The 56643-nt window shown below is 60.4% G+C and carries 53 protein-coding genes, 2 riboswitches and 2 other annotated features (1 of these 57 only partly in view); of the genes, 19 read left to right on the top strand and 34 right to left on the bottom strand.

All coding sequences use genetic code 11. The annotated features are described in order from the left end of the window. On the bottom strand, positions 1-1082 hold the 5' portion of the coding sequence (locus B5F94_RS06485) for a sigma-54 interaction domain-containing protein (protein ID WP_087266788.1). Its footprint begins 274 nt before the window's first position; the window shows 1082 of its 1356 coding nt (coding positions 1-1082); it begins with the start codon at positions 1080-1082; its stop codon lies off the left edge, out of view. Positions 1083-1420: 338 nt separating this feature from the next. Here B5F94_RS06485 and rpoB point away from each other — a divergent pair, with 338 nt between their 5' ends. The 7 genes from rpoB (at position 1421) to B5F94_RS06450 (ending at position 12737) form a co-directional block, all read left to right on the top strand. Further along, positions 1421-5128: a DNA-directed RNA polymerase subunit beta gene (gene rpoB / locus B5F94_RS06480; RefSeq protein WP_087328850.1), complete on the top strand. Its 3708-nt coding sequence runs from the start codon at positions 1421-1423 to the stop codon at positions 5126-5128. 22 nt (positions 5129-5150) lie between these two features. Next, positions 5151-8939, top strand: coding sequence for a DNA-directed RNA polymerase subunit beta' (gene rpoC / locus B5F94_RS06475; RefSeq protein ID WP_087328848.1), 3789 nt, complete (start codon positions 5151-5153; stop codon positions 8937-8939). Positions 8940-9029: 90 nt separating this feature from the next. After that, positions 9030-10418: a DUF2029 domain-containing protein gene (locus B5F94_RS06470; RefSeq protein WP_143383257.1), complete on the top strand. Its 1389-nt coding sequence runs from the start codon at positions 9030-9032 to the stop codon at positions 10416-10418. Between the two features lie 74 nt (positions 10419-10492). Beyond that, positions 10493-10783 (top strand): hypothetical protein, encoded by a 291-nt coding sequence (locus B5F94_RS06465; protein ID WP_087187735.1) that lies wholly within the window; start codon positions 10493-10495, stop codon positions 10781-10783. A gap of 41 nt (positions 10784-10824) precedes the next feature. Continuing rightward, entirely contained in the window at positions 10825-11742 is a 918-nt protein-coding gene (locus tag B5F94_RS06460; RefSeq protein ID WP_087328846.1) for an SH3 domain-containing C40 family peptidase, read from the top strand. Positions 11743-11843: 101 nt separating this feature from the next. Further along, on the top strand, positions 11844-12191 hold the full coding sequence (locus B5F94_RS06455) for a DMT family transporter (protein WP_158099486.1): 348 nt from the start codon (positions 11844-11846) through the stop codon (positions 12189-12191). A gap of 27 nt (positions 12192-12218) precedes the next feature. Further along, positions 12219-12737, top strand: a complete 519-nt coding sequence (locus tag B5F94_RS06450) for a DMT family transporter (protein ID WP_087328842.1) — start codon at positions 12219-12221, stop codon at positions 12735-12737. Between the two features lie 46 nt (positions 12738-12783). On the opposite strand, the gene B5F94_RS06445 is transcribed toward B5F94_RS06450, so the two are convergent. From B5F94_RS06445 to pyrB, 13 genes are all read right to left on the bottom strand, one after another. Beyond that, positions 12784-14844, bottom strand: coding sequence for a hypothetical protein (locus B5F94_RS06445; protein ID WP_087328840.1), 2061 nt, complete (start codon positions 14842-14844; stop codon positions 12784-12786). A 15-nt stretch (positions 14845-14859) separates the two neighbouring features. After that, a complete protein-coding gene (locus B5F94_RS06440) occupies positions 14860-16407 on the bottom strand; it encodes an XAC2610-related protein (RefSeq protein WP_087328838.1) in 1548 nt (515 codons plus the stop codon). Then, complete coding sequence (locus B5F94_RS06435) at positions 16404-17306, bottom strand: M56 family metallopeptidase (protein WP_087328836.1); 903 nt, start codon at positions 17304-17306, stop codon at positions 16404-16406. The genes B5F94_RS06440 and B5F94_RS06435 overlap by 4 nt, the downstream gene beginning before the upstream one ends. Then, positions 17303-17677, bottom strand: coding sequence for a BlaI/MecI/CopY family transcriptional regulator (locus B5F94_RS06430; RefSeq protein WP_087266814.1), 375 nt, complete (start codon positions 17675-17677; stop codon positions 17303-17305). The genes B5F94_RS06435 and B5F94_RS06430 overlap by 4 nt, the downstream gene beginning before the upstream one ends. 128 nt (positions 17678-17805) lie before the next feature. Then, positions 17806-18150, bottom strand: a complete 345-nt coding sequence (locus B5F94_RS06425) for a serine proteinase (protein WP_242955335.1) — start codon at positions 18148-18150, stop codon at positions 17806-17808. Between the two features lie 98 nt (positions 18151-18248). Next, positions 18249-18656 (bottom strand): GtrA family protein, encoded by a 408-nt coding sequence (locus B5F94_RS06420; protein WP_087266817.1) that lies wholly within the window; start codon positions 18654-18656, stop codon positions 18249-18251. Continuing rightward, a complete protein-coding gene (locus B5F94_RS06415) occupies positions 18640-19605 on the bottom strand; it encodes a glycosyltransferase family 2 protein (protein ID WP_087266820.1) in 966 nt (321 codons plus the stop codon). The genes B5F94_RS06420 and B5F94_RS06415 overlap by 17 nt, the downstream gene beginning before the upstream one ends. A gap of 151 nt (positions 19606-19756) precedes the next feature. Then, positions 19757-20467 carry a sigma-70 family RNA polymerase sigma factor gene (locus B5F94_RS06410; RefSeq protein WP_087187725.1) on the bottom strand — a complete coding sequence of 237 codons (711 nt, stop codon included), beginning with the start codon at positions 20465-20467 and terminating at the stop codon, positions 19757-19759. Then, positions 20464-20907 carry an anti-sigma F factor gene (spoIIAB, locus tag B5F94_RS06405; RefSeq protein WP_087328834.1) on the bottom strand — a complete coding sequence of 148 codons (444 nt, stop codon included), beginning with the start codon at positions 20905-20907 and terminating at the stop codon, positions 20464-20466. Before spoIIAB ends, B5F94_RS06410 begins: the two co-directional genes overlap by 4 nt. 15 nt (positions 20908-20922) lie before the next feature. Continuing rightward, positions 20923-21228: an STAS domain-containing protein gene (locus B5F94_RS06400; protein ID WP_087266830.1), complete on the bottom strand. Its 306-nt coding sequence runs from the start codon at positions 21226-21228 to the stop codon at positions 20923-20925. Positions 21229-21321: 93 nt separating this feature from the next. Beyond that, positions 21322-22056 carry a hypothetical protein gene (locus B5F94_RS06395; protein ID WP_087328832.1) on the bottom strand — a complete coding sequence of 245 codons (735 nt, stop codon included), beginning with the start codon at positions 22054-22056 and terminating at the stop codon, positions 21322-21324. Positions 22057-22234: 178 nt separating this feature from the next. Then, positions 22235-24868 carry a valine--tRNA ligase gene (locus B5F94_RS06390; protein WP_087328830.1) on the bottom strand — a complete coding sequence of 878 codons (2634 nt, stop codon included), beginning with the start codon at positions 24866-24868 and terminating at the stop codon, positions 22235-22237. 46 nt (positions 24869-24914) lie between these two features. After that, positions 24915-25127: a binding site (T-box leader), on the bottom strand. Positions 25128-25170: 43 nt separating this feature from the next. Beyond that, a complete protein-coding gene (pyrB, locus tag B5F94_RS06385; RefSeq protein WP_087266839.1) occupies positions 25171-26229 on the bottom strand; it encodes an aspartate carbamoyltransferase in 1059 nt (352 codons plus the stop codon). A gap of 202 nt (positions 26230-26431) precedes the next feature. Between pyrB and B5F94_RS06380 the strand changes: the two genes are divergently transcribed. Next, complete coding sequence (locus tag B5F94_RS06380) at positions 26432-26974, top strand: putative ABC transporter permease (RefSeq protein ID WP_087328828.1); 543 nt, start codon at positions 26432-26434, stop codon at positions 26972-26974. A 44-nt stretch (positions 26975-27018) separates the two neighbouring features. Here the strand turns inward: B5F94_RS06380 and B5F94_RS06375 are convergent, their stop codons facing one another. Then, positions 27019-27231 carry a hypothetical protein gene (locus B5F94_RS06375; RefSeq protein ID WP_087187718.1) on the bottom strand — a complete coding sequence of 71 codons (213 nt, stop codon included), beginning with the start codon at positions 27229-27231 and terminating at the stop codon, positions 27019-27021. Positions 27232-27348: 117 nt separating this feature from the next. Between B5F94_RS06375 and B5F94_RS06370 the strand changes: the two genes are divergently transcribed. The 3 genes from B5F94_RS06370 to B5F94_RS06360 all read left to right on the top strand — a co-directional run bounded on the left by B5F94_RS06370 (position 27349) and on the right by B5F94_RS06360 (position 28979). Continuing rightward, the gene (locus B5F94_RS06370) at positions 27349-27825 is read left to right on the top strand and encodes a gamma carbonic anhydrase family protein (RefSeq protein WP_087328826.1); all 477 of its coding nucleotides are present in this window, start codon (positions 27349-27351) and stop codon (positions 27823-27825) included. Beyond that, a complete protein-coding gene (locus tag B5F94_RS06365) occupies positions 27822-28679 on the top strand; it encodes a hypothetical protein (protein WP_087328824.1) in 858 nt (285 codons plus the stop codon). The genes B5F94_RS06370 and B5F94_RS06365 overlap by 4 nt, the downstream gene beginning before the upstream one ends. Before the next feature lie 129 nt (positions 28680-28808). Then, positions 28809-28979, top strand: a complete 171-nt coding sequence (locus B5F94_RS06360) for a DUF1540 domain-containing protein (RefSeq protein ID WP_087187715.1) — start codon at positions 28809-28811, stop codon at positions 28977-28979. Between the two features lie 59 nt (positions 28980-29038). On the opposite strand, the gene rnfB is transcribed toward B5F94_RS06360, so the two are convergent. From rnfB to rsxC, 6 genes are read right to left on the bottom strand one after another with little or no spacing between them, the layout of a single operon-like run. Further along, a complete protein-coding gene (gene rnfB, locus B5F94_RS06355; protein ID WP_087328874.1) occupies positions 29039-29938 on the bottom strand; it encodes an RnfABCDGE type electron transport complex subunit B in 900 nt (299 codons plus the stop codon). Between the two features lie 22 nt (positions 29939-29960). Then, entirely contained in the window at positions 29961-30551 is a 591-nt protein-coding gene (gene rsxA / locus B5F94_RS06350; RefSeq protein WP_087266850.1) for an electron transport complex subunit RsxA, read from the bottom strand. Continuing rightward, on the bottom strand, positions 30551-31234 hold the full coding sequence (gene rsxE, locus B5F94_RS06345) for an electron transport complex subunit RsxE (protein WP_087187713.1): 684 nt from the start codon (positions 31232-31234) through the stop codon (positions 30551-30553). The genes rsxA and rsxE overlap by 1 nt, the downstream gene beginning before the upstream one ends. Before the next feature lie 14 nt (positions 31235-31248). Then, entirely contained in the window at positions 31249-31806 is a 558-nt protein-coding gene (locus B5F94_RS06340) for an RnfABCDGE type electron transport complex subunit G (RefSeq protein ID WP_087187712.1), read from the bottom strand. 3 nt (positions 31807-31809) lie between these two features. Beyond that, positions 31810-32874, bottom strand: coding sequence for an RnfABCDGE type electron transport complex subunit D (locus B5F94_RS06335; RefSeq protein ID WP_087187711.1), 1065 nt, complete (start codon positions 32872-32874; stop codon positions 31810-31812). Beyond that, positions 32871-34217 (bottom strand): electron transport complex subunit RsxC, encoded by a 1347-nt coding sequence (gene rsxC, locus B5F94_RS06330; RefSeq protein WP_087328823.1) that lies wholly within the window; start codon positions 34215-34217, stop codon positions 32871-32873. Before rsxC ends, B5F94_RS06335 begins: the two co-directional genes overlap by 4 nt. Before the next feature lie 364 nt (positions 34218-34581). Beyond that, positions 34582-34800, top strand: a binding site (T-box leader). 56 nt (positions 34801-34856) lie between these two features. On the opposite strand from rsxC, the gene ilvB reads away from it, so the two are divergent. The 3 genes from ilvB (at position 34857) to ilvC (ending at position 38280) form a co-directional block, all read left to right on the top strand. Then, the gene (ilvB, locus tag B5F94_RS06325) at positions 34857-36566 is read left to right on the top strand and encodes a biosynthetic-type acetolactate synthase large subunit (protein ID WP_087187709.1); all 1710 of its coding nucleotides are present in this window, start codon (positions 34857-34859) and stop codon (positions 36564-36566) included. A 14-nt stretch (positions 36567-36580) separates the two neighbouring features. After that, positions 36581-37138, top strand: a complete 558-nt coding sequence (gene ilvN / locus B5F94_RS06320; protein ID WP_087187708.1) for an acetolactate synthase small subunit — start codon at positions 36581-36583, stop codon at positions 37136-37138. 122 nt (positions 37139-37260) lie between these two features. Further along, positions 37261-38280, top strand: coding sequence for a ketol-acid reductoisomerase (ilvC, locus tag B5F94_RS06315; RefSeq protein ID WP_087266863.1), 1020 nt, complete (start codon positions 37261-37263; stop codon positions 38278-38280). A 51-nt stretch (positions 38281-38331) separates the two neighbouring features. On the opposite strand, the gene B5F94_RS06310 is transcribed toward ilvC, so the two are convergent. Beyond that, positions 38332-39351 (bottom strand): acyltransferase family protein, encoded by a 1020-nt coding sequence (locus B5F94_RS06310; protein ID WP_158100262.1) that lies wholly within the window; start codon positions 39349-39351, stop codon positions 38332-38334. A 151-nt stretch (positions 39352-39502) separates the two neighbouring features. Between B5F94_RS06310 and B5F94_RS06305 the strand changes: the two genes are divergently transcribed. After that, positions 39503-40438, top strand: coding sequence for a hypothetical protein (locus B5F94_RS06305; RefSeq protein WP_087328819.1), 936 nt, complete (start codon positions 39503-39505; stop codon positions 40436-40438). Positions 40439-40476: 38 nt separating this feature from the next. On the opposite strand, the gene B5F94_RS17030 is transcribed toward B5F94_RS06305, so the two are convergent. Further along, the gene (locus tag B5F94_RS17030; RefSeq protein ID WP_087328817.1) at positions 40477-41148 is read right to left on the bottom strand and encodes a FadR/GntR family transcriptional regulator; all 672 of its coding nucleotides are present in this window, start codon (positions 41146-41148) and stop codon (positions 40477-40479) included. 118 nt (positions 41149-41266) lie between these two features. Here B5F94_RS17030 and ilvD point away from each other — a divergent pair, with 118 nt between their 5' ends. Then, positions 41267-42928, top strand: coding sequence for a dihydroxy-acid dehydratase (gene ilvD / locus B5F94_RS06295; RefSeq protein ID WP_087328815.1), 1662 nt, complete (start codon positions 41267-41269; stop codon positions 42926-42928). 73 nt (positions 42929-43001) lie between these two features. On the opposite strand, the gene sdaAA is transcribed toward ilvD, so the two are convergent. The 3 genes from sdaAA to B5F94_RS06280 are packed head-to-tail and all read right to left on the bottom strand — an operon-like array spanning position 43002 to position 45783. Then, positions 43002-43871 (bottom strand): L-serine ammonia-lyase, iron-sulfur-dependent, subunit alpha, encoded by an 870-nt coding sequence (gene sdaAA / locus B5F94_RS06290; RefSeq protein ID WP_087328813.1) that lies wholly within the window; start codon positions 43869-43871, stop codon positions 43002-43004. Positions 43872-43883: 12 nt separating this feature from the next. Next, positions 43884-44552 (bottom strand): L-serine ammonia-lyase, iron-sulfur-dependent subunit beta, encoded by a 669-nt coding sequence (gene sdaAB / locus B5F94_RS06285; protein ID WP_087266883.1) that lies wholly within the window; start codon positions 44550-44552, stop codon positions 43884-43886. 4 nt (positions 44553-44556) lie between these two features. Further along, on the bottom strand, positions 44557-45783 hold the full coding sequence (locus B5F94_RS06280) for a dicarboxylate/amino acid:cation symporter (protein ID WP_087328812.1): 1227 nt from the start codon (positions 45781-45783) through the stop codon (positions 44557-44559). A gap of 162 nt (positions 45784-45945) precedes the next feature. Here B5F94_RS06280 and B5F94_RS06275 point away from each other — a divergent pair, with 162 nt between their 5' ends. Then, complete coding sequence (locus B5F94_RS06275; RefSeq protein ID WP_087328810.1) at positions 45946-46863, top strand: LysR family transcriptional regulator; 918 nt, start codon at positions 45946-45948, stop codon at positions 46861-46863. 74 nt (positions 46864-46937) lie between these two features. Here the strand turns inward: B5F94_RS06275 and B5F94_RS16180 are convergent, their stop codons facing one another. The 4 genes from B5F94_RS16180 to B5F94_RS06260 are packed head-to-tail and all read right to left on the bottom strand — an operon-like array spanning position 46938 to position 48700. After that, entirely contained in the window at positions 46938-47072 is a 135-nt protein-coding gene (locus B5F94_RS16180; RefSeq protein WP_140399779.1) for an XkdX family protein, read from the bottom strand. Next, positions 47069-47365 (bottom strand): toxin-antitoxin system toxin subunit, encoded by a 297-nt coding sequence (locus tag B5F94_RS06270; protein WP_242961124.1) that lies wholly within the window; start codon positions 47363-47365, stop codon positions 47069-47071. Before B5F94_RS06270 ends, B5F94_RS16180 begins: the two co-directional genes overlap by 4 nt. Further along, complete coding sequence (locus B5F94_RS06265; protein ID WP_087328808.1) at positions 47349-48437, bottom strand: hypothetical protein; 1089 nt, start codon at positions 48435-48437, stop codon at positions 47349-47351. The genes B5F94_RS06270 and B5F94_RS06265 overlap by 17 nt, the downstream gene beginning before the upstream one ends. Then, positions 48434-48700 carry a hypothetical protein gene (locus B5F94_RS06260; RefSeq protein ID WP_087328806.1) on the bottom strand — a complete coding sequence of 89 codons (267 nt, stop codon included), beginning with the start codon at positions 48698-48700 and terminating at the stop codon, positions 48434-48436. Before B5F94_RS06260 ends, B5F94_RS06265 begins: the two co-directional genes overlap by 4 nt. Before the next feature lie 289 nt (positions 48701-48989). Between B5F94_RS06260 and B5F94_RS06255 the strand changes: the two genes are divergently transcribed. Continuing rightward, positions 48990-50270 carry a serine dehydratase subunit alpha family protein gene (locus B5F94_RS06255; RefSeq protein ID WP_087328804.1) on the top strand — a complete coding sequence of 427 codons (1281 nt, stop codon included), beginning with the start codon at positions 48990-48992 and terminating at the stop codon, positions 50268-50270. Positions 50271-50327: 57 nt separating this feature from the next. On the opposite strand, the gene B5F94_RS06250 is transcribed toward B5F94_RS06255, so the two are convergent. Genes B5F94_RS06250 through prfB form a run of 3 tightly spaced genes read right to left on the bottom strand, consistent with a single transcriptional unit; the run spans position 50328 to position 54136 of the window. Continuing rightward, positions 50328-51860 (bottom strand): O-antigen ligase family protein, encoded by a 1533-nt coding sequence (locus B5F94_RS06250; RefSeq protein ID WP_087328802.1) that lies wholly within the window; start codon positions 51858-51860, stop codon positions 50328-50330. Positions 51861-51880: 20 nt separating this feature from the next. Continuing rightward, positions 51881-52987 (bottom strand): glycosyltransferase family 4 protein, encoded by a 1107-nt coding sequence (locus B5F94_RS06245; protein WP_087328800.1) that lies wholly within the window; start codon positions 52985-52987, stop codon positions 51881-51883. A gap of 27 nt (positions 52988-53014) precedes the next feature. Continuing rightward, positions 53015-54136, bottom strand: coding sequence for a peptide chain release factor 2 (prfB, locus tag B5F94_RS06240; RefSeq protein ID WP_087328798.1), 1122 nt, complete (start codon positions 54134-54136; stop codon positions 53015-53017). 406 nt (positions 54137-54542) lie between these two features. After that, a riboswitch (glycine riboswitch) is annotated at positions 54543-54630 on the top strand. After that, positions 54631-54724: riboswitch (glycine riboswitch) on the top strand. It begins immediately after the preceding riboswitch. 114 nt (positions 54725-54838) lie between these two features. Here prfB and B5F94_RS06235 point away from each other — a divergent pair. Further along, positions 54839-56206: an alanine/glycine:cation symporter family protein gene (locus B5F94_RS06235; RefSeq protein WP_087187692.1), complete on the top strand. Its 1368-nt coding sequence runs from the start codon at positions 54839-54841 to the stop codon at positions 56204-56206. Between the two features lie 43 nt (positions 56207-56249). On the opposite strand, the gene B5F94_RS06230 is transcribed toward B5F94_RS06235, so the two are convergent. Further along, positions 56250-56643, bottom strand: a 394-nt coding sequence (locus B5F94_RS06230) for a M23 family metallopeptidase (RefSeq protein WP_143383256.1), incomplete at its 5' end; no start/stop codon positions are given.

Genomic DNA, 56643 nt, shown 5'->3' with positions numbered 1-56643 from the left:
CGCAGCTGGCGGACATTGCCCGGCCACCGGCACTGCCGGAGCATTCGGTCGGCCCCCGGGGTCACCCCCCGGATGGTGCGCTTCATGGAACGATTATACTGCTCCAGAAAATGGTTTGTCAACAGCGGGATGTCCTCCGGCCGCTCCCGCAGGGGCGGCAGGAGCAGGCGCACCACCCCGAGGCGGTAAAAGAGATCCTCCCGCAGGCGGCCGGTGCGGAGCAGCTCCTCCGGCGGCTCGTTCACCGCCGCCACGATGCGCACGTCAAAGGGGATGTCCCGGCTGCCGCCCAGACGGCGCACCTTTTTCTCCTCCAGGGCCTTGAGCAGCTTGGCCTGGAGGGAGATGTCCATGGAGTTGATCTCGTCCAGGAAGAGGGTGCCGCCGTTGGCCTCCTCAAAGAGGCCCTTGTGGGTCACCGCGCCGGTATAGCTGCCCTTCTCCGTGCCGAAGAACATGCTCTCCAGCAGGTTGGTGGGTATGGCCGCGCAGTTCTGGGACACGAAGGACTGGCCGCACCGCCGCCCCTCGGTGTGGAGGGCCTCGGCCACCAGCTCCTTGCCGGTGCCCGTCTCCCCGTAAATCAGCACCGGGGAGTTCAGCTGGGCAGCGGAGCGGATGCGGCGCTTGAGCTCCTCCATCCTGGGAGACTGGGTTATAATCCGATCCAGGGTGGACAGGCCGCCCCGGCGGCCGCCGCGGACGATGCGCTGGCCCACCACATAGAAGCGGGCGCAGTCCACCGCCCCCACCACCTGTCCGTCCACCGAGATGGGGATGGTGGTAGCATCCAGCACCACCCGCTCCCCCCGGCTGTTCACAATCTCCTGCCGCTGGTCGTAGATGGCCCGGCCGGTACGCAGGGCGCGGAGGATGGTGCTGCTCTCCTCGTCCAGCTCCGGATAGAGCTCCCGGATGTGGCGGCCCACCGTCTCCTCCGCCTTCCAATAGTAGTTCATGGCAATGCGGTGATCCCGGATGATCCCGTCCCGATCCACAATCAGGATCCCGTCGGTGTCCTCACACACCTGAATGACCGCCCGGATCTGATCCATATACGGGTCTCTGTACGGTTCCGACATGCGCTTCGCCTCCCTGCCCGGAGAAAATAAGAAAAAAATCTGGATTCCTCCAGATTTTCTTAAAAAGCAGTTGACTTTTCCTATGATTTCATGGTATACTAAAACGCTCTTAACTTCCGATTGCGTCAGAACATTCTGCCCCACTGTGTGGTCAGTTTAACACAGCAGGGCGGAAAGCGCAAGAGGATATCAGAATATTTTTATCCACGCATCCGGGTGTTCGCATCCGGTAACCTACCGCCCCTTTTGTATGATTTGACGGAAAGCAGCAACCTTCGCCGGAATCGTCCCCCTGTGGCGGCGGTTCCAGACAATGAAATCGAGGTGTTTTTTCTACGATGGTCAAGGACGTCTACTTCGGCAAGACCCTCCGCAAAAGCTTCGCCCGCCATGAAGAGATCCTGGAAATGCCCAACCTGCTGGAGGTGCAGAAGAACTCCTATCAGTGGTTCCTGGAGACAGGCCTGAGGGAGGTCTTCAAGGATGTGGCCTCCATTACCGACTATGCCGGTAATCTGGAGCTCTCCTTCATCGACTACTCCATGGATGAGCCTCCCAAGTACAACGTGGAGGAATGTAAGGCCCGGGACGCCACGTACGCCGCTCCCATCAAGGTGTGGGTGCGCCTGCGCAACAAAGAGACCGACGAGATGAAGGAGCAGGAGATCTTCATGGGAGATTTCCCTCTGATGACCAAGGCCGGTACCTTTGTCATCAACGGCGCCGAGCGCGTCATCGTCTCCCAGATCGTCCGTTCCCCCGGCATCTATTACGCCCGCACTGAGGATAAGACCGGCAATGTGGTGTACGCCACTACCGTCATCCCCTACCGCGGTGCCTGGCTGGAGTATGAGACCGATCTCAGCGACATCTTCTATGTCCGCATCGACAAGAACCGCAAGCTGCCCATCACCTGCCTGATCCGGGCCGTGGGTCCCAAGACCGATCAGGAGATCCTGGACCTGTTCGGCGATGACCCCCGCATCGTGGCTACTCTGGAGAAGGACGCCTGCAAGACCTATGAGGAGGCCCTGCTGGAGATCTACCGCAAGCTGCGTCCCGGCGAGCCCCCCACGGTGGACTCCGCCGAGAGCCTGCTCAACGCCCTCTTCTTCGACCCCCGCCGGTACGACCTGTCCGCTGTGGGCCGCTACAAGTTCAACAAGAAGCTGGCCATCTGGTCCCGTCTGTCCGGCCAGAAGCTGGCCATGCCCGTGGTCGATCCCACCACCGGCGAGATCCTGGCCGAGCCCGGCGAGGTCCTCACCCGTGAGCGGGCCCGTGAGCTGGAAGCCAAGGGCGTCAACGAGGCCATTCTGGACCTGGACGGCGGCGTTCAGCTGAAGGTTTTCTCCAACAACATGGTGGATATGGCCGGCTTTGTGGACTTTGATCCCGCTGAGTGCGGCATCACCGAGAAGGTCCGCTTCTCCGTTCTGCAGGAGCTGCTGCAGAACTACTCCGGCGAGGAGCTGAAAGAGGCTGTCAAGGACCGCATCGATGACCTGGTTCCCAAGCACATCATTGTGGATGACATTATGGCATCCATCAATTACCTCAACTGCCTGGCCCATGGCGTGGGCAACGCCGACGACATCGACCACCTGGGCAACCGTCGTCTGCGCTGCGTGGGCGAGCTGCTGCAAAACCAGTTCCGCATCGGCTTCTCCCGCATGGAGCGCGTCATCCGGGAGCGCATGACCATTCAGGACCTGGACATCGTCACCCCCCAGTCCCTGATCAACATCCGTCCCGTTACCGCCGCGATCAAGGAGTTCTTCGGTTCCTCCCCCCTGAGCCAGTTCATGGACCAGACCAACCCTCTGGCCGAGCTGACCCACAAGCGCCGTATGTCCGCTCTGGGCCCCGGCGGTCTGTCCCGTGACCGTGCCTCCTTCGATGTGCGAGACGTTCACTACTCCCACTACGGCCGTCTGTGCCCCATTGAGACCCCCGAAGGTCCCAACATCGGCCTGATCTCCTACCTGGCCTCCTACGCCCGCATCAACCGCTACGGCTTCATCGAGGCTCCCTACCGCAAGGTGGATAAGGCCACCGGCAAGGTCACCGACCAGGTGGAGTATATGACCGCCGACATGGAGGACGAGTTCACCATCGCCCAGGCCACCGAGCCTCTGGACGAGAACGGCTGTCTGAAGAACGCCCGTATCACCTGCCGTCACCGCAACGAGATCATCGATGTGGACCGGGATCAGGTGGACTACATGGACGTGTCCCCCAAGATGATGTTCTCCATCGCTACCGCCATGATCCCCTTCCTGGAGAACGACGACGCCAACCGTGCTCTGATGGGCGCCAACATGCAGCGTCAGGCCGTGCCTCTGCTGACCACCCAGGCCCCCATCGTAGCCACCGGTCAGGAGCACAAGAACTGTATCGACTCTGAGGTCGCCATTCTGGCCGAGGAAGACGGCGTGGTCACCAAGGTGTCTGCTCAGTACGTCACCGTTCGCTATGACAGCGGCCGGGTGGAGGAGTACAAGCTGACCAAGTACCTGCGCTCCAACCACGGCACCTGTATCAACCAGCGTCCCATTGTCAACGCCGGCCAGCGGGTGGAGAAGGGCGAGGTCATCGCGGACGGCCCCTCCACCTCCAACGGCGAGATCGCCCTGGGTAAGAACATCCTCATGGGCTTTATGACCTGGGAAGGTTACAACTACGAGGACGCCATCCTGCTCAACGAGCGCATGGTGAAGGAGGACGTATTCACCTCCATCCACATCGAGGAGTACGAGACCGAGTCCCGGGACACCAAGCTGGGTCCCGAGGAGATCACCCGGGACATCCCCAACGTGGGCGACGACGCCCTGAAGGATCTGGACGAGCGCGGCATCATCCGCGTAGGCGCCGAGGTCCGTGCCGGCGACATTCTGGTGGGTAAGGTCACCCCCAAGGGCGAGACCGACCTCACCGCCGAGGAGCGCCTGCTGCGCGCCATCTTCGGTGAGAAGGCCCGCGAGGTCCGTGACACCTCCCTGAAGGTGCCTCACGGCGAGAGCGGCATCATCGTGGACGTGAAGGTCTTTACCCGCGAGGCGGGCGACGAGCTCTCCCCCGGCGTCAACATGGTGGTCCGCGTCTATATCGCCCAGAAGCGTAAGATCTCCGTGGGCGACAAGATGGCCGGCCGTCACGGTAACAAGGGTGTTGTGTCCCGCATCCTGCCCCAGGAGGATATGCCCTTCCTGCCCGACGGCACTCCTCTGGACATCGTGTTGAACCCCCTGGGCGTGCCTTCCCGTATGAACATCGGTCAGGTGCTGGAGGTCCATCTGGGCTACGCCGCCAAGACCCTGGGCTGGAAGGTGGCCACCCCCGTCTTCAACGGCGCCGACGAGAAGGACATCGCCGAGACCCTGAAGATGGCCGGTCTGCGCCCCGACGGCAAGAGCTGGCTGTACGACGGCCGCACCGGCGAGCGGTTCGACAACCCCGTCACCGTGGGCTACGTCTACTTCCTCAAGCTGCACCACCTGGTTGACGATAAGATCCACGCCCGTTCCACCGGCCCCTACTCCCTGGTCACCCAGCAGCCTCTGGGCGGCAAGGCCCAGTTCGGCGGCCAGCGCTTCGGCGAAATGGAGGTGTGGGCCCTGGAGGCTTACGGCGCCGCCTACACCCTGCAGGAGATCCTCACCGTCAAGTCCGACGACGTCACCGGCCGTGTGCGCACCTACGAGTCCATTGTCAAGGGCCACAACGTGCCCAAGCCCGGCGTGCCTGAGTCCTTCAAGGTTCTGGTTAAGGAGCTGCAGTCCCTGTGCCTGGATATGAAGGTGCTGGACGACCAGGGCAACGAGATCGAGCTGAAGGACGACGACGAGGATACCTACCAGCCCGGCAAGTTCCGCGACGATGACGACGACTTCTACGGCTACAACGCCGGCGGAGAGTCCGACTTTGCCGCCGCGGGCTACACCCTCAAGGAAGGCAGCGACGACGATGATCTGGCCGTTGCCGACGACAGCGATGATTTTTCCGATTCGGAGGACGATTACTCCGATGATGACGATATGGAATAAGTAAGGGAGGTCGAGCAGAAACATGAGTTACGCTGAATTTGACGCCATTAAGATTGGCATCGCCTCCCCGGAGCAGATCCGCGAGTGGTCCTATGGCGAGGTCAAGAAGCCGGAGACCATCAACTACCGCACCCTGAAGCCTGAGCGGGACGGCCTGTTCTGCGAGCGCATCTTCGGGCCCACCAAGGACTGGGAGTGCCACTGCGGCAAGTACAAGAAGATCCGCTACAAGGGCAAGATCTGTGACCGCTGCGGCGTTGAGGTCACCCGGGCCAAGGTGCGCCGTGAGCGCATGGGCCACATCGAGCTGGCCGCCCCCGTGTCCCACATCTGGTACTTTAAGGGTATCCCCTCCCGGATGGGTCTGCTGCTGGATATCAGCCCCCGCATTCTGGAGAAGGTGCTCTACTTCGCCAGCTATATCGTGACCGATCCCGGCTTCTCCCCCCTGGCCAAGAACCAGATCCTCTCCGAGAAGGAGTACCGCGATATGCGGGAGAAGTATGAGGACGACTTTGAGGCCGGCATGGGCGCCGAGGCCGTGAAGAAGCTGCTCCAGGACATCAACCTGGAGGAGCTCTCCACCCAGCTCCGCGCCGAGCTGAAGGACGCCTCCGGCCAAAAGAAGGCCCGCATCGTCAAGCGTCTGGAAGTGGTGGACGCCTTCCGCATCTCCGGCAACAAGCCTGAGTGGATGATCATCGACGTGCTGCCCGTCATTCCCCCCGAGCTGCGCCCCATGGTGCAGCTGGACGGCGGCCGGTTCGCCACCTCCGACCTGAACGACCTGTACCGCCGCGTGATCAACCGCAACAACCGTCTGAAGCGCCTGATCCAGCTCAATGCCCCCGACATCATCGTCCGCAACGAGAAGCGGATGCTGCAGGAGGCCGTGGACGCCCTCATCGACAACGGCCGCCGTGGCCGCGCCGTCACCGGCGCCAACAACCGTGCGCTGAAGTCTCTGTCCGATATGCTGAAGGGTAAGCAGGGCCGCTTCCGTCAGAACCTGCTGGGTAAGCGTGTGGACTACTCCGGCCGTTCCGTTATCGTGGTTGGCCCCGAGCTGAAGATCTATCAGTGCGGTCTGCCCAAGGAGATGGCCATCGAGCTGTTCCGTCCCTTCGTCATGAAGAAGCTGGTGGAGGATGGTCTGGCCAACAACATCAAGTCCGCCAAGAAGATGGTGGACAAGGGCAAGGCTGAGGTTTGGGACGCCCTGGAGTTCGTCATCAAGGACCACCCCGTTATGCTCAACCGTGCGCCTACCCTGCACCGCCTGGGCATCCAGGCCTTCGAGCCCGTGCTGGTGGAAGGCCGCGCCATCAAGCTGCACCCCCTGGTGTGTACCGCCTTCAACGCTGACTTCGACGGCGACCAGATGGCCGTCCACGTGCCTCTGTCCGCTGAGGCCCAAACCGAGGCCCGGGTGCTGATGCTCTCCGCCAACAACCTGCTGCGTCCTCAGGACGGCGGCCCCGTCACCGTGCCTACTCAGGACATGGTGCTGGGTTCCTACTACCTGACCTACGAGAAGTACGCCGAGCACACCGCCGAGGAGACCTATGACGACGTTGCCGCCGTCAAGGCCGCTCTGGAGGCCGGTACCCTCAATCCCGGCGACCTGATCTGGGTCAAGAACCCCGGCTCTCTGGACGACATCCCCACCTACGCCGGTATCTGTGCCGAGACCGAGGACGGCCAGCTGCCCCGCGAGGTGCTCCATGTCTTCGGCAGCGACATCGAGGCCCGTCTGGCCTACGACGAGGGCGAGCTGGAGCTCCATGTGCCCATTCTGGTCCGCCGCTCCGCCGAGGTAGACGGCGAGACCCGCTATAAGCTGGTGCGCACCACCGTTGGCCGCCTGATCTTCAACGAGGGTATTCCTCAGGATCTGGGCTTTGTGGACCGCACCGATCCCGAGCAGATGTTTGAGCCCGAGATCAACTTCGTCACCGGCAAGAAGCAGCTGGGCAAGATCATCGACAAGTGTATCGTCAAGCACGGCTTCACCGTGTCCGCCGGCGTGCTGGACACCATCAAGGCCAAGGGCTACAAGTTCTCCACCCGGGGCTCCCTCACCGTGTCCATCTACGACATGACCATCCCCGAGAAGAAGTACGGTCTCATCGAGAACACCGAGAAGGAGATCGTGAAGATCGAGCGCCAGTACAAGCGCGGCTTCCTGACCAACGACGAGCGGTATCGCCTGGTGGTTGAGGCCTGGGAAAAGACCACCAAGGACGTGACCGACGCCCTGATGGCCGGCCTGGACCGCTACAACCCCATCTGGATGATGGCCGACTCCGGCGCCCGTGGTAGCTCCGCTCAGATCCGTCAGCTGGCCGGTATGCGTGGCCTGATGGCCGACACCTCCGGCCGCACCATCGAGATCCCCATCAAGTCCAACTTCCGTGAAGGTCTGTCCGTGCTGGAGTACTTCATCTCCTCCCGAGGCGCCCGAAAGGGTATGGCCGATACCGCTCTGCGTACCGCCGACTCCGGTTACCTGACCCGCCGTCTGGTGGACGTGTCTCAGGAAGTCATCATCCGTGAGGACGACTGCGGCACCGACGACGGCATCATGGTCAGCGAGATCGTGGAGAACGGCCAGGTCATCGAGACCTTCGGCGAGCGTCTGAAGGGCCGCTATCCGGTGGAGGACATCTGCGATCCTCAGACCGGCGAGGTGCTCATCGACCACCACACCATGATGACTGCCGACGACGCCAAGCTGCTGGAGGCTCACGGCATCCATCAGGTCAAGATCCGCTCCGTGCTCACCTGCCGTGCCCGCAGCGGCGTATGTTCCAAGTGCTACGGCATTAACCTGGCCATCGGCGAGCCTGTGGGCGCCGGCGAGGCCGTTGGTATCATCGCCGCTCAGTCCATCGGTGAGCCCGGTACCCAGCTGACCATGCGTACCTTCCACACCGGCGGCGTGGCCGGCGGCGATATCACCCAGGGTCTTCCCCGTGTTGAGGAGCTGTTCGAATCCCGCAAGCCCAAGAAGATGGCTCAGCTGGCCGAGGTGGGCGGCAAGGTCACTCTGGAGGAGGCCAAGCGCAACTCCATGTGCAATGTGACCATCACCGCCGATGACGGCGAGGTCGTCACCTATACGCTGCCCTATGCCGGCCTGCGTGTGAAGAACGGCGACACCGTGGAGAAGGGCTTCGCCCTCACCGAAGGCGCCCTCTATCCCCAGGACGTGCTCCGGGTCCGCGGCATCCACGCTGTGTACGACTATCTGATCCAGGAAGTGCAGAAGCCCTACCGTCAGCAGGGCGTGGATATCAACGACAAGCACATCGAGGTTATCTGCCGCCAGATGATGCGGAAGGTCCGTGTGGAGGACGCCGGCGACTCCGACCTGCTCTCCGGCTCCACCATCGAGCTCATCGAGTTCGAGGATGCCAAGGCCGCTGTTCAGGCCCGCATCGACGCCGGTGAGACCAACGACGGTATGGAACTGCGTCTGCCCACCTGCACCCGTCTGCTCATGGGTATCACCAAGGCCTCTCTGGCCACCGACTCCTTCCTGTCCGCCGCCTCCTTCCAGGAGACCACCAAGGTCCTTACCGAGGCCGCTATCAAGGGTAAGGTGGACCACCTGCTGGGCCTGAAGGAGAACGTCATCATCGGTAAGCTGATCCCTGCCGGCTCCGGCCTGTCCATGTACCGCAAGTACGATCAGATGGACGACGAGGGTACCGCCCAGAGCGGCGAGGCCGTCGAAGAGATTGCCGAAGTCGTTGACGACGCTCCCGTTGTTGAGGAGCCCATTCTGACCGACAGCGCGGATCTTTAATCCCAATGTTTTGGGGGGCGTTGCAGCCATGCAGCGCCCCCTTTTTCTATCGTTGTCCCTGTCCCATCCGACCGACAATGAGGTATCACGATGAAACGATGCTCCCCTCTCTCTTTGTTCGCCGGTGCCGGCGGTCTGGCGCTGCTGTTTTTTGCCCTGTTTCCGATCTCTGAACTGTCCCGGGGCGGTCCGGGGGCAAAAGCTGCCGTCTTTGTACTGCTGACTGCCCTGGCCGTACTGGCGCTGTGGCTGCTCCGCCGGTCGGGCTGTTCCCTGGACCGGCTATGTACCCTGCTGCTGCCCATCGGCCTGGCCTTCTTCCTCCGGGCAATCCTGCTGGACTATGCGGCAGATGACTACGAGATCTTCCTGTCCCAGTGGGTGGCCACCTTCCGGGACAACGGCGGCTTCGCTGCCATCAAGCTGCCCATCGGCAACTATAATGTACCCTACCTCTATTTCCTGGCCGCCATCTCCTACCTGCCGGTCCCCGACCTGTACCTCATCAAGCTCTTCTCCATCCTGTTTGATGTTCTGCTGGCCTGGGGCGGCCTGCGGCTGGTGCGTCACTTCACCGGCAAAGACAGCATCCGTCCCCTGGTATGCTTCTGCGTCCTGCTGCTGCTGCCCACTGTGGTGCTCAACGGCTCCCTGTGGGGACAGTGCGACGCGCTGTACGGCGCGCTCACCCTCCATGCCCTGGCTGATGCGCTGGAGAACCGACCCAAGGCTTCCGCTGCCCTGCTGGGCGTGGCCTTCTCCTTTAAATTGCAGACGGTGTTCATCCTCCCCCTGTGGGCAGTGCTTTGGATCGCCCGGCGCACCCGATTCCGGGACCTGTTGTGCTTCCCCCTGGCCTATGCCGTTACCTGCATCCCTGCTCTGCTGCTGGGCAAACCGCTGGGGGATATCCTGGGAGTCTATGTGGGCCAGACGCAGGAGGGCGCAGGGGCACTGAACTACAACTGCGCCTCCATCTTCTCCATGGTCCCCTACGGCACTCAAATTGACGAGGCTTTCGGCGCCCGCTTGGGCATTCTGGCGGCCTTTGCCCTGGTTTTGCTGCTGCTGGTGCTGGCCTTCTTGTTCCGGGACCGGCTGGACGATGGGGCTCTGCTGCTCTTCGGCATCACGCTTACGCTGGGCGTGCCCTTCTTTCTCCCCTATATGCACGACCGCTATTACTTCCTGGCTGACGTGCTCACCCTGGTCTGGGCCTGCACCCGTCCCACGGGCCTGCCTCCGGCAGTGCTGGTCCAGCTCTCCTCCCTCAGTGCCTATCTGACCTACCTGCGGATGAAATATACCCTGATCCTCACCCTGGGTGGTCAGATGTTCACCATGCTGCTGGAGAGCCTGATGGTACTGGCCGGACTCATCTTTACAGCAGTCCTGCTGATCCGGCATTTGTACGTCTCTTCCCCCTGTCTGCCTCAGGGTTTGGGCGAAAAAAACAAGAAATCCCGGAAAAGCGGTTGACGACTTGGAAACAATGTGTTACAATTTGGTTACAGTTTTTAAAAAGCAGTAACAACTTCCAAAAGGAGGCCAAAATGGCTACGCAAAGCATCCCTCTGACTTACAAGGGCCATCCGCTGCGCCGGAAAGACAGTCTGATCTATTACGGCAGCATGGCCGAAAAATATATCATTATGCTTCAGGTTCTGGACCAGAAGAAGGATCAGGATCTGGACATGGCCACCCGGGTATCCGTTCAGCTTCAGCTCACCGACCCTGACCTGAAGAGCCGGGACCGTGTGGTTAAGAAGACCGAGAAAGACAGCCTGTACGCCGCTATGGATGTGGCTTCCGTCTGGCTGGACCGGGCTCTGTCCGGCAAATAAGTTCCTACCCACCCAACGATCAGAACGGAGGAATTCTACCAATGATAACACCTGCCAAGCTTCTGCGCACCACGCTCCTGACCGTCGCCGTTTCCGCCGTCTGTATGATCGGCGCTTCCGCCGCCAGCGGCGTGGGCACCGTCAATACCGACGCCCTTCGCCTTCGCAACGAGGCCAACACCACTTCCACCATCCTGGCTACTGCTTCCGAAGGTGACACCGTCGTCATTCTGGAGGACGCCGGCAACGGTTGGTACAAGGTGGACTACAACACCGTGGAAGGCTATATGTCCGGCGAATACCTGACGGTCTCCGCTCAGGCCGATGTGACCATCGGTTACGGTCTGGTTCAGACCGGCGGCTCCACCCTGAACGTGCGCAGCGGGCCTGGCACCACCTACAGCAAGGTGACCACCCTCAACGACAACGCGGTTGTCACCATCGTGGGTATCAATAATGGCTGGTACAAGATCAAGACCTCCAGCGGTGCTGTTGGCTATGTCAGCAGCGAGTATATGGTGACCTGCAAGGACTCCGCCGGTTCCCGCGGCGACGGCACCACCGCCGTGGCTGTGGCTTCCGACAGCAGCATGGGCCAGCAGATCGTCAGCTACGCCAAGCAGTTTCTGGGTGTGCCCTATGTCTATGGCGGCAACGGACCCAACAGTTTTGACTGCTCCGGCTTCACCAGCTACATATATCGCCACTTCGGCTACACTCTGAACCGCACCGCTTCTACCCAGCTGTCCAACGGTGTGGCGGTCTCCAAGAGTGAGCTGCTGCCCGGCGATCTGGTATTCTTCCGTTACAATACCTCTTACCCCGCCTCTCATGTGGGCATCTACATCGGCAACGGCCAGTTCATCCACGCCTCTACCAACAAGTATCAGGTGCAGATCGATCAGCTGATGACCGGCCACTACGCCAACGTGTATATCGCTGCCCGCCGCATTCTGTGATTTTTGCTTGGCAGGTAAAGATCATATCAAAGTTTTCGCCCCGCCTGCGTCAGCAGGCGGGGTGTTTCTTTCCTATTAAACCAGAAGGGAGCGTGCCCATTTTGAGCCGTTCTCCCGCCTTTGGCCATCTGCTGGCCCTGGCTGTCTCCATTGTGTGGGGTACCACCTATATCTCCACCAAGGTACTTTTGGATGCCTTCCATCCGGTAGAGATCCTCATCTTCCGCTTTGTGCTGGCCTGGGCCATTCTCTTTCTCTGTGCTCCAAAGCCCCATCTCCCCCGCAGTTTCCGATCTGAGCTGCCTTTCCTGGGGGCCGCCCTGTCGGGGCTCACCTTCTACTCTCTGCTGGAGAATTACGCCCTCACCTTTTCCATGGCCTCCACCGTAGGCCTCATCGTCTCCTCCGCACCCATGTTTACCGCGCCGCTGCTGTGGCTGTGCCGTTGAACCACCCGGCCTGGAGCCTCCTTCTTTGTGGGCTTTGTTCTCGCCATGGCAGGTATCGCCCTCATCTCCCTGGCGGAGGGGGAATCCTTTGACTTCAACCCCATCGGCTGTCTGTTGGCTCTGGGCTCCGCTATCAGTTGGGGCGTCTACGGTCTGTGTCTGGAGTCCGCCCAGCGTCAGGGCCTCAACGATCTGCTGGTCACCCGGAAGGTCTTTTTCTGGGGTGTCCTCTTTACCCTCCCCTTCTGCCTGGGTACCGGCATCACCTTTGATCTGACCCGGTTTGCCCAACCGGTGATGTTGGGCAATACGGTGTACCTGGGCGTGGTGGCCTCCGCTCTGTGCTTCCTGGCCTGGAATCGGGCCTCCGCCCTCATTGGCCCGGTAGCCACCAATGTGTATCTCTACCTGATGCCGGTGATCACCGTGGCCGCCTCCTTCCTCATCCTGGGGGAGCCGGTGACCCTTTTCACCCTGGGTGCCATCGTCCTCATCCTGGCGGGACTGTGGCTCTCTCAGCGCCGTTCCACCACCCTTACCACCTGATGAGAAAGGGGCCTGCCGCAGCCGCGGCAGGCCCCTTCGTTTTATGTCAACTAAACATATTGTTGAGTACGATACGGCTCACTTGGTCCCCATCAAAGAAGAAGAGGATGGCTGCCCCCCAGCCCTCCGGATCCGCGCAGTACCACAGATAATCTTCCCCGGGATACAGGCTCCAATAGTCGGTACGGGACAGCTTTTCCCCGTAGGCCGCCTCCACCTCCGCCCGGGTGGAACCCACCCGGATGCCCCGGTCGGTAGAGAGGTCGGTTCGTGTGGTCTCCAGCCGCTGGATGGCGTAGCTGCCGTCGGCATTGCAGTAGCACAGGGTCGAAAGGCCCTCCCACTCCATTTGCTGCCACCAGTCCCCCTCCTGGTAGATGGGGTCCGCGTCCTCCAGGACGGTGACCACAGGCTCCTCCCAGAAAAAGCCCACCTCACTGGCCGGCCCCGCCGGGTTGGGGTATCCGTCCCGCCACAGGGCCACTGTCCCATCCACCAGATGGTATCCCTGCTCCAGCGCAGCCTGCTCCACCGTTTCCCTGGGCACACTTTCACCCAGGACGGTAGTCATGTCTCCTCCCTGGCCCAGTTGGAACACCAGCCACAGGGGTTCCGGGCAGGCATACCAGTCTCCATTCTCCCAGCCGCTGCACCTTAGCTGATAGACCACACCGTAGGTCTCGTAAAGCTGCCGCAGGCCCAGGTAGCTTGCTTCATCGATCCGCATGGTGCGTCCTTCCGGCTGGAGCGGCGCCTGGTCGGCAAAGAAAATCGACATATCCGCCGGCCTGTTGCTGTAAAAATAGGCCACCGTAGCGCTCCGGGCCGCCAGCGGCATGGGCGTGTCCCGCAGCATGGCATCCGCCTCGGGGAAGGCGGTAAGGATGCCCTGCTCCAGCATCCAGTACATAATCCGATAATTATAGGTGCCTACAGCAGCCAACCGAGTGGGCTCCACCTGTTCGGAATCATACTCTCCCAGCGATCCGACGAAGGTATACTGCTCGCCCTTACGGAAAAAGAGCAGATCTTCGCCCACATAGGTACCGTTGGCGCCATAGGTAATTCCATAGCACTCCAGAGCGTCCATATCCCGCCATTCTTCCGCCAGATCCAACCGACTCAAATCATGGAAGCTGGCACAGAGGATCAGTTCCATAGGCGGTTCGGAATAGCCCAGAGAATCTTTCATATATTGCAGGACTTGTTCCTCCACCTGGGGAGGAATCTGTTCCATCACAAAGCCCCCTTCCGGTTCTCCGCCGGATGGGCCCCACTGGTACCACAGGGGGGTATCAAAGCCGGCCAGCTCCTCCGCCGGAATGAGCAGTTCCTCCGTGAGCATCAAGGTGGCCTTGCAGTTGTAGTGGCGCCAGTTGCCGTCAGCATACACCAGCAGGTGCTGCCAGCCATCCACAGCGTCCACCGCCGAGTCGGCATCGTCGGTCATACAGGTAAGGTAGAACTCCACGCCCCCGTCATCCCGGATGCGGAACCCGGTCACCGCCCCATCTCGGGCAGCCAGGGCCACCTCCGTCCCCGCCAGTTCCCCGTTCAGGTACTCCTCCGCTCCCCGGCAGAGGGCATCCTCCGTGGTACCCGCCAATTCCAGGGCCTCCGTCAGGGTGACCACCCGATCCTCCTGCCGGTCGTAGACCAGGGTGTAGATATCACCGTCGTTGCCGGAGCTGGCAGAGTCCAGATAGAAGATCAGGTTATCGTACCGCTCGGTGACCGCGGGATAAAACAGGCACCGCTGGCCCCCTGCCGTATTCATGGTGGCATCCATAACGGTCTGATACTGGCTCTTGAGGGCGGCCAGGGCCTGGTTGACCTCCTGGGCGCCCTTTCCCTCCACCGTCAGCCTGGGGATCTCAATATAGTTGCCCAGGGCGTCATAATACTGGGTGCCCATCGTCAAACTTCCGGCCTGCGCGGTACTTCGGCAGGCCACCAGCCCTCCGCACAGGCCTATGGCCAGGGTCACCATCCCTACCAAAAGCAGGGCAGGCCGCTTGTGCCGGGCAAAGAGATTACGCAGGCGCTGCTCGGTCTCTTTGGCCGACCCGCTCATGCGGGTAGACAGCCGGGTATGGGGCACGTTCATAATGGCCCTCCTCTCTCATGACCAGCTGAGCTGTCTGTAGCTGATTTGCTCCAGGGTACCGTCTTCAGTCCAGACATACACCGCCTCCTCCGGACGGCCCACATCCCCCCGGATGTGTTCCACCACCTGTCGGTTCTCCACGTCCAGGGTGGGATTGGAAAACAGGTAGGTGGAAAAGGAAAACCGGCTCGTCTCCTCGTCCCACAAGAACCACACATAGCTCACATTGTGGGGAAAGCTCGACTCCGCCAGCAGGCCCAAATCGGGGGAACCGTCAAAATTCAGGTCCCGGATATCCGGCTCCCCAATATTGGGGTCCCGGATCAGAAACAGGCCCTGGTAGAAGCTGTCCGGCGTATACACATCGTCCTCCACCGCCATGAACTGAAGCGGTGTGTCACCCTCATAGACCCGGATCTGCTCGATTGCCAGACAATAGGGCTGCTGGTCCAGCGGCTCCAGTTCCAGCTCCAGGGACAGGTTTCTCCCGGTGGCAGTGGTCATGGTAATCCGCTCGGTCTCCACCTGCCGGTTTTCCTCCGACAGGGCCTGCCGCACCTCCTCCTCGCTCCCTGTGACCACCCGGATGAGATTGGGCCAGAGCTGCTCCTCACCACTCCAGAACGTGGGGCAGAGCAGCACCTCCATTCCCAGCCACTCCTCTCCCGTCAAAACAGAGCAGGCCAGCAGGGTGTACCGCTGTCCGCACAGGGTCTCCTCCCCCGGCGTCACCTGGACGATCTGCCACTGGGCGGAGGTATTGCTGGCCTGCCAGGGGTTATCCTGGTCTCTGGTGCGGCTCTCCACAACCCTGCGCAGCTCATTCATAACCCGCTCAGGGGCATGGTACCCCCCCGTCAGCTGGAGCCGCTCCCGAAAGGACCATTGGGGACCCTGGCCATACAGGCGCCAGTCATCCGCACCCTGAAAGATCTCTACCCCGCCGGGACAGGGCAGGGGTATTTGATCCTCCCAGTAGTTCTGGTACTCCATCCAGACCTGGGCGTCCTCCTGCCGCAGATCCCCCTTCATGGGCCAGACCCAGGTAAAGTCGGTGCCGTCAAAGGCCAGCAGGCCCCCCTCTCCATAGGTGTAACCCTGCCCTCCGCCGTTGACGGTGTAGAGGAGATAGTCCACATCGTCCTTTCGGAAGGTGGAAACCTGGGGTCTTCCGCCGCTGGAGGTGGCGGAAAACACCGGCCCAGTAAGCTGGCCCCGGTCATCCTCTACGCCGATGACCAGGGCACAGTGGGGATAGTCGTCGTAAAAATGGCCGGCTACCAGGGTGCCCCCCTGGCCCTGGATACAGGCCAGCTCCTCCCGCTGAGGTTTCCCATCAAAACTGACCTCAGCGGCATCATACAGGGCATCCAGCCGCTGCTCCTGGCCAACCTGGGCACGGCAGGCCACCAGGGAGCCGCACAGGCCGATGGCAAATCCCACCGCCATCACCAGGACCAGGGCGGGCCGTCTGTGCTTGACAAAGAGATTGCGGACCCGTCCTTCGGTCTCCCTGGCCGAGCCGCTCATGGCTGTGGACAGCCGGGTCTTTGGTAATGTCATGCTTTCTCCTTTCTCAGGGCAGCCACGGCCTGCAAAATCGCTCTGCCGTAGGCGGCGTGTTCCTCCTGGGGCAGCCGCTTCAGGGCCCCCTCGTCGCAGGCCAGCTCAGTATCCCGCTCCACGGAGCGCACCATCAGCCACACCAGGGGGTTGAACCAGTGGACGGCGTTCACCCACAGCACCAGGGTTTTCAGCCAGATGTCCCGGCGGCGGTAGTGGATCAGCTCATGGAGCAAGGCGTAGCGCAGGCCCTGACCTCCGGCGTCTTCCGGCAGCAGCAGCACCGGCCTGAACAACCCCGCCAGCATGGGTACCGCCAGCCCGGGGCACAGGCGCAGCCGTGGCCTGCGCTGGAGGGAGAGGCTGTCGCACAGTCCGTTGAACAGGCGGATAGTGCCCGCATCCTCCGCCGGGCGGCACCACCGGGCCAGGTATCTTTTAAACCGGAAATGGGCTATGAGATTCCACCCCAGCACTGCCGCACCACCGGTTACCCATAGGGCCAGCAGAATACCGCCCACCGTGATGGGGGCGGGCTGGGTCTGCTCTGTGGGCAGAACCTCAGGCGCAGGGGTGGAGACCGGGACAGACGAGGGTGCCGCAGATGGAGCCGCCGTCTGAACCGGCTGGGAGGGCTGAGCCGCACTGGGCCGGGGTGTCCGCATCGGCTGGTAGATCACCCGGTCCGGCGGCACCTGGATCTGTATGGGAGCGGTCTCTGCCCCGGCGGGCAGCAGCGGCAGGGGGACCGCCAGTCGGAGGGCCAGCAGCAGCCAGGCCCAGCACCGCCACCTGGCACCGTATCGTCCCCGGGTCAGTTTGGCCAACACCACCAACAGCAGGATTACCGCCCCGCCTCCCAGGCTCACGCCCGCCATGGAGGTCAAAAAGTCTGTCATCTCTGCTTCTCCCCGCTCAGTTTATCCAGCAGATCCCGCAGATCGTCCAGATCCCGCTCCTCCAGGCCATTTCTGGCCAGGGCCGCCAGGAAGTTCCGGGGAGAGCTACCGTACAGTTTGGAGAGCACCGCCTGGCTGTCAAAGGCCAGGTAGTCCTCCCGGCTGACCAGCGGGGTGTACAAGTTGCTCTTTCCCTCCCGGCGGACGGCCACAAAGCCCTTCTCCGCCAGGCGGGTCAGATAGGTATTCACCGTATTGGAGGCCCAGCAAAAGCCCTCCAGGGCGGTCTCCAGGGCAGAGCGTGGGGTATCCGGCCCCGAAGCCCACAGGGCTTTCATCACTTCTAACTCGGTATCGGGGAGTCGTTTCATCTCTATCACCAACTTCATTTGTAGTGGATATCATTATACTACATTTGAAGTGGATATTTGTCCAGTTACAATCCAGTTACAGGCATAAGAAAAGCCCTCTGCCGAACCGGCAGAGGGCTTTGGTTGTTTTATTCCTCGGTATGATCGCGGGCAGCCTGAGCGGCAGCCTGGGAAATATCCTCGTCGGACAGGGTCCCGTCCTTCTTGATCTGAGCGATACGGGCCTTGTTCTCCTCAATGTTGATCTTGGCGGTGGTGATCCGCTGGCAGAGGGCGGCGTAGCCCGGCTCCGGCGCACCTCCCCGCTCGGCATAGTAGAGCTTGCCGATCTCCAGATAGGCCTTGCGGATGGCGTCCTCCTCTCCGGAATTGTTGAGGGACAGCTTGGTGATCTCCATCAGCTGCTTGGACTTGGCCATGCCGGCCCGACCCAGGTCGGTGGCTTTATCCTTCAAATCATCAAAAAAGGCCATTTTCCTACCTCCTTGCGGTATAGTGGCTGAAATGCTGGCCCTATTCTACCCCCATTTTCCGGCGGACGCAAGAGAACGCCGGGGGATTTCACATAAATTTAATGCTTCTTTTTCTGGAAGGCAAAGAACCGCTGGCCGAAATAATTGAGGATGGTGTACAGGGCCATACCGCCCAGCTTGGTGAGGCGCTCTTGCCAGATGGGATCCATGCCGGTATTACCCAGCACCCAACCGGCGATGGGCTGGGCCAGGGCATAGGCAATCACATAGCACACCGCCACGTTGATGGCAAACTTTACCGCTGAGCGCAGGAAGGTCTCCTCACTGTGGAAGGTAAAGTGGCGGTTGAGGAAAAAGCTCATCACTGCGCCCGCCACATAGGCGATGGCGGTGGAGGGCCAGTAGCCCAGCCCCTCCAGCAGGAACATGAGCACCATGGACAGCAGGGTATTGCCCACCCCCACCAGCAGGAACTTGGGGATAGAATTATCAATCAGCTTTGCCATGCTTGTCCTCCAATACCTCACGAATCAGGAACCGGGGCCGCTCCTTAGTCTCCAGATAGACCTTGCCGATGTACTCACCAATGACGCCCAAAGAGAGCAGGATCAGTCCCCCGATGGCCCACACGGAGCAGATCAGACTGGCCCAGCCCAAAATGGTCTCACCCATGGCCCAGCGGACGATGGAGTAGATGAGCATGGCAATACTCACCAGAAACACCAGGAAACCCAGGCCAGTAATCATGCGGATGGGCTTCACCGACAGGGAGGTGATGCCCTCCATGGCAAAGGAGAGCATCTTTTTCAGGGGGTACTTGCTCTCACCGGCAAAGCGCTCTCCCCGCTCATACTCCACAGTACCGGTGCGGTAGCCGATCATGGGCACGATCCCCCGGAGGAACAGGTTGACCTCCTTGAACTGAGCTAACCCCTCCAGGGCCCGGCGGGACATAAGGCGGTAGTCGGCGTGGTTGAACACCGTCTCCGCCCCCATGGAGTTCATCAGCCTGTAAAAGCCCTCGGCGGTAAAGCGCTTGAAGAAGGTGTCCTTCTTCCGGGAAGAGCGCACGCCATATACGATGTCACACCCGGCATAATACTGCTCCACCATGGCGTCCACCGCATCGATGTCGTCCTGGAGGTCGGCGTCCATGGAGATGGCCATGTCGCACCGCTCCTTGGCGGTCATCAGCCCTGCCAACAGGGCGTTCTGATGGCCCCGGTTGCGGCTCAGGTCCACGCCGGAGAAGATGGGGCTGCTCTGGTGCAGCTCCTCAATGAGCTGCCAGGTCTTGTCCTTGGAACCGTCGTTGACAAAAAGAACCCGGCTCTCCCGGGAAATAGTTCCGGCAGCCATCAGGGCCTCCAGCTTTTCTTTCAGCCTGCGTGAGGTCTCTGGCAGCACTTCTTCTTCGTTGTAGCAGGGAACGACAATATAAAGAATATCTTCCATATCAATCCATCTTCCTTGCGTTTTTTGTTCTGTTTGGTCATTATACTCCCTTTGGACGAGAAAAACCACCATGAAGTTCCTCTCATCCAAACAAAGTCATGCTCAGCACAGGACAAATACACGCCAGCCTCCCTCAGCTTGTCCGCATCCCTCACTCCTCCAGTTTCTTTCGCAGCCGCTCCACCGCCCGGCGCTCAATGCGGGATACCTGGACCTGGCTCACCCCCAGCACCCGGGCCGCCCGGTCCTGAGTCATACCCCGGTAGTAGCGCAGCAGGATCACCTGCTGCTCCCGGTCAGGCAGGGCGGCGATGGCGGTACGCAGGGCCTCACGCTCCACGATACCCTCCTCGATACCCTCGGTGCCCAACACACTCTCCAGGGTCAGGCCGTCCCCTGTCTCCATCTGGAGGGAGGCCACCGGCAGCCCCGCCTCCTCAGCGGCTGCAATCTCCTCCGGCTCCAGCCCGGTGGCCTCGGACAGCTGGGACAAGGTGGGTTCCCGGCCCAGGGAGGCCGACAGCCGTTCCCTGGCCGCCCGGATGGCCATCCCCCGCTCTTTCAGACCGCGGCTGACTTTAATAGCGCCGTCATCCCGTAGGTAGCGCCGGATCTCACCGGCGATCTTGGGCACGGCATAGGTGGAGAACTGACAGCCAAAGGCGGGATCGAAGCCCCGCACCGCCTTCACAAAGCCCAGGCAGCCCAGTTGATACAGGTCCTCCGGCTCCACTCCCCGGCCGTAGTAGCGGCGCACAATGGACCAGATCAGCCCACCATTCTCCTCAATGAGCCTGGCGCAGGCCTCGTTATCCCCCCGGCGGGCCTCCTCCAGCAGATCGGGGGTATCCGCCACATTCATTGCGCCCCTCCCAGCCGTCGGGAGATCCTGCGGCGCATGGTCACCACCGTTCCCTTCCCCGGGGTGGAGCGTACCTTCACTCCGTCCATAAAACTCTCCATAATGGTAAAGCCCATACCGCTGCGCTCCTCTCCGCCGGTGGTAAACATGGGGCGTCGGGCCTGCTCCACATCGGAGATGCCCACGCCCTTATCCTTGATCTGGATCTCCAGGGTGTGGTCCTCAAAGAGCCGCAGCCGCATCTGGACCAGCCCCAGCTTGTCCGGATAGGCGTGGACGATGCAGTTGGTTACTCCCTCGCTCACCGCCGTTTTGATATCGTTGATCTCCTCCAGAGTGGGGTCCAGCTGAGCGGCAAAGCAGGCCGCCGTGGTACGGGCAAAGCCCTCGTTGGCCGACCGGCTGAGAAAGACCACCGTGGCCTCATTCATCGGTTTCATTATGTAGTTCCTCCGTCATTCAAATTTGATCAACCGGTCCAGCCCGGCTGCCCGAAGCACCTTGCCTGCCTGCTCAGGCACATGGACCACCTCCATGGTCCCTTCCAGCTCGCTCATCCGTCGGCTGGCCCGCAGCAGTACGGCGATCCCCGAACTATCCATAAAGCTGACGCCCCCCAGATCCACCGTCAGATGACGGGGCATGGTTAGGTCGATCTGCCGTACCAACTCGCCTAAAATCTGTCTGGCCCGGTGGTGGTCCACCTCGCCGTCAATGGCCGCGTACAGCGCCCGATTCTCTGCTTTGCAGGTCACTGCCATGGCATATCCCCCCTGTACAAAAAAATCGCAGTATACCAATTTTTGGTATACTGCGATCCTATCACAGATGGGGTATATATTTTGTCGAAGGACTCACCGGACCAGGGAAAAATCGGTAAAGATCCACTTCTCCCCCACTTTTTCGTAGGGGAAGTCAAACGTCAGGGTATCCACCACCGCGCCGTCCTGCTCCGGGTCCAGCACTTCCACCGTCACCCGGACGGTACAGCGGTTTGGGTCTCCGTCCCGCAGGACCTGGGCGGTCTCGGCGCCTCTGGTAATGTCGGTGCCCCGGCCGCCGTCCTGGACGTAGAGGACGCCGTCGATGTCCACATACTGGGTTCCGTCATAAGGCAGCAGCTTTTCCACCAGATCGTCGGAAAAGAGGCTCTTGAGGTAACCCCGCAGGCTGACCGTGCTGTCAATGCCGGGATAGTCTACCCGATAATAGGTGGCACCGTCTACCTCGCGGCTGTCCGTTTCATCAAAGGGCAGGGGCTCCACCTGGAACCACCAGAAGGCCTGCACCGCCGCCCGGTAGGCGGACAATACCTCCTCATCGTTAGGTCCGTCATAGGCCGTGGGGGTAGGCGAAGGCTCCGCAGAGGGCTCCGGCTCCACAGAGGCCGTAGGTTCCGGCATAACAGTGGGCTGGGCCGTTGGGATGGGTGAGGGCTCCGCGGAGGGGGTAGGTTCGGCGCTCTGCTCCACCTCAGGCGTGGATGCGGCACTGGGCAGCGCGGTAGATACCGCCCCGGTATCCTGACAGGACCCGGTACATCCGCCCAGCAGCAGCAGTACCGCCAGCAATGGGATCAGTCTTTTCAACGCTCCAACCTCCTTTCCACGGCCTGGGTCAAACTGGGCCGTACAATATTACTGTACATTTTATCCGATTCTGCTCTGGAGCACAACCACAGTTGTGTAACAAAGTATGACAATATGGGCACAGAAACGCCGCCATCCGCGTTCGATGGCGGCGTTTCTCTGTTTTTCGAGAATTTTATCAGCCCAGCGCAGCCGCAGATTCTTCCAGCTTGACCAGCAGAGCCTTCAGCTTATTCGCCCGCTCCCGCTCGGCCTCCACTACCTGGGCGGGGGCCTTGTTTACAAAGCCGGGGTTATTCAGCTTGGTCTCCAGCTTGTCCAGCTCCTTGCGGTTCTTGTCCAGCTCCTTCTGGATGCGGGCCTTCTCCTTCTCCAGATCCACCAGCTCAGCCAGGGGCAGATACAGCCGGGCCGCATGGGTGGCGATGGTCACCATACCCTGGGCGTCCACCGTATCGGTGGCCTCCACCACCTTCACGTCGCTGGCATAGGCCAGACGCTTCAGGAAGGGAGTGCCCTGGTGGAACACAGCCTGCTCCAGGGTGGAGACGGTGAGCTGCGCTTTCTTGGAGGGGGGCACGTTCATCTCGGCCCGACGGGCACGGATGGCCCGGATGGCGTCCATGATGAGCTCCATAGCCTTCTCTTCCTCGGGGAAGTCCAGGTTGGCGTGGTGCTCCGGCCACTGCTGGAGCATCAGGTAGTCGCCCTCATGGGGCAGGGCCTGCCAGATTTCCTCGGTGATGAAGGGCATAAAGGGATGGAGCAGCTTGAGGATCTGGGTGAGCACATAGCACAGCACCTGCTGAGCCCGCACCTTGGAGTCCTCGTCCTCGCCCTGGAGGCGGGTCTTGGTCAGCTCGATATACCAGTCGCAGTAGGAATCCCAGATGAAGTCGTACACCTTCTGGGCGGCCACGCCCAGCTCGTAGCGCTCCATGTTCTCCGTGATCTCGGGGATGACGCTGTTCAGCTTGGACAGGATCCACTTGTCCTCCAGCTCCAGCTTCTCAGGCAGCTCGCACTGGTCGATGGTCAGGTTCATCATCAGGAAGCGGGAAGCGTTCCAGATCTTGTTGGCAAAGTTGCGCATGGCCTCGCACCGCTCGGTGTAGAAGCGCATATCGTTTCCGGGGGAGTTGCCGGTCACCAGGTTGAAGCGCAGGGCGTCGGCGCCGTACTGGTTGGCCATCTCCAGGGGATCAATGCCGTTGCCCAGGGACTTGGACATCTTGCGGCCCTTGTCGTCCCGCACCAGACCGTGGATGAACACGGTGTGGAAGGGGGGCTTGCCGGTATGCTCACAGCCGGAGAAGATCATGCGGGCCACCCAGAAGAAGATGATGTCGTAGCCGGTGACCAGCACGTCGGTGGGATAGAAATACTTGTAGTCCTCGGTCTCCTCAGGCCAGCCCAGGGTGGAGAAGGGCCACAGGGCAGAGGAAAACCAGGTATCCAGCACGTCCTCCTCCTGCTTGATGTTGTGGGAATGGCAGTGCTCGCACTCGGTGGGATCGTCCTCGGACACGGTGATGTGGCCGCACTCCTGGCAGGTCCAGGCGGGGATCTGGTGGCCCCACCACAGCTGGCGGGAGATACACCAGTCGTGGACGTTCTCCATCCAGTTGGTGTAGATCTTGGAGAAGCGGTCGGGGACGAACTTGACCTCACCCTCGTTGACCACCCGCAGGGCCTCCTCGGCCAGGGGCTTCATCTTGACAAACCACTGGGCGGAGATGAGAGGCTCCACGTCGTTGTGGCAGCGGTAGCAGGTACCAACGTTGTGCTGGTGGGGCTCCACCTTGACCAGATACCCCTGCTCCTCCAGGTCGGCCACAATGGCCTTCCGGGCCTCGTAGCGGTCCATGCCGGAGTAGCGGCCGTAGCCCTCCACCACCTTGCCGTTGTCGTCCAGCACACGGATGGTCTCCAGGTTCTGCCGCAGGCCCACCTCAAAGTCGTTGGGGTCGTGGGCGGGAGTCATCTTCACGCAGCCGGTGCCGAACTCCATGTCCACATACTCGTCGGCCACGATGGGCATCTCACGGCCCACCAGGGGCAGAATGCACTTTTTGCCCACAATGTCCTTGTACCGCTCGTCGTTGGGGTTGACCGCCACGCCGGTGTCGCCCAGCATGGTCTCGGGCCGGGTGGTGGCCACGATAACATAGCGGCCCTCCTCCCCCTGGATGGGATAGCGGATGTGCCAGAAGTTGCCCGGCTTGTCCTGATACTCCACCTCGGCATCGGACAGGGCGGTAACGCAGTGGGGACACCAGTTGATGATGCGGGAACCCTTGTAGATCAGGCCCTTCTTGTACAGGGAGACAAACACATGGCGGACAGCCTTACTGAGGCCCTCGTCCATGGTAAACCGGGCCCGGGACCAGTCGCAGGAGGCGCCCAGCTTCTTCTGCTGCTCCACAATGCGGTTGCCGTACTTGTGCTTCCAGTCCCACACCCGCTCCAGGAATTTCTCCCGGCCCAGGTCGTAGCGGGACAGGCCCTCGTTCTTGCGCAGCTCCTCCTCCACCTTGATCTGGGTGGCGATGCCGGCGTGGTCGGTGCCGGGCACCCACAGGGCGGCGTAGCCCTGCATCCGCTTGAAGCGGATCAGGATATCCTGGAGGGTGGAGTCCATGGCATGGCCCATGTGGAGCTGGCCGGTGACGTTGGGGGGCGGCATGACGATGGTGAAGGGCTTTTTATCGGGATCACGGTGGCCCTCAAAGCAGCCGTTTTTCTCCCACATCTCGTAGACGCGGCCCTCCACCTCCTGGGGTTCATAGACCTTGGGAAGTTCTTTCTTCATCTGTTACACTCCTTTTCGGGGCAAAAAAGGTTCGCCCCAAGCTGTTGCTCAGGGCGAACCTGTTAGTCCGCGGTACCACCTGAATTTCCTCAAATGAGGACACTCATTGCCTCTGTAACGGGAGGATTCCGCCGCCCCCTACTGTGGTTCAGGGGCAGAGCTCTGGGACGACCTTCCCCCCACCGCCGGAGAGCCTTGCACCAAACCGGCCCCTCTCTGTACCTTTCGCGGGGGTACTCCTTCCCATCTTAGCCTTTGGGACATAGTATATGCACTTTTCGGGAAAATGTCAAGCCTCTGGCTTACCGCAGTTCCTTGTCGCAGTAAGCGCAGCAATCCACGCCGCCGTTCTGCTTCACCAGGGGGGGCAGGTAGTGCTCGGTCTGGGTGATGCAGTTGGGGTTGGAGCACACCGGCTTGGTGCCGATCTCCACGGCGCCGGGGCTCATACGGTCCTGATTAGCCAGGTCGGTGAGCAGCGCCATACGGGCATACATACCATAGCGGGCCTGCTCAAAGTAGACCGCCCGGGGATCGTCGTCCACGTCGATGGCGATCTCGTCCACACGGGGCAGGGGATGCATCACCAGCAGGTTCTTCCGGGCCCGGTCCAGCTTCCGGCGGGTGAGGACGTAAATGCCCTTGCAGCGCTCGTACTCCAGGGGATCCACAAAGCGCTCCCGCTGGATACGGGTCATATAGAGCACATCCAGCTGGGGAATGACGGCCTCCAGGCCGGTGACCTCAGTAAACCACATATCATTCTCCCGCATGAAGGCCCGCATATATTCGGGCACCGCCAGCTCACGGGGAGCAATGAGGAAAAACTTGATGCCCTTGAACTTAGCCAGGGCCTTGATGAGGGAGTGAACGGTACGGCCGTTCTTCAGGTCACCGCACAGGCCCACGGACAGGCCGTCCACACCGCCCCGCAGGCGGGTGATGGTGGTCAGGTCGGCGGTGGTCTGGGTGGGGTGCATATGGCCGCCGTCTCCGGCGTTGATCACCGGTACATCAGAGTAAAGAGAAGCAGCCTTGGCGGCGCCCTCCTTGGGGTTACGCATGACCACCACATCGGCGTAGCCGGACACCATCTTGATGGTGTCCTTCAGGGTCTCGCCCTTGGCGGTTGAGGTAGATTTAGGATCGGCAAAGCCGAACACGGTACCGCCCACCCGCAGCATGGCGGTCTGGAAGGAAAAGTTGGTGCGGGTAGAGGGCTCATAGAACAGGCTGGCCATCACCCGCCCCCGGCAGGCGTCCATAAAATCGGCGGGGTGGTCCATAATATCACTGCACCGCTGGTACAGGGAATCCCACTCCGCCCTTGACAGGTCTCCAAAGTCGATCAAATGCCGCATGACGCTTCATTTCCCCTTTTGAATTTTTTCTATCGTATCATATTCCCCCCCGTTCCGGCAAGAGCAGAATGGACAAATTTCCTACTTTTTTCCCACTCCTCCTTGACATCTACGCCGTTCAATCTGCCCGGCTCTGTGTAAAGACTGACAGGTATCCTTTGCTCAGGTTATGCCCACACTAAAAAGCAAAGGAGGCTATGCCATGTCGCTGTTTTGGATCTTTTTAATTTATAGCTTTGTCGGCTTTCTCATCGAGGTAGGCTATGCCCGGCTGAGTGGTGAATCCAAGCAGGACCGGAAGTGCCGCCTGCTTCTTCCCACCTGCCCGGTCTATGGGCTGGGCGCGCTGGGTCTGCTCCTGCTGCCGGAGCGTGTACGGGCCCAGCCGCTTCTGCTGTTCCCCGCCGCAGTTCTGATCTGTACGGCGGCAGAACTTCTGGCGGGTCTTTTTTATGAAAAAGTCTTTCTGGTATCCTTCTGGGATTACTCCCATTTGCCTCTGCATCTGGGCCGGCACATCTGCCTCCGCTTCTCCCTGTACTGGGGCGCATTGACTCTGGCCCTCTATTATTTGCTCCATCCAACGATTGCCTGGCTGGCTGCCGCCATTCCAACCTGGGCCACACCACCCGCTGCGGCTTTGTTGTGCGTAGATACGGTACTCACCGCCCTACTGCTGCGCCGAACACGGGATACCGGTTCTCTACGCTGGTATGTCCGGCTGTTCCGACGAAAGCCAGCGTGAAAAACGCCCCCTTTCAGATTTTTGTATCTGAAAGGGGGCGTCCCTCATGCCCGTCTCAGGTCATTCAGAGTCTCGTCAATCTTCTTCTGGGATACGTAAGCCTGGGCTACCGAGAGGATCTGCTCCAGGGTGATGGAGCGGGCAGCCCCCAGGATGGGATGCTTGAAGAGCATAGGGAACCGGCGCTGAAGCACCGCCCGGCTGCCCGGATGGTCCAGCAGCTCCCCTACTGTAATCTGATTGCGTTTGAGTTCCATGCGCTCACCTCCAACCCAGTCTATGCACCAGTGACGCAGATTTGACTTGCGGGCTGATGTGGGGCAGGCTATAATGGTGTGCATACCATATATCCGGATAAGGAGGCCCCACTTTCTATGATCCATTCTCTGGATAACCATGTTCCTCAGCTCCACCCGGAGGCCAGAATCGCCGCCAATGCCACCCTTGTGGGCAAGGTATCTGTCGGCCCCGCTGCCAGCATCTGGTACGGCGCAGTTCTGCGGGGCGATGAGTGCTCCATCCGCCTGGGCGCAGGCTCCAACGTGCAGGACCAGGCGGTGGTCCACGGCGACCCGGACTTTCCCACTGTCATCGGCCGGGATGTAACTGTAGGCCACGGCGCCATCCTGCTCAACGGCTGCGTCATCGGTGCAGGCAGTCTGGTGGCGGCCGGGGCGCTGGTCACCCAGAACACGGTAATCCCGCCAGGCAGCCTGGTGATGGGTTCCCCTGCCAAAGCGGTCCGGCCCCTGCGCCCGGATGAGCAGGAATCCCTGCCCCACTCCGCCCAGCTCTATCGGGAGCTGTCTGCGGCCCAACTTCCCGCTGTCGGTCAGGAGGTAACAACATGAAAAAAGAGCATCACCCCAAGGGACAGCGCCGACAGGCGCTGAAAGAAGAGGTAAAGGCCAAACCCGGTGTGACCGCAGTCTATATCATTCTCCGGGCCCTGGTTATTGTGGCCATCGTGGCCCAGTCCTTCAAGGGTAATTTTGAGAACGTGTTTCTGTGTGTTCTCACCCTGTTTCTCTTTACGCTGCCTTCCTTCCTGGAGCGCACCATTCGTGTGGAGATTCCGGACACGCTGGAAATTATCATCTTACTTTTCATCTTTGCCGCAGAAATCCTTGGTGAGATCCAAGCCTACTACATCCAGTATCCCTACTGGGACACCATGCTTCATACCCTCAACGGTTTCCTGTGCGCTGCCATCGGCTTCTCTCTGCTGGACATCCTCAACCGGAATGAAAAACTAAAATTCAGCCTCTCTCCGGTCTATCTGGCTGTGGTAGCCTTTTGCTTCTCTATGACCATCGGCGTGCTTTGGGAGTTCTTTGAGTTCTCGATGGACCAGCTCTTCCTGCTGGATATGCAGAAGGATACCGTGGTCAATTCCATTGGCTCGGTGATGCTGGACCCCACCGGAGGCAATCACCCTGTCTCCATCAAACATATTACAGATGTGATTGTGGTCACTGCCGACGGCGCCCAGCAATCTCTGGGGCTGGGCGGCTATCTGGACATCGGCATTATCGACACTATGAAGGATCTGTTCGTGAATTTTATTGGCGCTGTGGTCTTTTCCACCATCGGCTTCTTTTATGTGAAAAACCGCGGCAAGGGCAAATTTGCTCCCCAGTTTATCCCCACTGTGGTGGACGATGTGGAAACAACGGCAGATCAGGACGATCCCGCACAGGATTAAGCTGCCTTTACTCCTCTGTTTTTCCACCTCCTCTCCCCTTTTGGCAGATTTTTTTACTACATACCTGCATAGAGTTCCTCCATTCCGCCCATACTAGGAGCGTACCACGGTAACAAGGAGGAATTTGCAATGAACCAGACCCCTAACAACAGCATCAAGTGCTCCGTCACCAACTGTGCCCATCACTGCGGCGGCCAGAACTACTGCACCCTGAATGAGATCAAGGTCGGCTGCTGCGAGCCCAACGCCACCAAGTGCGCCTCCACCGAGTGCGCCTCCTTCCAGCTGGGCCAGCACTAAGCACCTGAGCAACAAAAAACAGGACCTGCGAAAGCAGGTCCTGTTTTTTGTATTTGGAATTACTCCTTGGGCTCGGCAGGGGCCTCGGCCTTGGGAGCCTCCGCCTTGGGGGCGGCAGCAGCAGGGGCAGCCTTGGGCGCCGCAGGCTTGACCTCGGGCACCTTGCCATCCACAATGATCAGCTTGCGGGGGCACTTCTGAGCGCAGATGCCGCAGCCAATGCACTTCTCGTAGTCGATGACGGCCAGGTTGTTGACCATGGTGATGGCCTCCCTGGGGCAGTTCTTCATGCACAGAGAACAGCCGATACAGCCGTTGTCGCATACCTTCCGGGCGTCCGCGCCCTTGTCGTGAGAGGAGCATGGAATGGTGACGTGACGCTTGGTCTTGTAGGGCTCCAGAGCGATGATGTGGCGGGGGCACACGTCCACGCACTTGCTACAGGACTTACACTTCTCCTCGTCCACCTTGGCCACGCCGTCAACAACGTGGATCGCGTCAAAGGGGCAGACCTTCTCACAGGAGCCCAAACCCAGACAGCCGTAGGAGCAGCCCAGATCACCGCCGCCGGGCAGCTTGGAAGCGGCCACGCAGTCGTGGAGGCCCACATAGTTGTACTGCTTGTAGTTCTGACCGCAGCCGGTGCAGTGAACCTGAGCGATCATCTTGACAGCAGCGCCGGCAGATACGCCCATAATCTCACCGATCTGAGCGGCGACAGCCTCGCCGCCGGCGGCGCAGGCATTGACAGGGGCTTTGCCCTTGGCCACAGCGGCAGCATAACCGGAGCAGCCGGGGAAGCCGCAGCCGCCGCAGTTGGCGCCGGGCAGACAGGCCAGCACAGCCTCCTCCTTGGGGTCCACCTCAACAGCGAACACCTTGGCGGCGATGGCCAGCACCAGGCCGAAGATGGCGCCCAGCACAGCCAGGACCACAACGGCAAAGATAACAGTATTCATATCCATGATTCATCCGCCTCCCTTAACCAAAGACCTTCAGACCGGAGAAGCCCATGAAGGCCAGGGCCACCAAGCCGGCGGCCATCAGGGCAATGGGGAAGCCCTCAAAGGCCTTGGGACACTTGGAGAACTCCATCCGCTCACGGATGGAGGCGAAGATCACGATGACCAGCAGGAAGCCGATACCGCCAGTGACGCCGTATACCACGCTGGTAATAAAATCGTAGCTGTTCTGGGTGTTCTGCAGCACCACGCCCAGCACGGCGCAGTTGGTGGTAATCAGGGGCAGGTACACGCCCAGGGCTTCATAGAGGGAGGGCATGGACTTCTTCAGGAACATCTCAATGAACTGCACCAGGGCGGCGATGACCAGGATGTAGGTCACAGTCTGCATGAAGGTCAGCCCCAGAGGCACCAGAATCAGCTCATTGATGGGCCAGCAGATAGCGGAAGCCAGACCCATGACGAAGATGACCGCCAGGCCCATGCCGGAGGCCGTCTCCACCTTCTTGGACACGCCCATAAAGGGGCAGATGCCCAGGAACTGAGCCACGATAAAGTTATTGACCAGGATGGCGCCAAGGGCCACGGTAAACAGGTTTGCCCAATCCATTACTTGGCCACCTCCTCAGCCTTTTTCTCGCCCTTCTTGGGCTTGTTCAGGATGTACTGCATGGCAGCGATAAGCACGGCCAGCGTGATAAAGCCGCCCACGGGGAGAATCATGCCCAGAGCGGGGATGCCCTCGGGCAGGATGCGAATGCCGGCGGCGGTACCCAGGCCGAAGACCAGGTTGCCGTCCTTGCCGATCTCCAGCAGGCCGCCCATGATCGTGCCATTGCCCAGGAACTCACGGATAACACACATGATTACCAGGATCATGGTATAGCCCAGGCCCTGGAAGATACCGTCCATGGCGGAAGCACCGATGCCGTTCTTGTAGGCGAAGGACTCGGCCCGACCCAGAATGATACAGTTTACCACGATCAGGGGGATAAACAGACCCAGGCTGGCCGACAGGGCAGGTACGAATGCCTGGAGCATCAGGTCCACGATGGTCACGAAACCGGCAATGACCACGATGAAGCAGGCAATACGGATATTGTTTGGAATAATCTTACGCAGAGCAGCGATAATGATATTAGCCAGGGTCAGGATCACCAGCACAGACACACCCATGCCTAGTCCGTTGAACAGGGTGGTGGTGATGGCCATGGTGGAACACATACCCAGCAGCTGGACGGTAACGGGGTTCTGATAGAACAGACCGTCCATCAGTTGTTTTCTTGCATTCATGGTTCGTTCCCTCCTTAACCCATGCTGGCCGCGGCGGCAATAGCGGAGGAAACCGCCTCGCATACGCCTCGGGAGGTGATGGTGGCGCCGGTGAGCGCGTCGATGGTGCCACCATCCTTGGTCACATTGACCTCACCAGTGGCACCAACGAACTGGGCACGGAAATCCTCCTTGCTGGCGTTGGAACCCAGGCCGGAGGTCTCGCCGGTCTTAACGATGGACACACCGGAGCAGGCTCCGGTGGCGTCCACGCCCACCATGATGGTCAGGTTGCCGCTGAAGGAAGTGGCGGGCTTGACCTGCACCACATAGCCAGCGTCGCCGGCGCTGTAGACGTCTTCCACGGTAGCGTCGCCGCCGGTGTACTGATCGGTAACCTTCTCATAGCTGTCGGCAGGCAGCACGGCAGCCATGGCCTCCTGGGTGGTCTTTTCGTTATTGGCCGCAATGTAGGGCTTGGTGACCTCGTTGGTCAGGCCCAGCAGCAGAGCGGTAACGGCGCAGATGGCAAAGAGCACAATGACAAGGGTCGCCATGCCGGGCTCTTTCTTCTTGGTTACAGTTTCGCTCATGGTTTAGCCCTCCTTCCCGGCTTTTTGGGCGGCCTTGGCGGCAGCCTTCATTTCCTTGGTGACGCCGTAGCGGTTGGGCTTACCCACCTTATCGATGAGCCACACGCAGCAGTTCATGATCAGGATGGAGTAGGATACGCCCTCGGGATAGCCGCCGAAGTAGCGGATAAACACGGTGAGCAGGCCGCAGCCAATGCCGAAGATGACCTCGCCCTTCTTGGTGACGGGGCTGGTCACGTAGTCGGTAGCCATGAAGAAGGCGCCCAGCATCAGGCCGCCGGTGCACAGTTGATAGAGCATCCAGGTCAGCCGGTCATTGCCGCCCATGGGGAAGGCAAAGGTGAGTACGGCCACGGTGGCGATGTAGGCCACAGGGATACGAGCGCGGATGACGCCCCGCCAGATCAGGTACAGGCCGCCCAGCAGCAGCATGAGCGCGGAGATCTCACCAATACAGCCCATCTTGTTGCCCACAAAGGCATCCAGCAGGGAAACATCGGTGGGCAGCAGGCCCTTGTGCATGAAATCGGCGGACAGGGGGGTGGCGCCGGAAACGATGTCGGCGCCGGCCATGGTGGTAGTGCCACCCAGTAGGTCAGGCCAGTACTGCGTACCGATGCCCTGGGGTGCCCAGGTGGTCATGGCTACAGGATAGCACAGCATCAGGAAGGCGCGGCCGCCCAGGGCGGGGTTCATAAAGTTCTGGCCCAGGCCGCCGAAGAGCTGCTTGACCACCACGATGGCGAAGAAATCGCCGATGATCAGCATCCAGTAAGGCAGAGTGGGGGCGCACACGAAGGCCAGCAGCACGCCGGTAACGGCAGCGGACAGGTCCTTGTTGGCGCAGGACTTCTTCATCAGCTTGCGGTAGCCCCACTCAAAGAACTCGCAGGCCACCACAGAGATCAGAGTGGCAACGAGAGCACGGGGGCCGAAGAACACCACGCCCATGACCAGGGCGGGCACCAGCGCGATGAGCACATCGCGCATCAGGTTCTGGGTATCGATGGGGGAGGCCACGTGGGGGGACGAGGCCACCGTCAGATTCAGCTTCTTTTCCTCATTCATGCTTTGGCCGCCTCCTTTGCCGCTTTTTCCTTGGCCGCCAGATTCCGCAGCTCACCCTTGGTCACGCGGAAGGACTGGACCAGATGGATGCGGGCGGGGCAGATGTAGTTGCAGGAACCGCACTCGATGCAGTCCATGACGTTGAGGGCCTCCGCCTCTTTCCACATACCTTTCTCGGCATACAGGTGCATATACACGGGAGTCAGGTGCATGGGGCAGACGTTGACGCAGCGGCCGCAGCGCAGGCAGACCTCTTCCTCCACCACGGGAGCGGCCTCGTGCTTGGTGAGGCAGAGCACGGCGTTGGTGCCCTTGATGCAGGTCACGTTCAGGTCGTACTGAGCGATACCCATCATGGGGCCGCCGGTGAGGATGCGCTCAGGCTCCTCCTTGAAGCCCTTGGCCTCGTTGATGAGCTCCTGGAAGGACACGCCCAGGGGCACCATCAGGTTCTTGGGCTCCTGGATGGCGTCGCCGGTGACGGTGATGACGCGGTGGGTAACAGGCTTGCCCTCTACCACGGCGTCATACACGGCGGCAGCGGTGCCCACGTTGAACACGGCGCAGCCCACATGGGCGGGCAGGCCTCCGGGAGGCACCTCACGACCGGTGATGCGCTGGATCAGCTGCTTCTCAGCACCCTGGGGGTACCGGGTCCGCAGAGACTCCACAGTGATGTCACCCTTGCCGCCCACCAGAGCACGCAGGTGCTCGATGGCATCCTCCTTGTTGGCCTCCACACCGATCACGCCGCTCTTGAGGCCGAAGGCCTGCATGAGGATGCGCAGACCGCCTACAACCTTCTCACCATGTTCCAGCATGAGGCGATGGTCGGCGGTGATGTAGGGCTCACACTCGGCGCCGTTGAGGATCACGGTGTCCACCTTGCCAATACCCGAGCTGATCTTCACATGGGTGGGGAAGCCGGCGCCGCCCATACCGGTAAGGCCAGCCTCCTTCACAATGTTGACGATCTCATCGGTGCTCAGCTTGGTGTAATCGAGATGGGGAACGAGCTCGGAGCCCCAGGTATCCTGGAAGTCGTTCTCGATCACCACCGACATACACTTGCCGCCGCCCACATAGGGACGGGGCTCCACCGCCTTGACCTCGCCGGAGACCGAAGCGTGGATGGGGGCGCCCAGACCGGCGATCTCGCCGATCTTCTGACCCACCTTAACGTGATCGCCCACAGCAACGATGGGCTTACAGGGAGCACCGATATGCATGGACATAGCGATGACCACCTGCTTGGGAGCAGCGCTCAGAGGCGCTATCTCCTTGTGGCGTGCCAGCTCCTTCCGGTCATGGGGATGCACGCCGCCGTAAAAGCTTTGCTTCATAGGTCCACCTCGCAAATCTGACCCACACACGGGCCATTTTTCTGAGTTGTTTGACCGGTATCTCAAACAGAATTATCATATCGCAAAGCACACAAATTGTCCAGTTAAAACCGTCAAATTTCTCACCGTTTTTTCATTTAAACTCACCAGTTTTATCAAAAAGCTGAATTCTTCCTTGCTTTTCCTCCTTTTTGAAAAACTATACCAGCCAGTTTTCCAATTGGCGGAACCGTGGATTCTGTCCCCCTGCCACGGTACTTTACTTGTTTAAAATGCAGAAGTTTCAAATGGCAGATTGACAAAACCCACCGGGAAAGCTATGATTATACCTACAACTTGCAGTTCATCCTCTGGGATGGACGCTTCAAATGCGATGACCGGGACAGTACGGGCGGCGCATAAGCGCAGAGAGGGAGCGGTTGGTGTAAGCTCCCGTGAGGCCGCATCGGAAGGTCACCCGGGAGCGGCTCCGCCGAAGGCAGTAGGCGGGGACGGTTACCCTCCGTTACCGGGGCATGAGTGCGCGGGTATGCCCGCGAAGTTAGGTGGTACCACGGAGTGTTATGGCGGCTTCGTCCTATGGGACGAAGCCGCCATGTTGTTTTTCTCCCATACCAGCCAAAGGAGGTCTTTTCCACCATGAGAATGAAAACAGCCCAGATCCTGATGGAATGTCTGCTGGAGCAGGGGGTGGATACCGTATTCGGTTACCCCGGCGGCACCATTCTAAATGTATACGACGAGTTCGAGCTGCACGGCTATAAGGATAAGATCCGTCACATCCTCACCGCCCACGAACAGGGCGCCTCCCACGCCGCTGACGGCTATGCCCGGGCTACCGGCAAGGTGGGTGTGTGTTTCGCCACCTCCGGCCCCGGCGCCACCAACCTGACCACCGGCATTGCCACCGCCTACTACGACTCCTCCCCCGTGGTGTTCATTACCTGTAATGTCAGCGAGAACCTGATCGGCAAGGACTCCTTCCAGGAGGTGGATATCACCGGTATCTCCATGCCCATCACCAAGTGCAACTACCTGGTGAAGGACCCCAACCAGCTGGCCGACGTGATCCGTGAGGCCTTTGCCATTGCCCGCACCGGCCGCCCCGGTCCGGTTCTGGTGGACATCGCCAAGAACGTCACCGCCGCTGAGGCGGAGTATGAGCCCCTGCCCCTGTCTGAGCACCCCAACCACGGCCGTCTGGCCGCCATGCTCCGCCGGGCCAGCCACGAGCTGAAGGCTCCCGAGCCCGACGCCGGCGACATCCAGACCCTGCTGGACATGATCGAGGAGGCCCGCCGTCCCCTGGTGCTGGTGGGTGGCGGCGTGATCCGCTCCAAGGGCGCTGTGCCTCAGTTCCGGAAATTCATTGAGACCCTCAATGCCCCGGTGGCCTCCACCATTATGGGCGGCGGTGCCTGCCCCGGTGACCACCCGCTGTTCACCGGCATGATCGGAATGCACGGCTCCCACGCCTCCAACCACGCCAGCGATCAGTGCGACCTGCTCATCGCCATTGGCTGCCGCTTCTCCGACCGGGTGGCCACCGACCCCGCCACCTTCGCCCCCAACGCCAAAATCGTCCACATCGATATTGACCGCGCCGAGATCGATAAGAACGTGGTCACCGACCACCACATCATCGGCGACGCCCGTCGGGTGCTGGAACTGCTCAACACCAAGCTGCCCGCCCACGACTATCCCGAGTGGAAGGAGTGGGTGTTCTCCCACAAGGAGATCCCCCTGAAGAAGGACGACATTCTCCACCCCCATGAGATTCTGGAGACCATTCAGGCGGTCACCGACGGGGACGCCATCATCACCACCGACGTGGGCCAGCACCAGATGTGGTGCGCCCAGTACTACCACTTCTCCCGCCCCGGCCAGCTGATCACCTCCGGCGGCTTCGGCACCATGGGCTTCGGCCTGGGTGCCGCCATGGGCGCCGCCGTGGGCAACCCGGGCAAGGTGGTGGTCCAGTGTACCGGCGACGGCTGCTTCCGCATGAACTGCCATGAGCTGTGTACCGCCGAGCACTATAACATCCCGGTGATCACCGTGATCTTCAACAACCGGACCCTGGGTATGGTACGCCAGTGGCAGAACCTGATCTACCACAAACGTTTCTCCCAGACCGATCTGGACCGGGGCCCCGACTTTGTGAAGCTGGCGGAGGCCTACGGCATCCAGGGTGAGCGTGCAGCCACCCAGCCGGAATTTGAGGCCGCTTTCCGCCGTGCCGTGGCCTCCGGCCGTCCCTATGTGATCGAGTGCGCCATCGACAAGGACGCCATGGTCCATCCCATGATCTCCGCCGGTACGCCGGTCACTGACTTCATTCTGGACTAAGGAGGGTGTGGAATATGAATGAAATGAATGCCACCCGCCGCACCCTTTCGGTGCTGGTAGAAAACGCCGCCGGCGTCCTGTCCCAGGTCTCCCGGCTGTTCTCCCGAAAGGGCTATAACATCGAGTCTCTGGCCGTGGGCACCACCGACGATCCCACGGTGTCCCGTATCACCATCGAGGTGTGGGCCGACGCCCCCATGATCGAGCAGATCATGAACCAGCTGCGTAAGCAGTATCCCGTCTACTCCGTGCAGGAGCTGAAGCCGGAGCGTTCCATCCGCCGTGAGCTGGTGATGTTCAAGGTGAAGGCGGAGACCCACGACATCCGCAACGAGGTCATCCAGATCGCCAACATTTTCCGGGCCTCCATCATCGACGTATCTCTGAAATCCCTGACCCTGGCCCTCATCGGCGACGAGACCAAGGCGGAGGCCATGCAGAAGCTGCTGGAGGCCTTCGGCATCCTGGAGCTGGTCCGCACCGGCATGGTCGCGCTCGAGAGAGGCGCCTACACCATTGAGGATGAGACCAAGGAACAGACTGAGTTTAATCTGGGCAAAAATTTCCTGTGATCTTTTGGTCCACTCCAAAAAACGTTCTGAGATTGTATCACACTTATCATTCTTTTCTGCCCCGCTGTGTTATCATCGTGGACAAGAAAAAAACCTTCATTTGACAAAGGAGTGCAAAGACTATGGCTAAGATGTATTACGAGAAGGACTGTGATCTGTCCTACCTGAACGGCAAGAAGATCGCCATCATCGGCTACGGCTCTCAGGGCCACGCCCACGCCATGAACCTGAAGGATTCCGGCTGCGATGTGTGCGTTGGCCTGCGTGAGGGTTCCAAGAGCTGGGCCAAGGCCGAGCAGGCCGGGCTCCAGGTCAAAACCGTTGCTGAGGCCGCTCAGTGGGGCGACATTGTGATGATCCTCATCAACGACGAGGTTCAGGCTGAGGTTTACAAGAAGGATATCGCCCCCTACATGACCGAGGGCAAGGCCCTGGCTTTCGCCCACGGCTTCAACATCCGCTATCAGCAGATCGTGCCTCCCGCCGGCGTGGATGTGTTCATGGCTGCCCCCAAGGGCCCCGGCCACACCGTCCGCTCCACCTACGTCAACGGCAAGGGCGTGCCCTGCCTGGTGGCCGTGGAGCAGAACGCCACCGGCAACGCCTATAAGATCGCCCTGGCCTACATCGCCGGTATCGGCGGCGCCCGCGCCGGTGTGATGGAGACTACCTTCCACGACGAGACCGAGACCGACCTGTTCGGTGAGCAGGCTGTGCTGTGCGGCGGCGTAGTGGATCTGATGAAGTGCGGCTTCGAGACCCTGGTGGAGGCCGGTTACGAGCCCGAGAACGCCTACTTCGAGTGCATCCACGAGATGAAGCTCATCATCGACCTGATCAACAAGGGCGGCGTGGCTGCCATGAACTACTCCATCTCCGACACCGCCGAGTACGGCGAATATGTGTCCGGTCCCCGGGTGCTGCCCTACGAGGAGACCAAGAAGAACATGAAGGCCGTGCTGGCCGACATCCAGGACGGCACCTTCGCCGGCAAGTGGATCGCCGAGAATAAGAACGGCCGTACCTTCTTCAACTCCAAGCGTGCCGCCCTCAAGAAGCACCAGATGGAGATCGTGGGCGAGGAGCTGCGCAAGAACATGATCTGGGGCGGCGACACCGACCTGGACACCGCTTCCAACTAATTGCAATATAAAAAAGGTGGCCCTCCGGCTGGAGGGCCACCTTTTTTATACTCAGGATGCAAACCGCCTCATGAGCCGCTCCAGTACCCGGTGGAGCAGCACACCCAAAGCGATATTAAAGGTATAGGCAATGAGGTAGAAGCCGATGTGTTTGGGATCATAGTCCAGCCAGGGCGCCAGTAGGTCAAACTCCCGGGTGATCACCACGTTGAGCAGGTAGATCTCCAGGCTGCTCCCCCCCACCAGACGCAGGAAGGCAGGGACCCACCGTCCGGGGTACCAGTGCAGCACTCTACCCAGAAGTAGGCAGACAGGCATCACACCCACCACAACCGCCAGAATCAGGGGGAAGATCACCGGCTGGACCAGCCAGCCGGCCACAACTGCCAGTGCCAGAACAGCTGAAGTCACCCACACCGCCAGGTGCCGAGCATTGAGTTTTTTGCCCTCCATCACATAGGAGCCCACCAGAAAGCCCATGGCAAAATCGGGAATACGCAGCAGAAAATCCGGCAGATACAGCAGCCCGGCCCCCCAGGTTACCCGATAGAGCAGGTAGCTGATCAGATAGATGAACAGGGTCAGCCACTCTTTATGGGCGCAGCGGCGGAACAGCTTGAAATAGAACGGTGCCGCCAGATAGAACGCCAGGATGGCGGAGATATACCAGTTGAACCCCTCCGGCACATTCAGCCAGTAGGATAAGGTGGACAGATTCCAGAAGATCACATCAGGAGTGATCCGCCCGGCCGCGGCCAGAGCCACACTGTAGATCCCCACCACCAGCCAGAAGGCGGGCAGCAGCCGCCGCAGCCGTCGGCCTAGATAGCGCCCGTAGGACTCCTGTTCCCGCCGGGCCAGGGAGCAGCAGATTCCCATGCCGGAGAGCACCAGAAAGATGTCCACCCCTGCAAACCCCATGGACCGAAACAATTTGAAAGGCAGGAAGGCCACGTTCAGCTCATAGGCGTGGAAGAGCATGACATACAGCATGGCAATCCCCATCAGCTCTCCCCGGTAGCGGCTCAGCAGCCCATAGCCGCCAACTTCCCTGCCGTTTTCGTCGATCACCTGTCCACCCCCTTTTATCGTGGTTTCATTATAGGTGGCTCCTTCTCTTCCGTCAATCCCCCCAAACACCACTATGCTCCCAGCACATTGTAGACTCCCTCCCCTCATGCTATAGTACAGGTGTATATAATCTGATGAGGAGGAAAATGCAATGAAATGTCACCGGCTGCTGCCTGGCGCCCTGGCTCTGGCACTCTCTGTCTCTCTGTGCGCCTGCGGCGGAGCGCCTGACAGTCCTTCCGCCGCACCGGCCCAGACGCTGGAAGAACTGACCGCTGGCCAGACCATCACATCAGAAACCGCTGAGCTCACCCTGAAAGGGGTGGTCATTCTGGACGCAGTGGTGGATGAAAATATCAGTCTGGATGCCAAGGATGACAGCGATTACCTGTGCGCTATCTACAACATCAAAAATACCGGCGCCACGGAGGACGATCTTATCCCGGAAACCGTACTCTCCAATAAGGTATTTTACCAGGGGAAATATGAATATACGGAATTTGATCAGGATATCGCGGGCAACGGCAACGCCTATGCCGGCCATACCCCCCTGCCGCCGCTGCGGGATTTCACCCTGTACTGCATTGTTGAGATCCCGCCGGAGGCCTCCGAGCATCCGGAAGAGCTGGTACTGACCACTACTCTGGCCGGAACCGCCTATCAGACCGCTGAAGTCCAGAACGCTGTGATATTCCAGCAGGAAGCCCTGGAGGCGGTAGGTGCGTTCACCAGCGGTATCCACGAGTTCTTCCAGACCATCAACTTCACCATCAGTTTTGATACGGAGCCCTATCGGGAGGCCTATCGCGCCGCCCAGGCTTCCTACGATCAGGTGAAGGATGCTCTGTCCCAGCTGACGCCCCCTCCCTACTATCAGGAGGGCTATGACGCCCTGATGGAAGTCGCTGCACAGTGGGAGGAATTCCTTACTCCGGTATGCGCTCTGCTGGATGCCTCCGACCAGGAATTTGCCCAGGCCATGTCTGATTCCGGCGACAATTTCGATGCGGAGGCCTTTGACCAGCGCATTGATCTGATCCAAACTTCCATGCCCTTCCTGATGGACACGGACCTTCGGAGTCTGTGACCCAACGCCTTGCGCGGCCCCCGTCTGGGGGCCGCTTTTTATAGCCCCATCACATCCATGGAGTGGCGCATATGGATGGCCATGGCATAGCCCGCGCCCTCCCCGTCCCGCTTGCGGAAAAACTCCATCAGCAGAGCATGGTCCCGGCACGTGTCTTCAGCCAGCTGCTCCTGGTGCTCCCCCGCCGTCAGAGCGGCGGACACCGCCTGATCGATGAGAGGAAGCAACCGCACCAGAAACTCATTGTGGGCACCCCGGACAATGGCGGCGTGAAAGGCCCGGTCGGCCTGGGTTCGGTCCTCCCCCGCCCGGATGCACCGCTCTACTTCCTCTCCCCGGGCCAGGATATTTGCCAGTTCCTCCTCTGTAGCCCGCTGACAGGCCAGGGCGGCAGCCCTGGGCTCAAAAATGGAGCGCAGCTCAAACAGGTCCCGCAGCTGCCCCCGTACCCGCTCCAGGCTGGAGAAGCCGAAGTCGTCCATCTCCTCCACCGCCGCCGACACAAAGGTGCCCTTGCCCCGGCGCACCTCCAGCACCCCCTGGGCAGTCAGGGTGCGGATGGCCTCCCGCAGGGTGGCCCGGCTCACCCCCAGCTCCCCGGCCAGCTCCACCTCGTTGGGCAGCTTCTCCCCCGGCTTAAGTCCCTTCTCCACCACGATACGACTGTATAGCCCCTCTGCCGTCTGCTGGGCCAAACTTTTTTTCTCCATACCCTACTTCCCTTCCGGTCAGTTCTTGACAGTTCTCCTTCTATCATATAGTATATAGTCAGACAATGCAAGCATCATCATACAACGTATGTGATATGTGAAATGGAGGTCATCCCCTATGCGCAGCGATAACGTGACCAAGGGCGTGGAACGCGCCCCCAACCGCTCCCTCTTTTATGCTCTGGGCTACACCAAGGAGGAGCTGGAGCGTCCCCTCATCGGCGTGGTGTGCTCCTACAATGAGATCGTCCCCGGCCACATGAATCTGGACAAGATCGCCGAGGCCGTCAAGGCCGGCGTCCGGGCCGCCGGCGGCACCCCGGTGGAGTTCCCCGCCATCGCCGTATGCGACGGCATCGCCATGGGCCACATTGGCATGAAGTATTCCCTGGTCACCCGTGATCTGATCGCCGACTCCACCGAGGCCATGGCCATTGCCCATCAGTTCGACGGTCTGGTCATGATCCCCAACTGCGACAAGAACGTGCCCGGCCTGCTGATGGCCGCCGCCCGGGTGAACATTCCCACCATCTTCTGCTCCGGCGGTCCCATGCTGGCCGGTCGGCTCAACGACGGCCGCCGCTCCTGCCTGAGCCATATGTTTGAGGCGGTGGGCGCCTACAAGGCCGGCAAGCTGGACGAGTGCGGCGTGGAGGACTACGAGAACAACGCCTGCCCCACCTGCGGCTCCTGCTCCGGTATGTACACCGCCAACTCCATGAACTGCCTCACCGAGGCCATCGGCATGGGCCTGCGTGGCAACGGTACCATTCCCGCCGTGTGGTCCGCCCGGCTGCGGCTGGCCAAGCACGCCGGTATGCAGATCATGGAGCTGGTAAAGAAGGACATCCGTCCCCGGGACATCATGACCCCTGCCGCCTTCCACAACGCCGAAGCGGTGGATATGGCCCTGGGCTGCTCCACCAACACCATGCTCCACCTGCCCGCCATCGCCCACGAGTGCGGCATCGAGCTGGATCTGGACATGAGCAACGAGATCTCCTCCAAGACTCCCAACCTGTGCCATCTGGCTCCCGCCGGCGACACCTACATGGAGGATCTGGAGGGTGCCGGCGGCGTGTACGCCGTGATGAAGGAGCTGACCAAGAAAGGCCTGCTGGACACCAGCGTCATGACCTGCACCGGCAAGACTCTGGAGGAGAATCTGGAGGGCGTCACCAACCGCAATCCGGAGCTCATCCGCCCCATCGAGAACCCCTACTCCCCCGACGGCGGCATTGCCGTGCTCAAGGGCAATCTGGCCCCTGAGGGCTGCGTGGTGAAGCGCTCCGCCGTGGCTCCTGAGATGATGGCCCACACCGGCCCCGCCCGTGTCTTTGACAGCGAGGAGGAGGCTATTTCCGCCATCTACGCCGGCAAGATTGTCCCCGGCGACGTGGTAGTCATCCGCTACGAGGGCCCCAAGGGCGGTCCCGGTATGCGCGAGATGCTCAACCCCACCTCCGCTATCGTGGGTATGGGTCTGGGCGAAAGCGTGGCTCTCATCACCGATGGCCGGTTCTCCGGAGCCACCCGAGGCGCCGCTATCGGCCACGTCTGCCCCGAGGCTGCTCAGGGCGGCCCCATCGCCCTGGTAGAGGAGGGCGACATCATCTCCATCGACATCCCCTCCTGCAAGATCGAGGTTCAGGTGGACGAGGCCACCCTGGCCCAGCGCAAGGCCAAGTGGGTATGCCCCGAGCCCAAAGTCAAAACGGGGTATCTCGCCCGGTACGCCAAGCTGGTCACCTCCGCCTCCCGGGGCGCGGTGCTGGAGTAAGCCCCTATTTCCCTTTCAAGATGCAAAACATGGCCGCCCTGACGGGCGGCCATGTTTATTTTGTATTAAGTTGTCAGCCGCAGCACCCGCACCGCTCGCAGGCGGAAGGGGTGGTGGCACAGCCGCCCTGTGCGGTCTCCCGCAGCTCGGCGGGCAGGTAGCGGCCCACCCGGTACATGGCGGCCAGCATCTCGTCAAAGGGGATCAGCTGCTGAATCCCGCTCAAGGCGATCTCGGCGGCCACCAGCGCGTTTGCTACCCCGGCGGCGTTGCGGTTCTGACAGGGGTACTCCACCAGACCGCCCACCGGGTCGCACACCAGGCCCAGCATATTCATCAGCACGGTGGAGGCCGCGCTGATGCACTGCTCCGGCTCGCCGCCCATCAGCTCCACGGCAGCAGAGGCAGCCATAGCAGCGGCAATGCCCACCTCCGCCTGGCAGCCGCCCACCGCACCGGCCACGGTAGCATTCCGCATGGCCAGGTATCCGATGGCGCCGGCGTTGAACAGTCCGTCTATGATCCGGGCGTCCGAGATGTGATAGGTATCCTGAAGGGCCAGCAGCAGGCCGGGCACCACGCCGGAGGAACCAGCGGTAGGGGCGGCCACGATCAGGCCCATGGAGGCGTTGACCTCCAGCACCGCCATGGCGTAGGTAATGGCCTTCTGAAGTACAGGTCCGCAGATATCCTTCTTCTTGGCGGCGTGGGCGGCCAGATGCCTGGCCTCGCCGCCGATGAGTCCGCCCATGGAGCGGACAGGGCTGGTCAGCGGAATAGTGGCTGACTCCCGCATGATCTCCAATGCCCGTTTCATGCGCCGGGTCACCGTATCCACCGTGGTCTCCCCCAGGATACACTCCCGGCGACGCATGATCTCAGAGATGGAACACCCCTCCTGCCGGCACAGCGCCAGCAGCTCATTGGCATTTTTAAAGTCCATGTTCCTACCTCCTTACGACTGGACGATCATAACGTCCTGGATATAGGGATTGGCCCGCAGCTCCTCATCGATGCCTTCGGGCAGAGTACCGTCCGACTCGATGATGCTGTAAGCGGTATCTCCCTTGCCCTCCCGGAACAGACGCATAAAGGCGATGTTCACGTTGCGGTCACTGAGCACCTTGGTCAGGTGGGCCACCACGCCGGGCTTGTCCTGCTGGATCACCACCACCGAGGCGTACTCGCCGCTGAAGTCCACACGGACGCCGTTGATGCGCACGATGTGCATCTTGCCGCCTCCCAGGGACTCGCCCCGGACGGTCATGACCTGTCCGGCAGCGTTCTCCATGCGGATGTCCACGGTGTTGGGGTGGATGTCGGTCTCCACCTCATTGGGAGTAAAAGAGAAGGCAAGGCCCCGCTCGTTGGCAATGCGGAAGGAGTCCCGAATGCACAGATCATCGGTGGAGAAACCCATGATACCGCCCAGCAGGGCCCGGTCCGTGCCGTGGCCGTGGTAGGTCTTGGCAAAGGAGCCGTAGAGGGTAAAGTCCACCTTCTTCAGAGGCGGCGCCAGCAGCTTGTGAGCCACGTTGGCAATAAGCACCGCACCGGCAGTGTGGGAGCTGGACGGACCAATCATATTGGGTCCCAATACGTCGAATACGCTGATGAACGACATAGAATCACTCCTCCGAGGCGGCAGGCGCCTTCAGAATGAATTTCTGGTAGATGGCATTGACAATGGTACCGATGGCGTTGTCACCGGATACGTTACAGGCGGTGCCAAAGGAATCCTGGGTAATATAGAGGGCCACCATGATGGCACAGATGGGGCCGTTCACATCGCCGGCCTCGGTACCGAACACCATGTACAGGAAGGGCAGCGCGGTCATGATGGAGCCGCCGGGGGCGCCGGGGGAGGCCACCATGGCAATGCCCAGAGTCATGATGAAGGGCACCACAGTGTCCAGGCTGATGGGCAGCTGGTACATCAGGCACACGGCGGTGGCACAGGCGGTGATGGTGATCATGGAACCGGCCATATGGATGTTGGCGCACAGCGGCACCACAAAATTGCGGATCTCCTCCAGAATGCCGTCCTTCTTGGCGCACTCCAGGTTGACGGGGATGGTGGCAGCGGAGGACTGAGTGCCGATGGCGGTGGCGTAGCCGGGGATCTGGTTGCGAATCAGAGCGAAGGGATTCTTCTTGGATACTGCACCTGCCACAATAAACTGGATGCAGATATAGATCAGGTGCATGGCGATGACCACCAGGAACACCTTCCACAGGATGCCCAGAATGGCGAACGTCTTTCCGGAGGCAGTCATGTTGGTAAAGGTGCCGCAGATGTAGAGGGGCAGCAGGGGGATGATGACCACATGGAGCACCTTATCAATAATGGCGGAGAAATCCTCCATACCGTGGTAAAGGCTGTCACCAATCTCCTTGCCCCGCATATTGGACAGACACAGCCCCAGCACAAAGGCCAGGGTAACAGCGGACAGGGTATCCAGCAGTGGAGGAATGGACAGAGAAAAATAGCTTTCCAGAGAAACATCCGCCGTCTGGGCAATCTGGTCCAGGGCGCCCTCACTCATGAAGGAGGGGAAAAGGTTGGAGGAAACCAGATAGGAGGCGGAACCCGCCACCAGCGTAGACACATAGGACAGGGCCACTGTAATGAGCAGAAGCTTACCGGCGCCGCTGCGCAGGTTGGCAATGCCCATGGTCACATAGGCCACAATCATCAGCGGGATGATGAAGGACAGGAATGTGCTGAAAATCGAGGAGCAGGTCACAATCACACGGTTGAACCACTCCGGCATATAGGAGCCAAACAAGATACCAAGGATAATTGCAATGATGAGCTTCGGGATCAGGCCGATTTTAATCTTTTTCTTTGCCATATAAGTTCCTCCCTTAACTTTCTCTATTTTGTCCATTTCCCTATTGACTTTTGGAGGGCCTTAGTATAACATTGCACAATAATTAAATCAAATAAATCTAATTTATCATATAATTGAATTTTCTTAATATCAAACTCACCGGTATGGCAGGAGGCTTGCATTATGGAGCTGCGTCAGCTGACCACATTCATCCGGGTGGCCCAATTTCAAAGTTTCTCCAAAGCGGCGGCCAGTTTGGGATATTCCCAGTCCGCCGTCACGGTACAAATCCGCCTTCTGGAGGAGGAACTGCGGGTCCGGCTCTTTGACCGTATGGGAAAGCGGGTGTGTCTCACCGGACAGGGGAAGGTCTTTCTGGACAGCGCCATCAGCATCATTCAGGATGTATCCAAAGCCAAGCTGGCTCTGGCCGGTGAGGATGAAACCCTGCGGGGCCAGCTCCATATCGGGACACTGGAATCCCTCTGCTATGCCCGACTGCCCGGTATCATCCGGAATTTCCGGATACGGCATCCCCAGGTGAGCATCCAGATCACCACGGGTACGCCGGAGGAGATCATCACCAAAATGGAGCGGGGTGAGTTGGATATCATCTACATTCTGGATGAACCGCTCTACAACAACAGCTGGTGCAAAATGCTGGAGCTACAGGAGGAGGTAGTGGTGGTCGCCTCCGCTTCGCTGGGGGCGGCACTAAGCGGCCGCTCCCACAAGCTGGTGGACCTGCTGGACAAGCCCTTTTACCTGACGGAGCGGGACGCCAACTACCGTCGGCTGCTGGACCAGCGACTGGCCGCCTTTGGCCAGGCCATTACTCCTGCATTGGAGAGCAGCTACGCCTCCTTCCTGCTGCGAGTTCTGGAGGAGACGGAAGGGCTGTCCTTCCTGCCCCGTTTTCTGGTGGAAGAACCGGTGCGCCAAGGAAAGTTGGCCATTGTGGATGTCAGCGACCTCAAGGCGGTGATGTACGGCCAGATCTTCTATCACCGGGAAAAATGGGCCACCCGGGAGATGGAGGAGTTTGTCCGCTTCTGTACCCCGCCTGGAGAGGACCGTCCCTCCGTCCTGTTGTCCCCGTAAAAAACAAAACAGCCGCCCCGTGAGCCTGCTTCCACAGAAGCGGTTCACGGGGCGGCTGTTTACGCGATCATGCGCTATGCTTTTTCCGTCTGGCTGAGAATTGCCGCAGCTTCTTCCTCTGTCAGCTTGCCTGCCTCTGCCAGGGCCTGTATACGCTGCTCATCCCACAGTCTGGGATAATATTTCTTAGCCAGCTCGTACACGTTCACAGTTCCACCCCCGTCATAATGGCCAGAAAGTCCACATCCGCCCGCAGCTGCTCCAATTCCGTAGGTTCAGGCTCCGGTGTGGGTTCCGGTTCCGGCGCCTGGCCGGGGGTCAGCCCCACCAGAATGCCGTCCTGAATGTCCAGTTCGCAGTAGCCGCAGCAGTCCCACGCCGCCTGTTCCAGCTGGGGCGGCACTGCAACCCACCCCTCCAGCCAGCACTCCGTTCGGTGGCTCTGGCTCTGTAAGCCGTGACCGCCGTCCGCTCTGGCCTCGATCTCAATGATAGTCAACATCCAGATCCCTCCTCATCCATGTTAGTAAGTGATACAACAGCTTGCGCAGCCAAGCCCGTTTTTCCTTCCGCCCCTCCCCCTGCTCCCTCAGCCAGGCCAGCAGCCTGCCGCTACTCCATCCATCCGTCCCGAGGGACAGATCATGCGCACCCGCCTCTACAATCCGTATCTGTCCGCCCCGCACCAGACGAAGCAGCCGCTGTGCCAGCGATATCGGCTTGTGATCGGCAGACGGAACACCTCGCTTTTGATAAGTACGCTTCTCCCGGGTCTCCTCCGGAGGCAGGTCATTGAAGTGGGCCATCAGCCGCTCCTCCAGTCTCTCCAGTCCCCGCACCTCCACCTGTTCTCCCAGAGCCAGACTTTCCAGCCTCTTTAGTCCGCACCGGATGGACCGCAGTACCGACGCATGGTCCACCCCCAGCAAAGTTCCGATCTCCCGCAGGGAGAGCCACTCGCCATAATAGAGATACAAATAGGTCTGCTGCCGGAGGGTGAGCCGATCCAACACCGCTTTCAGTACTTCCGGCTCCCCCAGGTCCACCACCAGAGGGCCTCCCTCCTGGCAGTCCATTAGTCGATAGAGGAACTTAGCGTCCTCCGCAATCCGTTTTTGCCCCCGTTGCAGCGTGCGGCATACAGTGGAGCGGTTCCGCCCCGCCTCCCGGGCCACCTGGGCCTGAGGATTGCCACCGTCGATACCTGCCAGATAAGCTTTCTGGACAGGCGTGATCCCCGTCCGGGCCGTCCGTACCGCCAGGCGCATCTTGTCCTGTTCCGTGGGGCCCTCCGGTGCCTTCGCGCCTTCCATCTCCGCCCAGGTCTTATACTGCATCCTGTCCCACCGCCAGCCGTCCACCCCGGCCCAGGTGGTACCTCGACTGATCTTGTGCCGGGGCATCAGCTCCCGCAGCTGCCGGGCGCAATTCGTCAGATCCTCCTCGGCCCGGGCCAGTTCCAGCCGGAGGGCTTTCTTCTCTCTCCCCTGCGCCCCATCCAGCTCAGTTTGAAGGGCTACCTTCTGCTCCCGCAGTACCTTGATTCGTTCTCTGATCTCTCTGGCTCTGCTCATCGCTTTTCCTCATTGATTCGGGGCGCGGTCAGGTCGGCGGTGGTATATTTTCCGTTTCTGGGCCGGGTGTAGTATTCCTCCGCCAGCTGCCGCAGTTCCCGCATCTCCCGCAGCATCTGCCGCAGCATCAGGATCTCCCGATTGGTCACCTGTCGTTCTGTTCCCTCCTGGCTTTCCAGACGCTGCTTGGCTGCCTCCAGGCCCAACCTCAGCCGGGCGGCCGCCTCCCGATACTGCCCGGATAATTCCTGCAATCTGGCCATCCTGTTCACCTCCTCTTTCCCGGAGCGGCCGCCCCAGCCCTGTATCCGCCCCGCTCGCTGTTGGAAGAGACTCCATGGTCTCTTCACTTTTAGCGGTTCCACCCCCAAAAGTTGGACGGTTGCGTACACCGAAGAAAAAGATTTTTTGAATTTCAAACTTCCGACAAAATAAAGAGGTCCTTTCCTGAGATGGAAAGGACCTCTTTACAACTGAGAGAAGGTCGGATATCATGTAGATAACAGGAGAAAGCGCGCTCCCTGGGGAGCCTGCAGGAAGGAAGAACCGTTCATGAAGAAAACCGATCCCCATTATCAAGCTTATCTGCAAATTTTGCGGGAAGAGTTGGTCCCCGCCATGGGCTGCACAGAGCCCATCGCGCTGGCCTACGGCGCGGCGGTGGCTCGTCGGGCCCTGGGCTGCCTGCCCGAAACCGTCTCTGTCCAGGTCAGCGGCAATCTGATCAAAAATGTGAAGAGCGTCATTGTCCCCAACACCGGCGGATTAAAGGGCATCCCTGCCGCTGTCACCGCCGGGCTGGTGGCTGGCAACCCGGACAAAGTGCTGGAGGTTATTTCCGTGGTGACAGAGGAACAGAAGGCAGAAATGACTGACTTCCTCCGCTCCCACCCCATCGGGGTCCATCTGGCCGACACTCCCCTGACCTTCGACTATACCGTCACCCTTACCGGCGGCGGCCATACCGTCACCCTGCGGATCGCCAACTACCACACCAACATTGTCCTGCTGGAAAAGGACGGCATGAAGGAGATCGACATTCCGGTGGAGGGCGAGCAGGAGACAGCCCTCACCGACCGCTCCATCCTCTCCATCCAGGAAATCGTAGACTTTGCCGACAGCGTGGATGTGGACGACCTGCGTCCCCTGCTGGACCCCCAGATCCAGTGCAATATGGCCATCGCGGAGGAGGGGCTGCTCCACGCCTACGGGGCCAACGTGGGCAAGGTACTCATGAGCACCGAGGCCTCTCTGGAGCGGCGGGCCCGGGCCAAGGCCGCCGCCGGCTCCGACGCCCGGATGAACGGCTGTGAGATGCCGGTGGTCATTGTTTCCGGCAGCGGCAACCAGGGCATCACCGCCTCGGTGCCCGTCATTGAGTACGCCCGCTCCCTGGGCATTCCGGAAGAGCGGATGTACCGGGCGCTGGCAGTGTCCGACCTGTGCACCATCCACCAAAAGACTTATATTGGCCGTCTGTCCGCCTTCTGCGGCGCGGTGAGCGCCGGCGCAGGCGCTGGGGCCGGTATCTGCTACCTGCTGGGCGGCGGTTACGATCAAGTGAAGCACACCATCGTCAATGCCCTGGCCTTCCACTCCGGCGTGGTATGTGACGGCGCCAAATCCAGCTGCGCCGCCAAGATCAGTATGGCGGTGGAGGCCGGTATCTTTGGCTATCAGATGTACCAGAACGGCCAGGAGTTCCGCACCGGCGACGGCATCATCAGCGACGGCGTGGAGCACACCATTCAGAACGTGGGCGAACTGGGCCGCCAGGGGATGCGGGAGACCGACCATGTGATTCTGGAAATGATGACTCGGGAACCCTGCTAACAAGAAAGTATAAAAAAAGCGTCTGCCGAGGCAGACGCTTTTTTGTGCTTCTATTCGTTATGCCTTTTTCTGTTGCTGTCTGACCAACTTGACGCAGGCAGCGATGACGCCGAAGAGGAACCAGTAGGTGAACATATTGCGGGGGTAGAACCAGGTATACTCCGCCACACTCACCACCAGGATGCCGCAGAAGGCGCCCAGGGCTGCCGCCAGCATCCGCTTGGTGCGCTTATCCAGAGCAGCCCGGAAGGCCTTCACGCCGCTCTTAAGCTGGTAGAGCAGCAGGGCCAGGAAGGAAATCACGCCCCAGATACCGGTCTCCGCCCACATCTGCAAATAGTTGTTGTGGGTGTGGATGGGATAAGTGCCGTCAAAGTTGGTGGGATAGGTCTGGAATACCTCTTTCATCACATCGGTGCCCAGGCCGATGCCCTTGACCCAGTGGTCCCGCATCAGGTTGCTGGTAGTAGAGTAGATCTCAAAGCGGTACTGGGTGGAGCTGTCCTCGGTGTTGGTGATGGTGAGGATCCGGTTGTAGATGGTCTCCGGCAGGAAGGGGATGGCCACCAGTCCGGCCACAATGAACAGGGGCACCCACCGCCAGTCGATGAGGGCCAGGAACACCACCACCGCCAGGGCCAGCCCGATCCAGCAGGAGCGGCCATAGGTGAGACCGATAGCGGCCACGCCTACACACAGGGAAAGCAGGGAGAGGATCTTGCCCCGCCAGTGGGAGTTGAGGAAGAGGGCCAGCTCCAGAGGCAGCAGCATGACCAGCTGTTCGGCAAAGTTGTTGGGGTTGTCAAAGACAGAATAGACCCGGCCGGGCATACCGGCGTTGACGGTCATATCCTGCTGGGAGGCCACCACCTCCACGCCGATATATCCCTGGTAGCAGCCGTAAATGGAGGCGATGGAGATACCCAGCACCGCCAGGGCCACCATCAGCTGGAGCTGCTCATATTTCCGCACGGAGCTTACCACCAGCAGCACCAGCAGGAAGGCGGTAATGTGGAAGGCAAAGAAGCGCATGGACAGGCGGGTAGAGATGGACCCGGCCAGGGCAATGCAGATAAAGGCCATATAGAGGCTCATATAGGGCCCCAGGGTGTCCAGCTCCAGCCGATCCTTGGCCCGGGAAGCGCTGCCGATGACGAACAGACCGGTGACAGCCACCGCGCCCAGCAGACCATAAGTGTTATTCCACATCTCATGGGGGGCCACCAGCATCACCAGCATGAACAGGCCCAGGAAGAAGAATCCGGCCCCGCCCACGGCGCCCAGGAAGCGGCAGAACAGGCTGCCGTCCCACACTGGGCGGCCGATCTTGTAAAGCCACTTACAGATGGCACAGGGAATGTTGATGATAGCGGTGAGCAGCCTGCAGATCAGGCTGTCCGGCCAGGCTTTTGGGATGACTCCTTCCCGCCAGACAAAGCGGAAGAGAACGCTCCCCCGCAGCTGCCGGGTGAACCACCGCTCCAGGCCCGCGCAGGCCCGTCCGGGCAGACTGCCCGCCCAGGCCTGCCTGAGTCCCAGCCAGAAGGCCAGGAAAAAATGAAGAAACAGGCTGTTTTTTGCGATAGACATCAGGTTTTTACTCCTTGGAATCAGTCGTGAAGGGCTTTTTCGTACACACCGTAGGTAACCTTGGCCATCTTGTGGATCTCAAACTTCTCCTCGATGGTCCGCAGGGCATTCTCCCGGCAGGCCGCTCTGAAATCCGGGTCCTCCAGGAACCGCTTCATGGCCCCAGCCATGGAGTCGGGGTCGTCATAGGCCACCAGCAGGCCGCAGCCCGCCTCGTCATTTACAATGTCCGAATTGCCGCCCATATCGGTAGCAATCACCGGCAGGCCGGCAGCCATAGCCTCGATGATGAGGAAGGACAGTGCCTCATGCTGAGAGGAATTGACGTACAGATCGGAGCCCTTGTACAGGTTCTTGATATCCTTGCGGAAGCCGATGAACTTCACCTGCTCCTCCAGCCCCAGCTCCTTGACCTGGGCCTTGGAGGGTTCCAGCAGAGGGCCGTCTCCCGCCAGCACCAGGGTAAAGGGCTTGTCCGTCAGCTCCGTCAGCCGCTTCACCGAGTCAATCAGGTACTTGTGTCCCTTGTCGTCGGCAAAGCGGGAGGCGCACAGCATGACAAACCGGTCCTCAGGCAGACCCAGTTCGGAGCGAAGGGTGGAGTCCGAGCGGTCCCCCGCCCAGGCTTCCAGATCCACCGCGTTGAAGATGACCTGGATCCGGTCGGCGCTCCAGCCGTTGGCAATGAGCTGCTCCTTGCCCTTGTTGCACACGGCGATCATCTGGTCCTGCCGCTTGTCCATCCAGCGGTTGGACAGCCGGGTGATGAAGTCGTTGGCCAACACAAAGTGGTTGGTGTACACCACCCGGATTTTTTTGTTGTACTTTTTAGCCAGCAGGGCAGTATAGTGTTCCCGCAGGTAGTGGCAGTGGATGAGATCAATATCCCACTCCCGGCACAGGTCGGCCAGCGCTCTGGCGGCCTGCTTATCGAACCGGCGGCGCATGGTGACCTGGCGGCAGGGGACCCCCATGGCCTCCAGCCGCTCCACCAGCAGCCCGCCCTCGTTATAGGCAAAGAAGGGCTGCACCAATCCGTCGGCGGAGAGGTACTTCACCAGAGTTTCCACATACCGCTCCGTCCCCGCCTTGCCCGCATAGTTGAGCAGATAGAGTACCTTGCGCATGGCAAATTCTCCTTTTCCTTCGGCGGATTATTTCTCCGCCCAGTTGCCGGTAGCCTCCGCCTTCAGATAGGCGTTGATAAAGCCGTCCAGATCGCCGTCCATGACGCCGTTGACGTTGCTGGTCTCATAGCCGGTGCGGTTATCCTTCACCAGCTGATAGGGCATGAACACATAGGACCGGATCTGGCTGCCCCACTCGATCTTGAGCTGGACGCCCTTGATGTCGGAGATCTTCTCGGCGTGCTGCTGCATCTTCAGCTCCACCAGCTTGGCCCGCAGCATCCGCAGACAGGTGTCCTTGTTCTGGAACTGGCTGCGCTCGGTCTGACAGGACACCACAATGCCGGTGGCATGGTGGATCAGTCGGACGGCAGAAGAGGTCTTGTTGATGTGCTGACCGCCGGCGCCGGAGGAACGGAACACCTGCATCTCGTAGTCCTCGGGCCGAATCTCCACGTCGGCGTCCTCGGGCAGGTCTGGCATGACCTCAATGGCGGCAAAGGAGGTCTGCCGCCGGGCATTGGCGTCAAAGGGGGATACCCGCACCAGACGGTGAACGCCGTGCTCACTGCGCAGGTGGCCGTAGGCGTTCTCACCCTCGATGAGGATGGTGGCGCTCTTCAGACCGGCCTCGTCGCCGTCCAAGTAGTCCAGTGTCTTGCAGGTGAAGCCGTGACGCTCGGCCCAGCGGGTGTACATCCGGAAGAGCATCTGGGCCCAGTCCTGGGCCTCGGTGCCGCCGGCGCCGGCATGGAAGGTGAGGATGGCGTTGGAGTTGTCGTACTCGCCGGTGAAGAGGGTGGACATTTTGGCCTCCTCCATGTCGGCCTGCAGCTTGGCAAAGCCCTCCTCCAGCTCGGGCACCAAGCTCTCGTCCTCCATCTCATTGCCCAGCTCGCACAGGGTCATCAGGTCCTCCCACTGGCTCTGGCGCTTCTCCTGGCCCTCAATCTTGTCCCGCAGGTTCTTCACCCGCTGCTGCACCTTCTGGGCCTTCTCCAGGTTGTCCCAGAAGCCGTCGGAGGCGGACTCCGACTCCAGCATCTCGGCCTCCCGCCGGGCGGCCTCCAGGCCCAACGCCTGCTCCAGCTCGTCCAGCTCGGGCCGCAGGTTGTTGAGCTTTACCTTATATTCATCAAACTGTAACATAGATCCACTCTCATTTCCGTAAAATAGCCATATTATTATACCCAACGGCAGGGCCGATGTAAAGAGAGGGGCGCCAAAAAACCGCCCGAAGGCGGGCGGTTTTTATCGGCTGCTGGCGGACCAGGCCGGATCGGTACAGAAGATCAGATCATCTACGTCTCCGCTGGGACCGGTGGACTGAATGGTGTCATCATGCGGGTACTGCTTCATTTGGCTCCCTCCTTCCCGGTGATGTACATATCAGTATATGCCCGATGGCAGGGAGAAGGTGCACGGTTTCTGTCGCAGATTTTCCTCTTTTTCCCACCCTCTTTTGACCGTTTGGAAGGGCTTGACAAGTCCCCCATCCCGTGCTATAGTTCTGCATATCAAATCGGACGGACATTCGTCCGCCGCATAGCGACAAAGGAAGTCCACAGGAAAAAGCCGACGGCTTGCCGAAGGAGCAAAACTCTCAGGCGTTTCCCCCGGGAAATGAGGACTGTGGATGGATGTGGCTCTGGAGAAGTCCCCCCCAGCGGGGATGCCGAAGGTGCAACGCGCCCCCATGGGGCACGAATCTCTCAGGCAAAAGGACAGAGTGAAGAACAGCGGCATCCGGTTCACCGGATGTCTTTCTGCTTGTATTTCAGGGCCAAACCGCAGTGTGTGCGGTTTGGCCCTTTTCTTTGCCGCAATTCCAAGAGACGAGGAGAGAGTACAATGGAATGGATCGAAGGACTGGTGGGCGCGGTCAACACCGTGCTGTGGGACTATGCGCTGCTCTTTTTGCTGGTAGCCACCGGTATTTTCTTTACGGTACGTCTGGGTTTTATCCAGCTGCGAAAATTCGGCGAAGGAATGCGCCGGCTGTTCGGCGGCTTCTCCATGAAGGGCGCCCGGGCGGGCAAGGAGGGTATGTCCTCCTTCCAGGCTCTGACCACCGCCATTGCCGCCCAGGTGGGCACCGGCAACATCACCGGCTGCGCCACCGCCCTGTATTCCGGCGGCCCCGGCGCCATCTTCTGGATGTGGCTGTCCGCCTTCTTCGGTATGGCCACCATCTATTCCGAGGCGGTGCTGGCCCAGCGGTTCCGTACCACCGACGCCGACGGCCATGTCACCGGCGGCCCCCTGTACTACATCCGGGCGGCCTTCCGGGGCAAGTTCGGCAAGTTCCTGTCCGGCTTCTTTGCCATCGCCATCATCCTGGCCCTTGGCTTTATGGGCAATATGGTCCAGTCCAATTCCATCGGCGACGCCTTCCATACCGCCTTCGGTATTCCCAAGCTGGTGGTAGGCGTTGTGGTTGCCGTTATTGCCGCCTTTATCTTCCTGGGCGGTGTGCGGCGCATCGCCTCCTTCACCGAGAAGATCGTCCCCATTATGGCCTTCTTCTACATTGTAGGCTGCATCATCATCCTGTGCATCAACCACGAGACCCTGCTCTCCGCCCTGCGCTCCATCTTTGTGTGCGCCTTTGATCCCCAGGCGGTGTTTGGCGGCGCTCTGGGCCTGAGTGTGCGGGAGGCCATGCGGTACGGCGTGGCCCGGGGCCTGTTCTCCAACGAAGCCGGTATGGGCTCCACCCCCCACGCCCACGCTATGGCCAAGGTGGAAAAACCCCAGGATCAGGGCATCATTGCCATGATGGGCGTATTTATCGACACCTTTGTGGTGCTCACCCTGACCGCCCTGGTCATCATCTCCTCCGGTATGCTTCAGCCTGTGAACGGCCCCCTCCAGGGTACTGCTCTGGCCCAGGCCGCCTTCAACGCCGCCTTCGGCTCCTTCGGCAACGCCTTTGTGGCCATCTGTATGCTGTTCTTCGCCTTCTCCACCATCATCGGCTGGTATTTCTTCGGCGAGGTCAACGTGAAGGCCCTGTTCGGCAAGACGGCGGCCAAGGGATACGCCGTCATCGTGGTGGTCTTTATCGTGGTAGGTTCCACCCTGAAAGTGGATCTGGTCTGGAGTCTGTCCGATATGTTCAACGGCCTGATGGTACTGCCCAACCTGATCGGTCTGCTGGCCCTCAGCGGCCTGGTGGTCAAGATCACCCGTGGCTCCGGGGATCAGCTCCATCGCTGACAATAGAAAGAGCGCGCTGCACTCCGCAGCGCGCTCTTTTCCGTTATCCGTTCAGCAGTTCCATGGGGTCCACGCTCTGGCCCTCCCGCTCCACACTGAAATGCAGATGGCTGGCCAGGGCACTCTCGGCAATGGCAGTGTTCCCCACCGAGCCGATGATATCTCCTACCGTCACCTCATCCCCCACTTCCACTGTGGGAACGGAGGCCAGGTTGGCGCAGGTTGTGGTCAGGTCGCCGCCGTGGTCGATGACCACAGTGGTGCCCAGCATCACATCCTCGGTCACCTCAACCACCACACCGGAGGCGGGAGCCCGGACCTCCGTGCCGGCGGCGGCGGCAATATCCACACCGGCGTGGGTGCGCCAGTCAGCCATGGTCACGTCATAGGCCAGGGTCTCCACGCTGTAGTTGGTGAGCACCTCTCCCTGCACCGGC

This window comes from Flavonifractor sp. An4 (assembly GCF_002161755.1).
Lineage (GTDB): Bacteria > Bacillota > Clostridia > Oscillospirales > Oscillospiraceae > Flavonifractor > Flavonifractor avicola.
The sequence above is the reverse complement of the archived record's forward strand: the minus strand, read 5'-3'. Positions and strand labels throughout refer to the sequence as shown.

Bases quoted from the DNA above. Each gene is read 5' to 3' on its own strand.
- rpoB (WP_087328850.1), top strand. From the start codon at position 1,421: ATGGTCAAGGACGTCTACTTCGGCAAGACCCTCCGCAAAAGCTTCGCC.
- prfB (WP_087328798.1), bottom strand. From the start codon at position 54,136: ATGTTACAGTTTGATGAATATAAGGTAAAGCTCAACAACCTGCGGCCC.
- rpoC (WP_087328848.1), top strand. From the start codon at position 5,151: ATGAGTTACGCTGAATTTGACGCCATTAAGATTGGCATCGCCTCCCCG.
- ilvB (WP_087187709.1), top strand. From the start codon at position 34,857: ATGAGAATGAAAACAGCCCAGATCCTGATGGAATGTCTGCTGGAGCAG.
- B5F94_RS06255 (WP_087328804.1), top strand. From the start codon at position 48,990: ATGAAGAAAACCGATCCCCATTATCAAGCTTATCTGCAAATTTTGCGG.
- B5F94_RS06275 (WP_087328810.1), top strand. From the start codon at position 45,946: ATGGAGCTGCGTCAGCTGACCACATTCATCCGGGTGGCCCAATTTCAA.
- B5F94_RS06445 (WP_087328840.1), bottom strand. From the start codon at position 14,844: ATGAACGTGCCCCATACCCGGCTGTCTACCCGCATGAGCGGGTCGGCC.
- B5F94_RS06460 (WP_087328846.1), top strand. From the start codon at position 10,825: ATGATAACACCTGCCAAGCTTCTGCGCACCACGCTCCTGACCGTCGCC.
- B5F94_RS06380 (WP_087328828.1), top strand. From the start codon at position 26,432: ATGTCGCTGTTTTGGATCTTTTTAATTTATAGCTTTGTCGGCTTTCTC.
- B5F94_RS06370 (WP_087328826.1), top strand. From the start codon at position 27,349: ATGATCCATTCTCTGGATAACCATGTTCCTCAGCTCCACCCGGAGGCC.
- B5F94_RS06245 (WP_087328800.1), bottom strand. From the start codon at position 52,987: ATGCGCAAGGTACTCTATCTGCTCAACTATGCGGGCAAGGCGGGGACG.
- B5F94_RS06430 (WP_087266814.1), bottom strand. From the start codon at position 17,677: ATGAAACGACTCCCCGATACCGAGTTAGAAGTGATGAAAGCCCTGTGG.
- B5F94_RS06375 (WP_087187718.1), bottom strand. From the start codon at position 27,231: ATGGAACTCAAACGCAATCAGATTACAGTAGGGGAGCTGCTGGACCAT.
- B5F94_RS06305 (WP_087328819.1), top strand. From the start codon at position 39,503: ATGAAATGTCACCGGCTGCTGCCTGGCGCCCTGGCTCTGGCACTCTCT.
- rnfB (WP_087328874.1), bottom strand. From the start codon at position 29,938: ATGAATACTGTTATCTTTGCCGTTGTGGTCCTGGCTGTGCTGGGCGCC.
- B5F94_RS06365 (WP_087328824.1), top strand. From the start codon at position 27,822: ATGAAAAAAGAGCATCACCCCAAGGGACAGCGCCGACAGGCGCTGAAA.
- B5F94_RS06415 (WP_087266820.1), bottom strand. From the start codon at position 19,605: ATGGAAGATATTCTTTATATTGTCGTTCCCTGCTACAACGAAGAAGAA.
- sdaAB (WP_087266883.1), bottom strand. From the start codon at position 44,552: ATGTCGTTCATCAGCGTATTCGACGTATTGGGACCCAATATGATTGGT.
- B5F94_RS06250 (WP_087328802.1), bottom strand. From the start codon at position 51,860: ATGTCTATCGCAAAAAACAGCCTGTTTCTTCATTTTTTCCTGGCCTTC.
- B5F94_RS06280 (WP_087328812.1), bottom strand. From the start codon at position 45,783: ATGGCAAAGAAAAAGATTAAAATCGGCCTGATCCCGAAGCTCATCATT.
- B5F94_RS06270 (WP_242961124.1), bottom strand. From the start codon at position 47,365: ATGTTGACTATCATTGAGATCGAGGCCAGAGCGGACGGCGGTCACGGC.
- B5F94_RS06440 (WP_087328838.1), bottom strand. From the start codon at position 16,407: ATGACATTACCAAAGACCCGGCTGTCCACAGCCATGAGCGGCTCGGCC.
- pyrB (WP_087266839.1), bottom strand. From the start codon at position 26,229: ATGCGGCATTTGATCGACTTTGGAGACCTGTCAAGGGCGGAGTGGGAT.
- B5F94_RS06410 (WP_087187725.1), bottom strand. From the start codon at position 20,467: ATGAATGTGGCGGATACCCCCGATCTGCTGGAGGAGGCCCGCCGGGGG.
- rsxC (WP_087328823.1), bottom strand. From the start codon at position 34,217: ATGAAGCAAAGCTTTTACGGCGGCGTGCATCCCCATGACCGGAAGGAG.
- rsxA (WP_087266850.1), bottom strand. From the start codon at position 30,551: ATGGATTGGGCAAACCTGTTTACCGTGGCCCTTGGCGCCATCCTGGTC.
- ilvN (WP_087187708.1), top strand. From the start codon at position 36,581: ATGAATGAAATGAATGCCACCCGCCGCACCCTTTCGGTGCTGGTAGAA.
- rsxE (WP_087187713.1), bottom strand. From the start codon at position 31,234: ATGAATGCAAGAAAACAACTGATGGACGGTCTGTTCTATCAGAACCCC.
- B5F94_RS06420 (WP_087266817.1), bottom strand. From the start codon at position 18,656: ATGGCAAAGCTGATTGATAATTCTATCCCCAAGTTCCTGCTGGTGGGG.
- B5F94_RS17030 (WP_087328817.1), bottom strand. From the start codon at position 41,148: ATGGAGAAAAAAAGTTTGGCCCAGCAGACGGCAGAGGGGCTATACAGT.
- B5F94_RS06425 (WP_242955335.1), bottom strand. From the start codon at position 18,150: ATGGCCTTTTTTGATGATTTGAAGGATAAAGCCACCGACCTGGGTCGG.
- ilvC (WP_087266863.1), top strand. From the start codon at position 37,261: ATGGCTAAGATGTATTACGAGAAGGACTGTGATCTGTCCTACCTGAAC.
- B5F94_RS06335 (WP_087187711.1), bottom strand. From the start codon at position 32,874: ATGAATGAGGAAAAGAAGCTGAATCTGACGGTGGCCTCGTCCCCCCAC.
- B5F94_RS06390 (WP_087328830.1), bottom strand. From the start codon at position 24,868: ATGAAGAAAGAACTTCCCAAGGTCTATGAACCCCAGGAGGTGGAGGGC.
- B5F94_RS06400 (WP_087266830.1), bottom strand. From the start codon at position 21,228: ATGGCAGTGACCTGCAAAGCAGAGAATCGGGCGCTGTACGCGGCCATT.
- B5F94_RS06265 (WP_087328808.1), bottom strand. From the start codon at position 48,437: ATGAGCAGAGCCAGAGAGATCAGAGAACGAATCAAGGTACTGCGGGAG.
- B5F94_RS06235 (WP_087187692.1), top strand. From the start codon at position 54,839: ATGGAATGGATCGAAGGACTGGTGGGCGCGGTCAACACCGTGCTGTGG.
- B5F94_RS06435 (WP_087328836.1), bottom strand. From the start codon at position 17,306: ATGACAGACTTTTTGACCTCCATGGCGGGCGTGAGCCTGGGAGGCGGG.
- B5F94_RS06470 (WP_143383257.1), top strand. From the start codon at position 9,030: ATGAAACGATGCTCCCCTCTCTCTTTGTTCGCCGGTGCCGGCGGTCTG.
- ilvD (WP_087328815.1), top strand. From the start codon at position 41,267: ATGCGCAGCGATAACGTGACCAAGGGCGTGGAACGCGCCCCCAACCGC.
- spoIIAB (WP_087328834.1), bottom strand. From the start codon at position 20,907: ATGAAACCGATGAATGAGGCCACGGTGGTCTTTCTCAGCCGGTCGGCC.
- B5F94_RS06465 (WP_087187735.1), top strand. From the start codon at position 10,493: ATGGCTACGCAAAGCATCCCTCTGACTTACAAGGGCCATCCGCTGCGC.
- sdaAA (WP_087328813.1), bottom strand. From the start codon at position 43,871: ATGGACTTTAAAAATGCCAATGAGCTGCTGGCGCTGTGCCGGCAGGAG.
- B5F94_RS06360 (WP_087187715.1), top strand. From the start codon at position 28,809: ATGAACCAGACCCCTAACAACAGCATCAAGTGCTCCGTCACCAACTGT.
- B5F94_RS06340 (WP_087187712.1), bottom strand. From the start codon at position 31,806: ATGAGCGAAACTGTAACCAAGAAGAAAGAGCCCGGCATGGCGACCCTT.
- B5F94_RS06260 (WP_087328806.1), bottom strand. From the start codon at position 48,700: ATGGCCAGATTGCAGGAATTATCCGGGCAGTATCGGGAGGCGGCCGCC.